The 55,793-nt window shown below is 72.8% G+C and carries 52 protein-coding genes and 1 pseudogene (2 of these 53 only partly in view); 18 read left to right on the top strand and 35 right to left on the bottom strand.

Going from position 1 to position 55,793, the window contains the following annotated elements; translation table 11 throughout:
• A protein-coding gene (locus DEJ48_RS08595; RefSeq protein WP_150215596.1) for a DUF3000 domain-containing protein crosses the window boundary here: on the bottom strand, window positions 1-145 show its 5' end (the start). It extends 551 nt beyond the left edge of the window; 145 of the gene's 696 nt are visible here — the first part of the coding sequence; the start codon lies at window positions 143-145; its stop codon lies beyond the left edge, outside the window.
• Between the two features lie 85 nt (window positions 146-230).
• Between DEJ48_RS08595 and hemE the strand changes: the two genes are divergently transcribed.
• Window positions 231-1,304 carry a uroporphyrinogen decarboxylase gene (hemE, locus tag DEJ48_RS08590; protein WP_150215595.1) on the top strand — a complete coding sequence of 358 codons (1,074 nt, stop codon included), beginning with the start codon at window positions 231-233 and terminating at the stop codon, window positions 1,302-1,304.
• Between the two features lie 83 nt (window positions 1,305-1,387).
• Here the strand turns inward: hemE and DEJ48_RS08585 are convergent, their stop codons facing one another.
• Both DEJ48_RS08585 and DEJ48_RS08580 read right to left on the bottom strand, forming a co-directional pair.
• Entirely contained in the window at window positions 1,388-2,797 is a 1,410-nt protein-coding gene (locus DEJ48_RS08585; RefSeq protein ID WP_150215594.1) for an FAD-dependent oxidoreductase, read from the bottom strand.
• Window positions 2,798-2,829: 32 nt separating this feature from the next.
• Window positions 2,830-3,792 (bottom strand): DUF4349 domain-containing protein, encoded by a 963-nt coding sequence (locus DEJ48_RS08580; RefSeq protein WP_150215593.1) that lies wholly within the window; start codon window positions 3,790-3,792, stop codon window positions 2,830-2,832.
• Window positions 3,793-3,924: 132 nt separating this feature from the next.
• Between DEJ48_RS08580 and hemG the strand changes: the two genes are divergently transcribed.
• The 3 genes from hemG (at window position 3,925) to DEJ48_RS08565 (ending at window position 6,630) form a co-directional block, all read left to right on the top strand.
• The gene (gene hemG / locus DEJ48_RS08575; protein ID WP_150215592.1) at window positions 3,925-5,388 is read left to right on the top strand and encodes a protoporphyrinogen oxidase; all 1,464 of its coding nucleotides are present in this window, start codon (window positions 3,925-3,927) and stop codon (window positions 5,386-5,388) included.
• 4 nt (window positions 5,389-5,392) lie between these two features.
• Complete coding sequence (gene hemQ, locus DEJ48_RS08570; protein ID WP_150215591.1) at window positions 5,393-6,112, top strand: hydrogen peroxide-dependent heme synthase; 720 nt, start codon at window positions 5,393-5,395, stop codon at window positions 6,110-6,112.
• 143 nt (window positions 6,113-6,255) lie between these two features.
• A complete protein-coding gene (locus DEJ48_RS08565) occupies window positions 6,256-6,630 on the top strand; it encodes an RNHCP domain-containing protein (protein ID WP_150215590.1) in 375 nt (124 codons plus the stop codon).
• A 4-nt stretch (window positions 6,631-6,634) separates the two neighbouring features.
• On the opposite strand, the gene DEJ48_RS08560 is transcribed toward DEJ48_RS08565, so the two are convergent.
• From DEJ48_RS08560 to DEJ48_RS08535, 6 genes are all read right to left on the bottom strand, one after another.
• Entirely contained in the window at window positions 6,635-8,236 is a 1,602-nt protein-coding gene (locus tag DEJ48_RS08560; RefSeq protein WP_150215589.1) for an alpha/beta hydrolase, read from the bottom strand.
• Window positions 8,237-8,322: 86 nt separating this feature from the next.
• The gene (locus DEJ48_RS08555) at window positions 8,323-9,075 is read right to left on the bottom strand and encodes a TIGR04222 domain-containing membrane protein (RefSeq protein ID WP_150215588.1); all 753 of its coding nucleotides are present in this window, start codon (window positions 9,073-9,075) and stop codon (window positions 8,323-8,325) included.
• A 114-nt stretch (window positions 9,076-9,189) separates the two neighbouring features.
• Window positions 9,190-9,945: a DUF4142 domain-containing protein gene (locus DEJ48_RS08550; protein ID WP_150215587.1), complete on the bottom strand. Its 756-nt coding sequence runs from the start codon at window positions 9,943-9,945 to the stop codon at window positions 9,190-9,192.
• Between the two features lie 153 nt (window positions 9,946-10,098).
• A complete protein-coding gene (locus tag DEJ48_RS08545; protein WP_150215586.1) occupies window positions 10,099-11,139 on the bottom strand; it encodes a TIGR04222 domain-containing membrane protein in 1,041 nt (346 codons plus the stop codon).
• A 4-nt stretch (window positions 11,140-11,143) separates the two neighbouring features.
• Complete coding sequence (locus tag DEJ48_RS08540; RefSeq protein ID WP_150215585.1) at window positions 11,144-12,448, bottom strand: DUF692 domain-containing protein; 1,305 nt, start codon at window positions 12,446-12,448, stop codon at window positions 11,144-11,146.
• 81 nt (window positions 12,449-12,529) lie between these two features.
• On the bottom strand, window positions 12,530-13,297 hold the full coding sequence (locus DEJ48_RS08535) for a DUF4142 domain-containing protein (protein ID WP_150215584.1): 768 nt from the start codon (window positions 13,295-13,297) through the stop codon (window positions 12,530-12,532).
• 240 nt (window positions 13,298-13,537) lie between these two features.
• Here DEJ48_RS08535 and DEJ48_RS08530 point away from each other — a divergent pair, with 240 nt between their 5' ends.
• The gene (locus tag DEJ48_RS08530) at window positions 13,538-15,322 is read left to right on the top strand and encodes an FHA domain-containing protein (protein WP_190537283.1); all 1,785 of its coding nucleotides are present in this window, start codon (window positions 13,538-13,540) and stop codon (window positions 15,320-15,322) included.
• Window positions 15,323-15,333: 11 nt separating this feature from the next.
• Complete coding sequence (locus DEJ48_RS08525) at window positions 15,334-15,678, top strand: DUF5955 family protein (protein ID WP_150215582.1); 345 nt, start codon at window positions 15,334-15,336, stop codon at window positions 15,676-15,678.
• A 53-nt stretch (window positions 15,679-15,731) separates the two neighbouring features.
• Here the strand turns inward: DEJ48_RS08525 and DEJ48_RS08520 are convergent, their stop codons facing one another.
• The 11 genes from DEJ48_RS08520 to DEJ48_RS08470 form a co-directional block, all read right to left on the bottom strand.
• On the bottom strand, window positions 15,732-16,583 hold the full coding sequence (locus DEJ48_RS08520) for an ABC transporter permease (protein ID WP_190537281.1): 852 nt from the start codon (window positions 16,581-16,583) through the stop codon (window positions 15,732-15,734).
• Between the two features lie 13 nt (window positions 16,584-16,596).
• Window positions 16,597-17,433 carry an ABC transporter permease gene (locus DEJ48_RS08515; RefSeq protein WP_150215580.1) on the bottom strand — a complete coding sequence of 279 codons (837 nt, stop codon included), beginning with the start codon at window positions 17,431-17,433 and terminating at the stop codon, window positions 16,597-16,599.
• Window positions 17,430-18,452, bottom strand: a complete 1,023-nt coding sequence (locus tag DEJ48_RS08510; protein ID WP_223831959.1) for an ATP-binding cassette domain-containing protein — start codon at window positions 18,450-18,452, stop codon at window positions 17,430-17,432. The genes DEJ48_RS08515 and DEJ48_RS08510 overlap by 4 nt, the downstream gene beginning before the upstream one ends.
• Complete coding sequence (locus tag DEJ48_RS08505) at window positions 18,449-19,552, bottom strand: hypothetical protein (RefSeq protein ID WP_150215579.1); 1,104 nt, start codon at window positions 19,550-19,552, stop codon at window positions 18,449-18,451. The genes DEJ48_RS08510 and DEJ48_RS08505 overlap by 4 nt, the downstream gene beginning before the upstream one ends.
• A gap of 74 nt (window positions 19,553-19,626) precedes the next feature.
• Window positions 19,627-21,204 carry a hypothetical protein gene (locus tag DEJ48_RS08500; protein ID WP_150215578.1) on the bottom strand — a complete coding sequence of 526 codons (1,578 nt, stop codon included), beginning with the start codon at window positions 21,202-21,204 and terminating at the stop codon, window positions 19,627-19,629.
• Window positions 21,201-23,627 (bottom strand): pyridoxal-dependent decarboxylase, encoded by a 2,427-nt coding sequence (locus DEJ48_RS08495; protein ID WP_150215577.1) that lies wholly within the window; start codon window positions 23,625-23,627, stop codon window positions 21,201-21,203. Before DEJ48_RS08495 ends, DEJ48_RS08500 begins: the two co-directional genes overlap by 4 nt.
• On the bottom strand, window positions 23,620-24,330 hold the full coding sequence (locus DEJ48_RS08490) for a class I SAM-dependent methyltransferase (RefSeq protein WP_150215576.1): 711 nt from the start codon (window positions 24,328-24,330) through the stop codon (window positions 23,620-23,622). Before DEJ48_RS08490 ends, DEJ48_RS08495 begins: the two co-directional genes overlap by 8 nt.
• Window positions 24,327-25,400 carry a hypothetical protein gene (locus DEJ48_RS08485; RefSeq protein ID WP_150215575.1) on the bottom strand — a complete coding sequence of 358 codons (1,074 nt, stop codon included), beginning with the start codon at window positions 25,398-25,400 and terminating at the stop codon, window positions 24,327-24,329. Before DEJ48_RS08485 ends, DEJ48_RS08490 begins: the two co-directional genes overlap by 4 nt.
• Before the next feature lie 9 nt (window positions 25,401-25,409).
• Window positions 25,410-26,447: a monodechloroaminopyrrolnitrin synthase PrnB family protein gene (locus DEJ48_RS08480; protein ID WP_190537279.1), complete on the bottom strand. Its 1,038-nt coding sequence runs from the start codon at window positions 26,445-26,447 to the stop codon at window positions 25,410-25,412.
• Between the two features lie 193 nt (window positions 26,448-26,640).
• The gene (locus DEJ48_RS08475) at window positions 26,641-27,309 is read right to left on the bottom strand and encodes an HAD family hydrolase (RefSeq protein WP_150215573.1); all 669 of its coding nucleotides are present in this window, start codon (window positions 27,307-27,309) and stop codon (window positions 26,641-26,643) included.
• 153 nt (window positions 27,310-27,462) lie between these two features.
• Window positions 27,463-28,188 (bottom strand): peptidyl-tRNA hydrolase, encoded by a 726-nt coding sequence (locus tag DEJ48_RS08470; protein WP_150221066.1) that lies wholly within the window; start codon window positions 28,186-28,188, stop codon window positions 27,463-27,465.
• Between the two features lie 81 nt (window positions 28,189-28,269).
• On the opposite strand from DEJ48_RS08470, the gene DEJ48_RS08465 reads away from it, so the two are divergent.
• Together DEJ48_RS08465 and DEJ48_RS08460 are read left to right on the top strand one after the other, a co-directional pair.
• Complete coding sequence (locus DEJ48_RS08465; RefSeq protein ID WP_150215572.1) at window positions 28,270-29,169, top strand: ATP-binding cassette domain-containing protein; 900 nt, start codon at window positions 28,270-28,272, stop codon at window positions 29,167-29,169.
• Window positions 29,169-29,837 (top strand): ABC transporter, encoded by a 669-nt coding sequence (locus DEJ48_RS08460; protein WP_150215571.1) that lies wholly within the window; start codon window positions 29,169-29,171, stop codon window positions 29,835-29,837. The genes DEJ48_RS08465 and DEJ48_RS08460 overlap by 1 nt, the downstream gene beginning before the upstream one ends.
• A 61-nt stretch (window positions 29,838-29,898) precedes the next feature.
• Here DEJ48_RS08460 and DEJ48_RS08455 read toward each other — a convergent pair whose 3' ends face one another.
• The 3 genes from DEJ48_RS08455 to DEJ48_RS08445 all read right to left on the bottom strand — a co-directional run bounded on the left by DEJ48_RS08455 (window position 29,899) and on the right by DEJ48_RS08445 (window position 31,850).
• Window positions 29,899-30,135 carry a hypothetical protein gene (locus DEJ48_RS08455; protein ID WP_150221065.1) on the bottom strand — a complete coding sequence of 79 codons (237 nt, stop codon included), beginning with the start codon at window positions 30,133-30,135 and terminating at the stop codon, window positions 29,899-29,901.
• Window positions 30,136-30,187: 52 nt separating this feature from the next.
• Window positions 30,188-31,057 (bottom strand): polysaccharide deacetylase family protein, encoded by an 870-nt coding sequence (locus DEJ48_RS08450; protein ID WP_150215570.1) that lies wholly within the window; start codon window positions 31,055-31,057, stop codon window positions 30,188-30,190.
• A 100-nt stretch (window positions 31,058-31,157) separates the two neighbouring features.
• On the bottom strand, window positions 31,158-31,850 hold the full coding sequence (locus DEJ48_RS08445) for an alpha/beta fold hydrolase (protein ID WP_150215569.1): 693 nt from the start codon (window positions 31,848-31,850) through the stop codon (window positions 31,158-31,160).
• A gap of 199 nt (window positions 31,851-32,049) precedes the next feature.
• On the opposite strand from DEJ48_RS08445, the pseudogene DEJ48_RS08440 reads away from it, so the two are divergent.
• The 5 genes and pseudogenes from DEJ48_RS08440 to sph all read left to right on the top strand — a co-directional run bounded on the left by DEJ48_RS08440 (window position 32,050) and on the right by sph (window position 36,208).
• Window positions 32,050-33,238: pseudogene (locus DEJ48_RS08440) on the top strand (methyltransferase).
• Between the two features lie 83 nt (window positions 33,239-33,321).
• Window positions 33,322-33,462, top strand: coding sequence for a tryptorubin family RiPP precursor (locus DEJ48_RS39635; protein WP_190538116.1), 141 nt, complete (start codon window positions 33,322-33,324; stop codon window positions 33,460-33,462).
• Between the two features lie 107 nt (window positions 33,463-33,569).
• Entirely contained in the window at window positions 33,570-34,625 is a 1,056-nt protein-coding gene (locus DEJ48_RS08435; protein ID WP_150215568.1) for a cytochrome P450, read from the top strand.
• Between the two features lie 297 nt (window positions 34,626-34,922).
• Window positions 34,923-35,102 carry a hypothetical protein gene (locus tag DEJ48_RS08430; protein WP_150215567.1) on the top strand — a complete coding sequence of 60 codons (180 nt, stop codon included), beginning with the start codon at window positions 34,923-34,925 and terminating at the stop codon, window positions 35,100-35,102.
• A 122-nt stretch (window positions 35,103-35,224) separates the two neighbouring features.
• On the top strand, window positions 35,225-36,208 hold the full coding sequence (gene sph / locus DEJ48_RS08425; RefSeq protein ID WP_150215566.1) for a sphingomyelin phosphodiesterase: 984 nt from the start codon (window positions 35,225-35,227) through the stop codon (window positions 36,206-36,208).
• 17 nt (window positions 36,209-36,225) lie between these two features.
• Here the strand turns inward: sph and DEJ48_RS08420 are convergent, their stop codons facing one another.
• The 3 genes from DEJ48_RS08420 to zapE all read right to left on the bottom strand — a co-directional run bounded on the left by DEJ48_RS08420 (window position 36,226) and on the right by zapE (window position 39,429).
• Window positions 36,226-36,792: a DinB family protein gene (locus DEJ48_RS08420; protein ID WP_150215565.1), complete on the bottom strand. Its 567-nt coding sequence runs from the start codon at window positions 36,790-36,792 to the stop codon at window positions 36,226-36,228.
• Between the two features lie 58 nt (window positions 36,793-36,850).
• Window positions 36,851-38,212 (bottom strand): PhoX family protein, encoded by a 1,362-nt coding sequence (locus tag DEJ48_RS08415; protein ID WP_150215564.1) that lies wholly within the window; start codon window positions 38,210-38,212, stop codon window positions 36,851-36,853.
• Window positions 38,213-38,340: 128 nt separating this feature from the next.
• The gene (gene zapE / locus DEJ48_RS08410) at window positions 38,341-39,429 is read right to left on the bottom strand and encodes a cell division protein ZapE (RefSeq protein ID WP_223831958.1); all 1,089 of its coding nucleotides are present in this window, start codon (window positions 39,427-39,429) and stop codon (window positions 38,341-38,343) included.
• A gap of 36 nt (window positions 39,430-39,465) precedes the next feature.
• On the opposite strand from zapE, the gene DEJ48_RS08405 reads away from it, so the two are divergent.
• The 4 genes from DEJ48_RS08405 (at window position 39,466) to msrB (ending at window position 42,859) form a co-directional block, all read left to right on the top strand.
• A complete protein-coding gene (locus tag DEJ48_RS08405) occupies window positions 39,466-40,299 on the top strand; it encodes a pyrimidine reductase family protein (protein ID WP_150215562.1) in 834 nt (277 codons plus the stop codon).
• Between the two features lie 132 nt (window positions 40,300-40,431).
• Window positions 40,432-40,914, top strand: a complete 483-nt coding sequence (locus DEJ48_RS08400) for an indole-3-glycerol phosphate synthase (protein WP_190537278.1) — start codon at window positions 40,432-40,434, stop codon at window positions 40,912-40,914.
• 102 nt (window positions 40,915-41,016) lie between these two features.
• Window positions 41,017-42,420 carry a UDP-N-acetylmuramate--L-alanine ligase gene (gene murC / locus DEJ48_RS08395; protein WP_150215561.1) on the top strand — a complete coding sequence of 468 codons (1,404 nt, stop codon included), beginning with the start codon at window positions 41,017-41,019 and terminating at the stop codon, window positions 42,418-42,420.
• Window positions 42,421-42,451: 31 nt separating this feature from the next.
• Window positions 42,452-42,859 carry a peptide-methionine (R)-S-oxide reductase MsrB gene (gene msrB / locus DEJ48_RS08390; protein ID WP_150215560.1) on the top strand — a complete coding sequence of 136 codons (408 nt, stop codon included), beginning with the start codon at window positions 42,452-42,454 and terminating at the stop codon, window positions 42,857-42,859.
• Window positions 42,860-42,912: 53 nt separating this feature from the next.
• Here the strand turns inward: msrB and DEJ48_RS08385 are convergent, their stop codons facing one another.
• From DEJ48_RS08385 to DEJ48_RS08345, 9 genes are all read right to left on the bottom strand, one after another.
• Window positions 42,913-44,223: a M28 family metallopeptidase gene (locus tag DEJ48_RS08385; protein WP_150215559.1), complete on the bottom strand. Its 1,311-nt coding sequence runs from the start codon at window positions 44,221-44,223 to the stop codon at window positions 42,913-42,915.
• Window positions 44,224-44,440: 217 nt separating this feature from the next.
• Entirely contained in the window at window positions 44,441-44,830 is a 390-nt protein-coding gene (rbsD, locus tag DEJ48_RS08380; protein WP_150215558.1) for a D-ribose pyranase, read from the bottom strand.
• Window positions 44,827-45,756: a ribokinase gene (locus tag DEJ48_RS08375; protein WP_150215557.1), complete on the bottom strand. Its 930-nt coding sequence runs from the start codon at window positions 45,754-45,756 to the stop codon at window positions 44,827-44,829. Before DEJ48_RS08375 ends, rbsD begins: the two co-directional genes overlap by 4 nt.
• Before the next feature lie 64 nt (window positions 45,757-45,820).
• A complete protein-coding gene (locus tag DEJ48_RS08370) occupies window positions 45,821-47,767 on the bottom strand; it encodes a substrate-binding domain-containing protein (RefSeq protein ID WP_150215556.1) in 1,947 nt (648 codons plus the stop codon).
• Entirely contained in the window at window positions 47,757-49,334 is a 1,578-nt protein-coding gene (locus DEJ48_RS08365) for a sugar ABC transporter ATP-binding protein (protein ID WP_223831957.1), read from the bottom strand. Before DEJ48_RS08365 ends, DEJ48_RS08370 begins: the two co-directional genes overlap by 11 nt.
• Entirely contained in the window at window positions 49,331-50,380 is a 1,050-nt protein-coding gene (locus tag DEJ48_RS08360; protein ID WP_150215555.1) for a LacI family DNA-binding transcriptional regulator, read from the bottom strand. The genes DEJ48_RS08365 and DEJ48_RS08360 overlap by 4 nt, the downstream gene beginning before the upstream one ends.
• A gap of 150 nt (window positions 50,381-50,530) precedes the next feature.
• Window positions 50,531-51,868, bottom strand: a complete 1,338-nt coding sequence (locus DEJ48_RS08355) for a DUF1266 domain-containing protein (RefSeq protein WP_150215554.1) — start codon at window positions 51,866-51,868, stop codon at window positions 50,531-50,533.
• Window positions 51,869-52,110: 242 nt separating this feature from the next.
• The gene (locus tag DEJ48_RS08350; protein ID WP_150221063.1) at window positions 52,111-53,460 is read right to left on the bottom strand and encodes a cytochrome P450; all 1,350 of its coding nucleotides are present in this window, start codon (window positions 53,458-53,460) and stop codon (window positions 52,111-52,113) included.
• A gap of 2 nt (window positions 53,461-53,462) precedes the next feature.
• Window positions 53,463-54,299, bottom strand: a complete 837-nt coding sequence (locus DEJ48_RS08345) for an alpha/beta fold hydrolase (protein ID WP_150215553.1) — start codon at window positions 54,297-54,299, stop codon at window positions 53,463-53,465.
• Between the two features lie 213 nt (window positions 54,300-54,512).
• Between DEJ48_RS08345 and DEJ48_RS08340 the strand changes: the two genes are divergently transcribed.
• Window positions 54,513-55,793, top strand: the 5' portion of a protein-coding gene (locus DEJ48_RS08340) for a GTPase-associated protein 1-related protein (RefSeq protein WP_150215552.1). The gene runs 2,028 nt beyond the window's last position; only the first 1,281 of its 3,309 coding nucleotides appear in the window; the start codon lies at window positions 54,513-54,515; the stop codon falls past the right edge of the window.

Below are 55,793 nucleotides of genomic sequence, written 5' to 3'. Positions count from 1 at the left end.
CGATCTCGATCTCCGGCCGCAGCCGTGCCCCCCGCAGCGCGTCGACCGCCGCGCGGAAGGGCAACGGAGCCGAATCCGCCACCTTCCCCTCCGAACCGTCCATCTCGCCAGCGCCGTCCGACCGTTGTCCCTGAGCCGCAGCCATGCGGGGAAGGTTAAGGGGAACTGCGCCTTCGCGCAGGGAGAGACACCCGTGAGGAGGTTCCCGGTCAACGTGCGAGACTTTCCGCGTGAGTGCCAATGACAGCCGTGGCCCCGAGGGCCGGCAGAACACAGCGACGTACGACTCCCCCTTCATGAAGGCGTGCAGGCGCGAGGCAGTGCCGCACACGCCGGTCTGGTTCATGCGGCAGGCGGGGCGCTCACTTCCCGAGTACCGCAAGGTCCGCGAGGGCACGGCCATGCTGGAGTCCTGCATGCGCCCCGACCTCGTCACCGAGATCACGCTGCAGCCCGTGCGCCGCCACAACGTCGACGCCGCGATCTACTTCAGCGACATCGTCGTCCCGCTCAAGGCCATCGGCATCGACCTCGACATCAAGCCGGGCGTCGGCCCCGTCGTCGAGAAGCCGATCCGTTCGCGCGCCGACCTCGCGCAGCTGCGGGACCTCACGCCCGACGACGTCCACTACGTGACCGAGGCGATGGGGATGCTGACGGCCGAGCTCGGCTCGACGCCGCTCATCGGCTTCGCCGGCGCGCCTTTCACCCTCGCGAGCTACCTCGTGGAGGGCGGTCCGAGCCGCAACCACGAGCACACCAAGGCGCTGATGTACGGCGACCCGCAGCTCTGGGCCGACCTGCTCGACCGTCTCGCGGAGATCACCGCCGCCTTCCTGAAGGTGCAGATCGAGGCGGGCGCGAGCGCCGTGCAGCTCTTCGACTCGTGGGTGGGCGCCCTGGCGCCCGCCGACTACCGCCGCTCGGTGATGCCCGCGTCGGCGAAGGTCTTCGACGCCGTCGCCTCGTACGGTGTGCCGCGCATCCACTTCGGCGTCGGCACCGGCGAGCTCCTCGGCCTCATGGGCGAGGCGGGTGCCGATGTCGTGGGCGCGGACTGGCGGGTGCCGCTGGACGAGGCCGCGCGACGCGTCGGGCCCGGCAAGGCGATCCAGGGCAACCTGGACCCGGCCGTCCTCTTCTCCACGCGTGAGGCCGTCGAGCGGAAGACGGACGAGGTCCTCGCCGCCGCGAGCGGCCTGGAGGGGCACATCTTCAACCTCGGGCACGGCGTCCTGCCCACCACGGACCCCGAGGCGCTGACCCGCCTCGTGGAGTACGTCCACACGCGGACGGCCGTCTGAACGGCGGACGTCCGAACAGCGAACGTCTGAAAGATGTCCGAAAAAGGTCCCTGCCCGATCGGGCAGGGACCTTTTCCGTGGCCCTAGCCTTCCGAGCGGACCGCCGCCACCGCCTTGCGCGCCGCCACCAGGACCGGGTCCCACACCGGTGAGAACGGCGGCGCGTACCCCAGGTCGAGTGCCGTCATCTGTTCCACCGTCATCTGCGCCGTCAGCGCGACGGCCGCCACGTCGACCCGCTTGCCCGCGCCCTCGCGGCCCACGATCTGGACGCCGAGGAGCCGCCCCGTGCGCCGCTCGGCGATCATCTTCACCTTCATCGGCGCGGCCCCCGGGTAGTAGCCGGCCCGGCTCGTCGACTCGATCGTCACCGTCACGAACCGGAAACCGGCGGCGAGCGCGTCCCGTTCGCGCAGGCCGGTGCGGGCGATCTCCAGGTCGCAGACCTTGCTGACGGCCGTGCCGACGACGCCGGGGAACGTGGCGTAGCCCCCGCCCGCGTTGGAGCCGATGACCTGCCCGTGCTTGTTGGCGTGCGTGCCGAGCGCGATGTGCCGCTCGCGCCCCGACACCAGGTCGAGGACCTCCACGCAGTCCCCGCCCGCCCAGATGTCGTCATGCCCGCGCACCCGCATCGCCAGGTCGGTGAGGAGTCCGCCGTACGCGCCGAGCGGCAGGCCAGCCTCGCGGGCGAGCGTCGTCTCGGGACGGACGCCGATGCCGAGCACCACCACGTCCGCCGGGTACTCGGCGTCCTCCGTCGCCACCGCCCTGGCCCGCCCGTCCTCGTCGGTCGGGATCGCGGTGACCTCGGCGCCGTTCACCATCTCGATGCCCATGCCCGTCATCGCGTCGTGCACGAGACAGCCCATGTCCGGGTCGAGCGTCGACATGGGCTCCGTGCCGCGGTTGACGACCGTCACCTCGTAACCCCGGTTGACGAGCGCCTCCGCCATCTCGACGCCGATGTAGCCCGCGCCGATGACCACGGCGCGCCGGCCCGGCGTCCCGGCCAGCGTGTCGATCAGGGCCTGGCCGTCGTCCAGGGTCTGCACGCCGTGCACGTTGGGTGCGTCGATGCCGGGGAGCGCCGGGCGCAGGGGGCGCGCGCCGGTCGCGATGACGAGCTTGTCGTACGCCGTCCAGTACTCCGCGCCCTCGCCCGCCTCCTCGCCCGCCGTCAGGTCCCTGGCCAGGACGCGGCGGCCCGGGACGTCGATCCGCACCACCTCCGTGCGCATCCGCAGATCGATCGCCCGCTCGCGGTGCTGCTCGGGCGTCCGCGCGATCAGGTCGTCCCGCTTGCCGACGTCGCCGCCCACCCAGTAGGGGATGCCGCAGGCGGAGTACGAAGTGAAGTGGCCGCGCTCGAACGCGACGATCTCCAGTTCGTCGGGGCCCTTGAGCCTGCGCGCCTGCGACGCGGCGGACATGCCCGCCGCGTCGCCCCCGATGATCACCAACCGCTCTCGTGTACCGCTCGTGCCGCTCATGGGCCCACGCTACGGCGCGGGGCGCCGCGGGCTCACTCCTCGCCCTCTCCGCCGCCCGCCGCACGGCGCGGCCACCGGGGACGTACGACGCGCAGCCACAGCAGCGCGAGCAGCGCGACGACCGCCGCGAACGGCAGCACCGCGGCGAGGACGATCGCGACCCAGCGCAGCGCGGCCACGAACGCGTCCCAGCCGCCGCCGAGCGCGTCCCCGAACGACGGATCGTCGTCCTCCGCGTCCGCCGTCGCCCCGTTCTCGGTGAGCGAGAGGGTGATCGTCGCCAGGCTCGTCCGGTCCTTCAGCGACTCCCGCTGGGCGAGCAGCGCCTCCAGGTCGGACTGGCGGGTGCTCAACTCCCCTTCCAGGGCGACCACATCGCTGAGTTTGGTCGCCTTGTCCATCAGCTCGCGCACGCGCGCGACACTCGCCCGCTGCGACTTGACGCGGCTCTCCACGTCGACGACCTGGTCGGTGACGTCCTGGGCCTTCGCGTCCTTGTCGATGAGCCTGCCGGTGCCTTCGAGGGCGGTGAGGACGTCCTCGTACTTGTCCTGCGGCACGCGCAGCACGACGCGGGAGCGCTCGCGTCCCTCGCTGTCGCGCGAGGTGTTCTCGTTCCCCACGATGCCCCCGGCGTCCTCGGCCGCCCGCCGGGCCTCGTCGAGCGCCCCGGGCACGTCCTCGACGCGGACGGTGAGCTTCGCGGTGCGGATGATGTGCGTGCCGTCGAGATCGGGCTGTTTGCGCTTTCCCGAGGCGCTGTCGGTGTCACCGGGCCCGTCGGCCCTGCTGCCCGAGGCGCCCTTCCCGTTGTCCTCGGCCTGGAGCCCCGCGGCCTTGTCGCTGCCGCCCGCGGCGGAGTCGTCACCGTCCCCGGGGCTCGTGCAGCCCGTGAGCGCGAGCATGACCGCCAGCAGGAGGCCGGCGAAGACCTGGAACGTGCGGTGGCGCGTGGGCGTGCTGCTGGACTTTCCTGACTTGCTGGACGCGCGCATCGGCGTACCCCCCGAGGAACGGTGACTGATGCTCCTACGACGCGGGAGAGGGGCGAAACGATGGTTGCCGCGCGGTTCCGGTGCGGTCACGGTCGGGACTCGCCCGTCCGGGCGGTCTGAGAGAGTGGGGACATGCGCGCAACGGACACAGGTACGGGTAACGGTCACGTCGTCGTCATCGGAGGCGGGATCGCCGGACTGGCCGCCGCGCACCGGCTGCTCACGGCCGACCCCGGCCGCCGGGTGACCGTTCTGGAGGCCTCCGAGCGGCTCGGCGGCAAGCTCCACGCCGGTGAGATCGCCGGGGCCCGCGTCGACCTCGGCGCCGAGTCGCTGCTCGCCCGCCGCCCCGAAGCCGTCGCCCTCGCCCGCGAGGTGGGCCTCGCCGACCGGCTCCAGCCGCCCGCCACCGCCACCGCGTCGATCTGGACCCGCGGCGCGCTGCGCCCCATGCCCAAGGGCCACGTCATGGGCGTGCCCGGCGACGCGTCCGCCCTCGCGGGAGTCCTCTCCGAAGAGGGCCTGCACCGCATCGCGCGGGACGGCGAACTGCCGCCCACCGAAGTCGGCGACGACGTCGCGGTCGGTGAGTACGTCGCCGCGCGCCTCGGCAGGGAAGTCGTCGACCGGCTCGTGGAGCCCCTGCTCGGCGGGGTCTACGCGGGCGACGCGTACCGCATCTCGATGCGCTCGGCCGTCCCGCAGCTCTTCGAGGCCGCCCGCACCCACACCTCCCTCACCGAGGGAGTCCGCGCCATCCAGGCGCGCGCGGCGAAGAATCAGCAGACCGGGCCCGTCTTCATGGGCATCGAGGGAGGCGTCGGACAACTGCCGCTCGCCGTCGCCGACGCGGTGCGCGCACGGGGCGGCGAGATCCGCACGGGGACGCCGGTCACCGAGCTGCGGCGCACCCCCACGGGCTGGCAGGTCGGCACCGAGGACCAGGTCGTCGACGCGGACGCCGTGGTCGTCGCCGTGCCCGCGCACTCCGCCGCCGCGCTCCTCGGCGTCGAGGCCCCCGCCGCCGCGGCCGAGCTCGCCACGGTCGAGTACGCCTCCATGGCGCTGATGACCCTCGTGTACCGCCGCGGCGAAACCGACCTCCCCGAAGGGAGCGGTTTCCTTGTGCCGCCGGTCGACGGGCACACCATCAAGGCGTCCACCTTCGCGTCCCGCAAGTGGGGCTGGATCGCGGACGAGGACCCCGACCTGATGGTGCTGCGGACGTCCGTGGGGCGGTACGGCGAGACGGAGATCCTGCGGCGCGACGACGCCGAGCTCATCGAGCTCTCCCGGCGCGACCTGCGCGCCGCCACCGGCCTGGACGCCGAGCCCGTCGCCACCCGTGTCACGCGCTGGCACGACGGCCTGCCGCAGTACCCCGTCGGGCACCACGCGCGCGTGGCCCGCATCCGCGAGCACGTGAGCAAGCTGCCGGGACTCGCCGTGTGCGGGGCGGCGTACGACGGCGTGGGCGTCCCCGCCTGCATCGCGAGCGCCCATGCCGCCGTGGACCAGCTCGACGGCGACACGGCCGGTGTGGAGGAGCTCACCCGCAACCCGGTGCAGAGTCTGCACGGCGGCGGAGGAGAATAGGGTCATGAGTGACGACGCCCCCGCCAAGACGCCCAACGCGGGCAAGAAGGCCAAGGACCTCAACGAGGTCATCCGCTACACCCTGTGGTCCGTCTTCAAGCTGCGCGACGTGCTGCCCGAGCAGCGCGCGGGCTACGCCGAAGAGGTCCAGGACCTGTTCGACCAGCTCGCCGCCAAGGACGTCACCGTCCGCGGCACCTACGACGTCTCCGGTCTGCGCGCCGACGCCGACGTCATGATCTGGTGGCACGCCGAGACCGCCGACGAGCTCCAGGAGGCCTACAACCTCTTCCGCCGCACCAAGCTCGGCCGCGCCCTGGAGCCGGTCTGGTCGAACATGGCGCTGCACCGCCCCGCCGAGTTCAACAAGTCGCACATCCCGGCGTTCCTCGCCGACGAGACGCCGCGCAACTACATCAGCGTCTACCCCTTCGTGCGCTCCTACGACTGGTACCTGCTGCCCGACGAGGACCGCCGCCGCATGCTCGCCGACCACGGCAAGATGGCCCGCGGCTACCCCGACGTGCGCGCCAACACGGTCGCCTCGTTCTCCCTCGGCGACTACGAGTGGCTCCTCGCCTTCGAGGCCGACGAGCTGTACCGCATCGTCGACCTCATGCGTCACCTGCGCGCCTCCGAGGCCCGCATGCACGTACGCGAAGAGGTGCCGTTCTACACCGGCCGCCGCAAGTCCGTGGCCGAGCTCGTGGCCGGTCTCGCCTAGTTAATTCGGTTGCCGCGCCTGTCCGGTGCGGGTTTCATCGAGAGGTCGAAGCCAAGGACAGAGAGACGGTGAGTGTATGCCCAGGGCCCTGCGGAACAGCTCGGAGTCATCCCCTTCCGCAACGCTCAGGAGTCATCCTCACCATGTCCCGCAACACCTCTCGGCGGGCCCGCACTGAAGCGCGCGCCCAGTCCTTCCGGTGCCTGCAGTGCGGTCTCGACGTATCGATGACCGCCCCGGGCACCGATCACCGCAATCACTGCCCCAATTGCCTGTGGAGCCGTCACCTCGACGACACCCCTGGCGACCGGGACGCCGACTGCGGAGCCCGGATGGAACCCCTCGCCATCTCCGTCCGCGGAGACGGCGAGTGGGTCCTCGTCCACCGCTGCACGCACTGCGGTGTCCTGCACGCCAACCGGACGGCCGGTGACGACAACGCGCTGCCGCTGACCCGGCTCGCGGTGCGTCCGCTGGCCCAGCCGCCGTTCCCGCTGGAGCGCCTCGGCGCGCTGTGAACGGCTAGCGCTCCCTGGGGAGCGCCGCCCGTACCTCGGTCGAGGGCCTGGGCTCCTTGCGCGGTGCGCACGACGCCGCGCGCCGCACGGGGAGCTCGCCCTTCAGGAGGTAGGCGTCCAGGTGGGCGTTCACGCACTTGTTGGGGCCGCCCCCGATGCCGTGCGTGCCCGCCTCCCGCTCGGTGACCAGGACGGACCCGGCCAGCCTCCGGTTCAGCTCCTGAGCGCCCTGGTAGGGCGTCGCCGCGTCGCGTTCGGCGGCGAGGATCAGCGTCGGGGGCAGCGCCCCCTCGTGCGTGCCCACGTCGACGGGCTGCTGCCGGGGCGCCTTCCAGTAGGCGCACGGCAGGTTCATCCACGCGTTGTCCCAGGTCTCGAAGGGCGCCACGCGCGCGAGCTCCGAGTTGTCGCGGTCCCAGGTGGCGAAGTCCGTGGGCCAGGGCGCGTCGTTGCACTCGACGGCCGTGTACACCGCGTTGCCGTTCTCGCTCTCGGCGGCCGCGCGCGGCTCGGGCGCGGCCTGCTCGATGAGCGGCTTCGGGTCGCCCTTCAGGTAGGCGGAGAGTGCCGCCGCACGCGTCGGCCAGTAGTCGTCGTAGTACCCGGCCTGGAGGAACGCGGACTGCAGCTGGCCGGGCCCGACCTTGCCGCCGGCGGGCTTGCGGGCCAGGGCGGCGTCCACCTTCTCGTAGCTGCGCAGGACGGCGTCGGGTGTCCTGCCCAGGTGGTACGTCTTGTCGTGCTTGGCCACCCAGGTGCGGAAGTCCGCCCACCGGCGCTCGAACGCCAGCGACTGGTCGAGGTTGTTGCGGTACCAGATCTGCTCGGGGTGGGGGTTGACCGCCGAGTCGAAGACCATGCGGCGCACGTGCGACGGGTACAGCGTCGCGTAGACCGCCCCGAAGTACGTGCCGTACGACGCCCCCATGAACGTCAGCTTCTTCTCGCCGAGCGCCGCGCGCAGCACGTCCAGGTCGCGCGCGTTGTTCAGCGACGTGAAGTGGCGTACGCCGGGGTTGCGTTTCACGCACCCGCGCGCGTACGCCTTGGCGCGCGCGATCCGTTCCTTCTTGTACGCGTGGTCGGGGTGCGTGGGCGCCTGGGACGGCGCGTGCGAGAAGTCCTTCGGGTCCTGGCAGGAGAGCGGCGCGGACCGGCCGACGCCGCGCGGGGCGTACCCGACCAGGTCGTACGCGGCCGCGATGCGCTTCCACTCGGGCATCACGCCCACCAGCGGGAAGTACGTGCCGGACGCGCCGGGGCCGCCCGGGTTGTAGACCAGCGAGCCCTGGCGTGCGACCGCCTTGCCCGCGCGCTTCTTCGTGGCCTTCGTGCGGCTGACGGTCAGTTTGATCCGCTTGCCGTCGGGGTGGGCGTAGTCGAGCGGCACGGTGACGGTGCCGCACCGGACGGACGGGGGGAGGCCCTCGGCCTTCGCGCAGGTGCCCCAGCGGATCCCGGCGGCCTCGGCGCGCTGGGCGGCGACGACGACGCCGTGTTCCTCGGGGGAGGGAGGGGTGCCGGTCGCGCTTCCCGCGGGGGCGGCGACGAGGGCGGTCAGGACCAGGGACCCGGCGGTTCCGTACCGGGCGGCGGCTGCTCTCATCGCGCTTGTCTATCTTGTGGTATTTGGCTATGTAAAGCACCGGTCGGCGGGTGTCGGTGCAATGCCCCCTGTTGGACTCGGGCCGCTCACCTGCGCGGCCGGTGGGAGAACGCCGCCCGCAGCTCCGGGTCCCCCGTGGCGCGGACCCCGAGCACGGCGACGGCCGTGAGCCCCTCGCCGCCCGTCGGCAACGCCCCGAGGAGCCGCTGGCCCGCCGGGGACGCCCACCGGGTGTACGGATGCACCTCGACGCGGGCGATGAGCAGGCACGCCGTGCAGAGCAGCAGCGGCAGCGAGAACCAGACCGCGATCGGCACCTGACCGGGCGCCGCAGGCCCCTGAGCCGGCATCAGCACCGCCACGGTGCCGAGGGCGAGCACCACGCCCGTCGCGGCCCGCACCTGCCGCACCGCGGCCGCGACCCCCGCGCCGAGACCGTCGGGGACCGCGAGCCCCGCCGCGACGAGCCGGTCCGCGAGCGCCCGCACCGGATCGGCGGCCGCGGCGCCCAGCCGTATCGGCGCTATGGGCGACTGTCCGGCGGGGCCGATCGCGCCGAGCACCGAACGCTCCATGTCGTCGCGGCCCACCGGGTCGACGACCGTCGCCCAGCCGGTGTGCGCGATCAGCAGCCGGCGCGCCCTGGCCATGGCGACGAGCGTCACGTCGGCGACGCGGGAGGGGCCTCCGGAGAGGAACGCCGTCTCGTACAGGGTGAGTTCGCGCCCGTGGCCCGCGGACCGCTCCTGGGCGGCGGCACGGCTCGTGGCGAGACAGAGCCGGCCACAGGACAGACCGGCCGCGGCGCAGGCGAGGAGGAGCAGAGGGACCCAGAACATGGCGATTTTCTATGCGAAGGCGCCGCGGTGCGCCACGCCATTTCCAGTATGTGGACACGGGGTGACGGGTGGGTAACGTTCCGTTTTCCCCGGTCGGTTGGTCCCGGGCCTGGGTCAGTTGGTGCCGGGCCTGGGCCGGGACGCCGCGGGCGGCAGCGGGAACGTCGGCGAGGGGGTGACCGGGGTGGCCGATCCCGGGGCGTCCGTGGGGCCCGGCGGGGCCGGTGAGCGGGTCGCGGGGGCGCCGGGTCCGGTGGTCGCCGCGTCCCGGGCGAGTCCTTCGAAGTCGACGAGGCCGGTGTCCTCCAGGACCGTGATGTGGTCGAGGACGGTCGTGTTCGCGTCGTCCGCCAGGTCGCGCACGAGCGAGTTGCGGGTGTTCGCGCGGACGTCGGCGACGACGGAGAACACCTTGCCGTGCGCGCGGCGCAGGATGTTCGCGAACTCCTCGTTGTACGTCTCGCCGCGGGCGCCGCTCAACTCGGCGAGCCAGCCGCGCTGTTGGGGGTTCGGCTGGCTGGGCAGTTCGAGGCCCAGCCGCGTGGCGACCTCGCGTACGCGCGCGTCGAGGAACGTGTGCCCCTCCACGAGGTGCTTGCCCGCGGTCCGCACGGCCTTGGTGGTGCCGCGCTCCTCGGCCTGCTGCCCGGCGGGCAGCTCCCACAGGCCCGCGAGGCGGACCTTGGTGATGAAGTCCCGGTCCAGGGCGGAGAGCGGCCCGAAGTCGGTGGACACGGTGTCGGCGTCGAGCAGGTCGAGCGGGGTGCCCGAGCGGTCCTCGTAGGACCAGAGGGGGAAGAGCAGGGCGGCCAGGGTCGCGACGAGTCCCGCGATGATGAGGCCGGTGCCGTTGATGGTTCGTAATCGCATGGTGCCTCCTGGTGCGGCACCGCACGTTAGTGCGCCGGGGCAGGTGCGCGGTCCGATACGGCCGGGAGTACGTCACCTGCCGTACCGGGCCCATGAGTTGATGAGCGCGGCGTGCGCCCCCGGAAGGGGGCAGGGAGCCGGGGACGGCCCGCCTCAGGACGACCCGCCCCCGCAGGACGAGCCTCCGCCGCCGCCCCCGCCGCAGGAGGACCCGCCGCCTCCGCCGCACGACGAGCCGCCGCCCGAGCACGAGGGCCCGCCACTGCCCGAGCAGGCGAAGCCGTCCTGGTCCCCCGCGTCCGTCCCGCACCAGACCGGAGTGCCACCGCCGCCGCCCCCCGAGTTCCACGCGGCCGCGTTGTGGTGCCCGGCCGGGCCGGGGTCGGCTGGATCCGTGGCCGGGACCCGCGTCCGGGCCGCCGCGATCAGCTGGGACCGGATGTCCGGGTGGGCCCGCGAGAGGCCGCGCGTCGCCACCTGGTGCGCGGCGCCCGGCAGATGGCGCGACGAGGCGACGTACTGCCGCAGCGCGTACCGTCCCGCGACCGTCAGCTGCTTCGAGGTGACCGCGAGGCAGACCGCGCCGCTCACGATGCCGAACACCGCGCCGGGCAGCAGGACGAGGATGTCCATGAGCGGCGACTGCGAACCGCCCGGCAGCGTGATGTCACCCGCGGACAGCAGCAGGGCCGCGATGGCGCACGCAACGAACCCGAAGAAGGTCAGGGCGATCTGCGTACCGGCCCGGACGCGCCACTTCCGCTGTCGGCCCGGCCGCACCAGGAGCCCCCGCCGCGCGAGCGCCTCGCCCGTCTCCTGCACCGGAAGGCTGCGCATCACGGCGATCCGCAGCCCGTGCAGCGCGCCGCTCGGCGCCGCGGTGTGGGCGTCGATGACCGCCTGCTCCGCGGCGTCCCTGGCGACCGGGCGGGTGATCCCGACGACGCCGGGGCCCGCGACGACCAGCCGGCCGTCCTCGTGCAGCCCCGCGATCAGCGTGTCCGCGACGCGGGCGGGACCGCCGGCCAGGAAGGCGGCCTCCAGCGTCCCGCGGACATGGACCCCGTGCCCGGCGTCGAGCGGCTGTCTGCCCCGGTACGGGGATCCCGTGCGGCGGGCCGCCGCCACGCCCCGGATCAGCTCGGCGGAGGCGAGCGAGACCACGACCGTGTACGCCATCGCCACGAGGGTCATGGCGTCACCGCCTCAGCAGGACCCGGCGGGTGGCGTGCAGCAGTCGCGCCGCGGGCCGCCGCGACAGCGGGGCGGGACCCGAACGCTCCAGCCACCAGTCGCGCAACCGCCGCCGGGCGTCCGCGTCCGCCGGGCGTCCCGCGATCATCAGGTGCTCGGCGAAGGTCAGCGCGTCGTGCCGGTAGCCGCCGGCCATGGGCCGCGTCCGCGCGTACGCGAGGAACTCGCCGCGGTACCCGGCACCGAGGATCTCCGGCAGCTCCGGCGCGACCTTCGCGACGACGTCGGCCCGCTTGGCGGCCAGGGCGTGACTCTGCACCTTCAGGCGCGCGTGGTCGAAGCCCTCGGGCGCCGGGGTGCCCGCGACGAGCGCGGAGAGGAGCGCGGCCTGTGCGACGGCCGTGCGCTGACGGGCGGCATCGGAGGCGACGGCAACGTCACGACGCTCGCGGCGGACGTCCGCCACCACATCACCCGACGTCTTCAGCGTCGCCCGAATGGCGTCCAACTCCCGTTCGAGATCGGCCGGTTCGGGAAAGTTCTCGTCGCGCTCCAGCAGGACCCCGGGCGGGGACACGCGCGACGCGAGGTCGGCGAGGATCGCCAGCACGGGCTCGGGCACGGGGTGCGCGTGGCTGTCGTGCCACACGCCGTCCCGCTCGAAGCCGCCCGCCACATGGACGTACGCGATGGCCTCGACCGGCAGTTCGTCCAGCGCCTCGGCCGGGTCCTCGCCGCGGTTGACGTGGTTGGTGTGGAGGTTGGCGACGTCGATGAGCAGCCGGACGCCCGTGCGCTCGACCAGCTCGTACAGGAACTGCCCCTCCGTCATCTCCTCGCCCGGCCACGCGACCAGCGCCGCGATGTTCTCCACGGCGAGCGGCACGGGCAGCGCGTCCTGCGCGATCCGCACGTTCTCGCAGAGGACGTCCAGCGCGTCACGGGTGCGGGGCACCGGCAGCAGATGCCCCGCTTCCAGTGGCTGCGTCGCGGTGAGGGCACCCCCCGCCCGTACGTACGCGATGTGCTCGGTGACCAGCGGCGCCCCGAGCGCCTCGGCCCGCTCGGCCAGCGCGGCGAGGCGCCCCTCGTCGGGACGGTCCGCGCCGCCGAGTCCCAGCGAGACGCCGTGCGGCACGACGGTCACCCCCCGCTCGCGCAGCCGCAGCAGCGAGTCGGGCAGATGCCCGGGACACACGTTCTCCGCCACGACCTCGACCCAGTCGATGCCGGGCATGTCCTCCACGGCGCCCGCGATCTCGGGCCGCCAGCCGATCCCCGTCCCCAGCCGACCGCTCAGCTGCTCCATGTCCGCTCCCCCTTCGTCCCCCGTTGCCAGGACCATGGCCCCGGCCGTGTGGATCGAACCCTCGGGGGGAGACGTTCAGAGCTACATTTGAGGTTCCGGCCGACCGGTGTTGATCTCCCCGGGCGGCCCCGGCGAGGGCCTCGACGTGGTGGAGACGTCACCGCTCGGCCCGGCGGGCGCGGGCTCGGGGGGAGCGGCTCCGGAGGGCTTGGGCGGGCCTGTGGGGCTGGCGGTCGCGGTCGACGCGGCGCCGTTCGCGATGTCGTCGAAGTCGACGAGCCCGGTGGCCTCCAGCATCGTGATGTGGTCGAGGACCGTCTGGTTGGAGTCCGTGGCGAGCTGCCGGATCAGGGTGTTGCGCGTGCTGTCGCGCACCTGCGCGATCACACTGAAGACCTTCCCGTGCGAGACGCGCAGCAGGTTCGCGAACTTCCGCTGGTACGTCTCGCCGCTCGCCGCCGACAGTTCGTCCAGCCACCCCTGCTGCTGCTCGGTCGGCTGGTTGGGCAGCTCGACGCCGAGCTGCGCGGCCACGCTGCGGGTGCGCCTGTCGAGGTCGGTGTGCCCGACGATGAGGTGGTCGCCCGCCTCCTTGATGGCCTCGGTCGGCGCCCGCTCGACGGCCTGCTGCCCCGCGGGTATCTCCCACAGCCCGGCGAGCCGCACCTTCACGAGCAGATCCCGGTCGGCCGCGGAGAGCGGCCCCCACTGGGTGGCCACGGACCCGGCGGCCAGATTGGCGGGCCCGGTGCTCGACCGGTCGGCGTAGGACCACACCGGGAACGCGATGGCCCCCAGCGTGGCGACGAGTGCCGCGATGATCAGAGCCGTGCCGTTGACGCGCCGCAAGGTGCCTCCCGTGGTGCTCCGTGTCGCCGGTGGTACCGGGGAGTACGGAAGATACGGGCGGGGCGTTCATCCGCGTGAGATCCCGGTCAGGACGGAGTACGTACGCCGCACCGGCGATTGCTGCCGACGCGTTCGAGGAGGATTCTGGTCCTGCCGCGTGGTGCGAGCGTGTGCGGTCCGCCGCACAGTGCCCCGCGCGGACGGGGGTGAACGCCGATGACCGGGACCGGCAGGAGGTACGTGCCCACACGGCGCGTGACGACCGGAGAAGCACCGAGACTCGTCGTCACGCTGCCGTCGTCCGAGATCGGCACGTGGGAGCTGGCCGCCGGGTCCCGGCTGGTCGTCGGCCGCACCGGCGACATCGTGCTGGACGTGCACGATGTCAGCCGACGCCACGCGGGGCTCCATTGCGGTCCTGACGGCGTGTGGATCGTCGATCTCGGCTCCCGCAATGGCACGACGGTGAACGGCAGGAGCGTGCCCGCCGCGCAGACGCCGGTGCTCCTCGCGCACGGCGACACGCTCGGGTTCGGCTCCGTACGGGCGACATATCAGGAGACGGCGGTGCTCCCCGCCCCCCTGCCGCCGCGCGTGGCCCCCGTCCGCACCGAGACGACCCGGTACCTGAGCGCCACCACCCAACTGGACCCCGAATTCTGCGACCTGGCCATGGACCGCATCGTGGACGAGCCCTACCGCGCGCTGAGCCCCACCTACGGAGTCGACCTCGCCGTCGTCGCCAAGTGGGCCCTGGCGATCCGCCGCCGACGCCTGCTCCGTGACACGGCGCTCACGGGTCTTCTGCTCCTGACCGTCGCCCTCGAAGCCACCCTCCAGCCGTGGCGCCACCCGGCGGAGGTCGTGAGCAGGGTGTGGTGGGTCGCCGTCGTAGGGCTCCTCGCCGCGTGGCTGGTGATCGCCGCGGAGCGATGGATCACCGACTACCAGGTCGTGGAACGGAGCATGACGGCCGGCCGGTTCCGGCTGGCGGACGCGCCGGACCCCGTGAGCGCTTATGCCCGGAAGCGCCTGAGGGCCGTGGCGGAGCGCGCGAGCGGAAATCTCGTGGTCTTCTCCGAGTACTCGCCGTTCGTGGGCAGCGGAGAGCGCATCGACACCTGGTCGTTCGCCATCGACGTCGGCCAGGGCGCGCCGGACGACAGCGGCGGGCGCAGGACGCCGCGCCCCTTCACCTCCGGGGACCTGCACGAAGCGCTGACGCAGTCGTTGAGACAGCTGGACCTGCCGGGGCTGCGCGTGGACGAGCGTTTGTTCGTCAGCGGCTACGACGTCCAACGGGAGCGGCGGCTGCTGCCCGACCGGCTGGCACCTCCCTTGACCGCGGTTCCTGCGGAGGTGGTGCGCGACAAGGCGGGCGGGCCGGACACGATCATCCGGTCGTACGTGTGCGTGGAGGCCCAGGCGTGGAGCGGCCAGCTGGTGGTGACCATGTTCATCCGGGCCGTCCGGGTGCGCGGCTCGCTCTTCCTGGAGGGGGAGACGTTCGCCCTGTTGCCTCTTCGGGGGTCCTACTGCACGGTCGACGCGGTGCCGCGCCACTCGCGGCTCGGTGCGGTCTCCAGCGCACTGGCCGCAACGGCGTTGCCCGCCCCGGCGGACCTGCTCCTCTCACCGTTCCGCACGGCGGCGCAGCTGCACCGGCGCAGCGCCGCCCGCGCCAAACGCGACGGCCAGTCCGACGGCATCCGCCGGGGCGCCTGGTTCGACTACGGCGCCCTGCCGAGCCTCCGGGAAGCGGCGGCCGGTGACGAGTGGCGGCACTACTTCCTGCAACAGGACGCGACGATGTTCGTCCAGGTCACGCACGAGCGGCTGCTCAAGTCCATCGGCGCCTTCCTCCAGGAACACGACATCGACTTGAGCGAGTTCGCCAGACACCAGACCACGATCAACAACACGGTCAACAACGACAACAGCATGAGGGTCGGGAACGTCAGCGGCACGGGTGTGGCCGTCGGCCACGGCGCCGGTGCCCAGGGCGGTCAACAGAGGTCCACGTAGGGAGAAAAGCCATGAACGCGGGGAACTTCGAGGTCGGAGATGTCAAGGGCAACGGCATAGCCGTAGGACACGGTGCCCACGCGGCGGTGAACGTCGGGCAGCCGGTGCGCGCGCAGGAAGCGCTCGACCGGTTCGACGATCTGGTGCGGGTCCTGGAACGGCACGCCGACGAGCTGCCGGAGCCGGGCGAGCTGCGACGGCCCCTGGCTCTGGTCAGGGCAGAGTTGGCGGGCGGGAGTCCCGACCGGTTCACGCTCGGTTCGCTGCTGGCCGCCATCGGGGCGAGCGTCGGTGGAGTGGCCGTGATCGCCGAAGCGGTCGACCGGCTGCAGCAGGCCGTTGTTGCTCTGTTCTGAGACGAAGGTCTCGACTTGATGGGTCGAAGGCCTCGACGTGGGCGTGCCGCGGGTCAGTTGTTGCGCGCGTAGAAAGCGACGCCCCTGCGCCACCACGCGAGGCCCGACCACAGCAGGAGGGCCGCCACGGCGGGGAAGGCGAAGACCAGGGCCGGGGAGAAGGGGGCCGTGTCGGCGTGGCCCGTCAGCCATGCCGCCGGGTAGAAGCCCGCGAAGGCGATGGGGACCGCGAAGGTGAAAGCGCCTTGCAGGAGCCAGGGAAACAGGCCCAGCGGGTAGTTGCCGAAGGTGCCCGAGACGCTGTCCAGCCAGAAGAACAGGGACTCGCTGCCGCGGAAGCGCAGGACCAGGGCCGCGATGTGCAGGTTCAGGCCCAGCTCGATCACCAGGGCCCCGGCGACGGCCGTGAGCAGGAACGCCACCATGGCCGCGGTCCACTCGACGTCCAGGAGGGACAGGCACACGCCGAGCGAGGCGCAGGCGACGACCAGGTCGCCGACGGCGTTCACCGGAGCCTCGTAGGTGAAGACCTGGAGGAGTACGGGGGCGGGGCGGGTGCGGAAGGCGTCGAAGCGGCCGTCCCGCAGGAGATGGGGGATCAGGCCGAGGTTGCCGAAGAAGAGCATGTACAGGCCGTGGCCCAGCATGCGGATGCTGCTGATGAGCAGGACCTCGCCGACGCCCCAGCCCGCGAGGGAGGGGAAGCGGCCGAAGATGACCGTGGCGAACAGGAGCACCGTCACCTGGTAGGTGACTCCGTTGGCGATGGCCATGGCGAAGTCCGCGCGGTTGGCCAGCTGGCTGCGGAGACCGGCGCGCAGGATGACCGCGGCGAGCCGAAGGCGGCCCACCGGGCGTACGGAAGAGTCCGGTCCGTCGGTGCGGGGGACGGAGGGAGAGGGCATCGCAGGCATCGGATCAACCACCCAGGACGAGGAGGCGGCGCGCCGCGCGGCGCCACAGGAGGCGGCCGACGGCGGCCAACAGGAGGCACCAGGCGGCCTGTTCGAGCAGGTGGGGCCAGGCGTCGGCGGCCGGGATGCGGCCTGTGTAGAGGGAGACGGGCACGTGCACGGTCGCGGAGAACGGCAGGTGGGCGGAGACGGCGGTGAACCACGAGGGGAAGAACCACAGGGGGATCAGCGCGCCGGACAGGAGCGTCTGCGCGAACGCCGCGAGACGGTTGACGCCGAAGCTGGTGATGGTCCAGAAACTCGTCAGGTCCACCAGGAGCGCCAAGTGGTAGAAGACGCCCTGGCCCAGCGCGTACGAGAGTGTGGCGACCACCGCCGCCGCCGTCGAGGGCGGCGGGGCGACCAGGTCGGCCGCCAGGCCGACGGCCAGACCCGTGAGCAGCCACGCCGTGGCGTAGAGGCTCTCGCCGAGGCCACGCCAGGCGCAGTAGCGGCGGGCGGAGACGGGGCGGGTGAACCAGAACACCACCGAGCCGTCCCGGATCTTGCTCTGCGCGGTCTCCTGGGACGCGCCCTCCATGATGACGCGGCCGGTGCCCATCAGGGTGGCGAGGACCGAGTACGTCACGGCCTGGGTGACGTCCATGCCCGCGACCGTGTCGCCGCCCTCTCCGTACAGGGCGCGCCACAGCAGCACGTAGAGGAAGACCTGGGTGACGATGATGAACGCGGTCGCCGCGATGCGCGGGCGGTACGCCCACTCCGTGCGCGGCACCAGGGCCGCGAGACGGTGGGCGCGCGGCTTCCCCCGGGACGCGGGACCGGATGCGTGAACCGTCATGCCGGGCCTCCGGCGGGGGCCGCCGCGGCGGCGGTCTCCGGGCCCGCGTACAGGGTGCGCAGGACGTCCTCGACCTTCGCGCCGTCGAAGACCACCGAGCGCACGGCGTGCGCGGACAGCAGCTCGTCGGTCACCTCGCGCTGCTCGGTGCCGGGGTGCGGGCGCAGCTGGGCGGTCGCGCCGTCGACGGCCACGACCTCGGCCGTGCGCAGGCGCAACCCGTCGGGCGGCGTCTCGAACTCGACCACGACGGTGCGCCGGTGGTGCGCGGCCGCCGCGAGTTCGCCGCGTTCGCCGTCGAAGACGACGCGGCCCCCGTCGATGACGACGAGGCGCCGGCAGAGCGCCTCGACCTCCGTCATGTCGTGGGTGGTGAGCACGACCGTGTGATCGCCGGTACGCGCCAAGTCGCCGAGCAGCGTGCGCACTTGGTCCTTGACGAGGACGTCGAGGCCGATGGTCGGCTCGTCGAGGAAGAGCAGCGGCGGCCGGTGCAGGAGCGCCGCCGCCAGGTCGCAGCGCACCCGCTGGCCGAGCGAGAGGAAGCGCACGGGCGTGTCCCAGAAGGGCGACAGGGCCAGTACGTCGTCCAGTTCGGTCAGCGTGGTGCGGAAGTCCGCCTCGGACAGCCCGTAGATGTTGCGCAGGATCGTGAAGGAGTCGTACGCGGGCAGGTCCCACCACAGCTGGGTGCGCTGGCCGAAGGTGACGCCCATGGCGTGGGCGTTGCGCTCGCGGTCGGCGTAGGGGTCGAGGCCGTACAGGCGTGCCGTGCCCGACTCCGGCAGCAGCAGACCGGTCATGACCTTGATGAGCGTGGACTTGCCTGCACCGTTCTGGCCGAGCAGCCCGACGAATTCACCCGTCTCGACCGTCATGCCGACCTCGCTGAGCGCCGCCGTGCGCCGTGCCGTCCGCCGCTTGAAGGGCCGCTTCCACGAGCGGCCCTCTCCGCTGTCCCAGCTGCGGAAGGTCTTGGTGACCCGGTCGACACGGATGGCCGGGGGCCGCGGACTCACGAGCCCGTGCCCGCTTCCGCACCGCGCGCCACGCCGTCGGCCACCAGCGGCGCCAGCAGCTCGCCCACGCCCGCGAGCCAGCCCGCGGGAACGACGCGGCGCAGCGCGCCGGGCGCGAGCGTGGCGAGTGCGGTACGGGCCAGGGGAGCGGTGAGGTCGGGCGCGGCGCCGCTCTCGCGGGTCACCACGCCGAGGGCGTAGGCGGTCGTCCAGATCTCCGTGAGCAGCACGTCGCTGACGCGGTCGTGCACGAAGGCGCGGTGCGGCAGGCCGTCCAGCGCCTCGCGCAGCGCACCGACGACGTGCTCGCGGGTGATGCCGCGCTCCAGGAGGGCGTCCTCGGCCGGGACGCGCCGCCAGCCGTCGGGGGAGGTGGCGTCGCGTACGTAGGCGACGGCGAGCTGCTCCCACCAGCAGAAGTACGGGACGGTGTCCAGCCGGACGAGTTCCCGCGGGCCGGGCCGTACGGCGGGGGCCGAGGCGGGGAAGCAGGCGGCGCTGCGCGGCCCCATCACGTCGTTGCCGACGAGGCTGGCGGGGTTGGCGTGGTCGACGAGGTTCGCGACCGGCACGACGGTCTCCGTGCCGGTGGCGGCGAGGTGGTTGAGGAGCGCGACGTCGTCGGTGTCGCCCTGCGCGGTCTTGGCGGCCGCGAACTCCTCGAAGCCGAGGGCGACGGGGGCGGGGAGCACCAGGGCGACCGAGGGCAGGTAGTCGTCGACGACGGGGGCCAGGTCGTGGCCGCGCAGGGCGGCGACGCGCACGGCGTTGGCGGTGCGCGAGCCCCACTCGGTGAACAGGCTCAGCGAGGCGTCGGGCCGGGCGGCGATCAGGTCCCGCAGCCGGGCGGCGAAGTCGGGGGCGAGGATCGCGTCGTCCTGGAGGACCAGGTGGTGGGTGGCGCCGGGGGCGACCGACTGCCAGGCCAGGCGGGCCGTGCGCAGGGCGGAGGGCGGGCCCTCCGGGTCCGGATCGGTGATCAGACGGGCGTCGAGCTCGGGGTGGCGCGCGCACAGCTCGCGGGCGGCGGCCGCGCGCCGAGGGTGGGCCATCACCACGGTCGACAGGTGGATCTCGGGGGTGTCGGCTGGGGTGTTCATGGTGGGGAGGTCCTTTGCGTCGTACGGGATGGGCGGGGTGGACGGGACGGGGGAGGCGGTGGGCAAGGGCGGGGTCAGCGTTCCGTCTTGCCCATGGCGAGCGGGCGCCGGGCGAGCGGACCGAGGGCGCGGGCGACGGCGAGGCGCAGGGGGCCGAGCCAGTGCAGCACCGGTTGGAGGAGGATGAGGGGCAGCAGCAGGGCCGGTGCCCCGCCGCCGCGCAGCGGCTCGGCCCGTTCGTGGGCGCCTTCGTGGCCGGCGAGGAAGCGGGTGGCGTGGCCCATGCTGATCAGGGCGTGCAGGACCAGGTACGCGCCGGCCGCGACGCCCCACACCAGGAGCGTCGAGAGGTCGCCCCGCACGCCGAGCACCAAGACGGCGGCGATCACGCACGGCGGCCCGAGGAACCACCACACGGTGTCCAGGCCCTCTTTGACGAGCGTCACCGTGTTGCGCCGCCCGAAGGCGCGCAGCGCCGGATCGCGCAGCAGCCGCAGGCAGCCCACCACGCTCCCCAGGGCGACCAGGCTGTACGCCTTGGCGAGCGAGCCGACCCGGGCGTAGCGGTCCACGAGGTTGTGGACCGGCAGCACCACGGCGCTCTCCCCGGCGGCCGACAGCTTGTAGCCGATGAGGAGGTCGTCGACCGGCTCCTCGTACATGCCGATGGCCACGAGCCTGTCGTGGCGGACGAACAGGCCCGCGCCGATGCCGTACACGACCGGGTCGAGGACCGTGCGCAGCCCGTCGGGCAGCCGCAGCGCGCGCAGCCGGACCCTGGTGCGCAGCCGGTGCGCCTCGATGCCCATGCGCCGCCGCAGGTCGGCCACGGCGTGGGCGCGCAGCGTCAGGTCGGTGAGGCCGCCGCGGGCCGCGTGCGGGCGGCGCAGCTGGAGCGGCAGCTGCTGGACGAGGGTGGGCAGGGGCTGTCCCGCGCGGCGGGCCCGGTCCGTGGCATGGGCGAGATGGCGCAGGGTGGTGCGGTCCGGCTGGGAGTCCGCGTCGTAGACGCCGACGTAGGTGCGGGACGGGTCGGCGTCCGCGGGCAGCAGCCGGCCCAGTTGCTCGACCGCGTACACCAGTTGGCTGCTCTTCGCGCCCGCGGGCTCGTCGTAGTGCAGGTGGTACAGGGCCGTCTTGGGGTGCAGGGCGGCGACGTCGGGGAGCAGCGCGGCGGCCACGTCCCGGGTGGTGGGGGCGTCGGCGACCTCGTCGTGCAGGGCTTGCGCGGGGTCCGCGGCGGCCCGTACGCGGGCCGCCGCGTCGCGGGCGCGGGAGGACGGCACGATGCCGGACAGCTGCGCCCCGGCGGTCGCGTCGTCCGGCGCCGCGAGCAGGCGGCGTGCCAGGTCCGGGAGTTCGGCGACCCGCTCCTGTCGCTCGCGCTCCTCGCGTTCGGTGGTGATCACGACGATGTGCAGCAGCTCGGGCGGGTAGTCCAGGCGGGCCGTCGCGCCCACGACCTCGGCCAGGAGGTCCTGTTCCCGCAGGGCGGGGATGAGCAGCGCGACGTGCGGCGCCTCCTTCCCCGGCTCGGGGACGGGGGCGCGGCGCGCGGCCCGGAGCGCGCGTTCGGTGACGACGGCCCGGCCGGTGAGGAGGACGCCCCAGCCGAGGACCGCCCACAGCAGCGCTGTCGCGGCGACGGTCATGCGGTGCCGCCCGTCGCCCCGGCCGGCCAGTGCGGGCGCCGGATGCCGTCGCGGTCGGCGCCCGCGAGCTGGAGGCGCCGGGCGACGGGGTAGAGCCGCTCGGCCCAGGCCACCACGTCCCGCGGCTCCAGGCCCTCCGGTGCGCCGACGTCGATGCCCGGCAGCTCCCGGCGCAGCCGCGCGCCGAGGCCGAGGCCGACGGACATCTCGTACCGGCCGCCGGGCCCACCGGCGGCCCCGACCGCTTCGAGGCCGGTGCACAGCCGCCCCTCCGCGAAGCGCGGCAGCACGCGCGCGAGGTCCAGCTCGGCGGAGCGGGCCAGCAGCGAGCTGCCCTGGAGCGCGTCGGCGAGGAGCGTGTCCGTGCCGACCGTGCCGGTGAAGTCGCGCCCGACGGTGAGCGACACGATGACGTCGAAGAAGCGGTTCGGGAAACGGCGGTACTGGCCGCGCAGCAGGTGGCGGCGGCGCGGCAGCGCGGAGTCGGCGTGCCGTGCCACCCGCTCCAGGCGCGGCGGGGCGTCGCCGTCCACCAGTGCGACCCTGAGCTCCAGCGAGGTGTCGATGGAGAACGAGTAGTCGTCGCCGGTACGGCGGATGCTGCGGGCGTCCTTGCCGACCTTGACGACCAACGAGTCCTCGAACACCTGGAGTTCGTCGGCGTGCCAGCGGTCCCCGTACTTGTACTCCGCGGAGCGGAAGCCGCCGTCGGCGTGGAAGTTGACGAGCAGGACGGGCGTGTGCGGGCGCTCCTCGGCGTCCTCGAAGACGGAGAGGTGGGCGGCGCCGACCAGCGACAGTTTCTGCTGGTTGCGGTCCAGGACCTCCAGTGAGAACTTCCGCGGCGACAGCACGCCGAACAGCTCGTTGTCGAAGGGCGCGTCGAAGTCCGGTGCGTACACCAGCAGGTCGCCGCCCTCGGTGTCCGACGGCGCCCAGCTCTCGACCCGCAGCTGCTCACCGAGTTCGGCGCGGTTGCGGAAGGTGTGGAAGGAGTAGGCGTGCGGGTAGTCGTCCGGGTCGCGTCGGTGCGGCGGGTGGACGACGAGGTGGCGCAGGCACGCGCTGCTGCCGCGCAGGTGTTTCAGCTCGGCGGGCACGGGCGGCGCCACGGGTGCGCGCCCGGCTTCGGTGACGGGCTCGGCGAGCGCGGCGGCCAGGTCGGCGGCGAACGCGTCGATGTGACCGCGTGTCATGTGTGGCATGACGTAGAAGTGGTGGAAGAGCCGGTCCGTGGTCCGCCCCTCGCCGTCCGTCCAGGGCAGGGTGTTGCCGACGAGGCGGTAGTGCTCCTTCAGCTTGCCGGGGAGAGCGCCGCCCTCCGTGGCGAAGCCGACGACGAGGACGGTGTTCCCGGGCGAGGGCAGCAGGACCGCGTCCGGGTCCGCCGCCCGGATCGCGGCGGCCAGGTGGCCCCTGAGGTCGAGGCAGCCGCGGAACGTCTCGCGGTAGCCCTCGGCCGCGAGCCCGAAGACCAGGGCCCAGAGCGCGGCGGCGGTGGCGCCCGAGCGGGACCCGGTGACCGTCTCGTCCACGAAGCCGGACATCGGCGCCGGGATCGCCCCGTGTCCGAGCAGACCCTTGCGGCACAGGAAGACCCCGCAGCTGTACGGCATCAGGCCGGACTTGTGCGGGTCGAGGACCATGGAGTGGACGAAGCGGTTGCGGAAGTCGAAGGGGATGTCCGGCGCGGTGAACGGCAGGATCATGCCGCCGTGCGCGGCGTCGACGTGGTGGAAGAACCGCAGCGGCGACGCCCCGTCGACGCGGCGGCCCAGGAGGGAGCTGATGCGGTCGATCGGGTCGGTGAGGCCCGTGTTGTAGTACCCCGCGGTGGAGACGACGATGACGCCGGTGCTCTCCCCGTCGGCCTCCAGCGCGTCGAACGCCGCCTCCAGCGCGTCCGGTTCGAGGAGCCAGCCGGGCCCGGCTGGCAGCACCCGGAGGTCCACGTCGAGGATCTCGGCGGCCTTGGCCACGGAGTGGTGGGTGAGGGCGGAGGCGAGGACGACCACCCGGCGGCACCCCGCGGCCCGCAGGGCGTTGCGGCCCACGCGCAGGCCGGCGAGGGTGCCTTCGTTGGCGCCGCTGGTCAGGTAGCCGTCGGCGGAGTCGGCGTGCATCAGGCCGCCCAGGGCGAGGACGGCCTCCCGCTCGAGGCGGCGGGTGCCGCGCACGCCGTCGCCGAAGCGGGTGTGCACGCCGACGTTGTTGGGGTTGCGGGCGGCGAACATCCCGGCGGCGTGCAGCGCGAGGGGGTGCGGCTCGCTCATCGCGAAGCCGAGGCGTACCGGGTCCGTCGCGGAGTGCCAGTCGGGGACTTCGGCGAGCCGGTCGGCGAGGGCGGCGGACAGCTCGTCGGTGGGCAGCGCGGTCTCGGGGAACGGGTCGCACTCGGTCGACCCGTCGGACAGGTCAGGCATTCCGGCTCCCGTCCTCACCGTTGCCGCCGGTGCCTCCGTCGTGGCGCAGCTCGCAGCGGAGCACCGCGCGCGGGCCGACGTCGAGGTCGCGTACGTAGGTGTGCACCTCGCCCTCGGGGCGCAGGCCCACGGAGGCCAGCGCGGCGAGGATCTCCTCGGTGGGCAGCAGCGTCATGGGGACGTCGTCCGGCAGGACGTACTGGCCCGGGGTCTCCCCGGGGCGCAGCCGCGGGTCGAGGGAGTCGGCGGTGAAGGTGTTGAGCGCGAGCACGGCGCCGGGCCGCAGCACCCGCGCCAACTCCGCGACCGAGGACCTGAACCGCGCCGGCGTGGGGGCGTTGTGCAGGACGCCGTAGCACACGGCGAGGGCGAAGGTGTCGTCGTCGGCGGGGACGGCGTCGGCCGCGCCCTGCCGGACGGTGATCCGGTCGGCGGGGAAGTGCGCGGTGGCCTCGCGGGTCGCCTCGACCATGGCCTGGTGCAGGTCCACGGCGACGACCGTGCGGCCGTGTTCGAGGAGGGCGACGGTGTTGCGTCCGCCGCCGCAGCCGAGGTCGAGGGCGGGCCCGGCGGGGTCGTCGGCGTACCGGGAGAGGATCTCGACGAGGTAGGGCTGGGCGGTGAGCGCCGCGAAGTCGCGTACCGTCTCCGGGGCGTTCCAGTAGGTGGCGGCGCGCTCGGCCGCGGTGGCGGGGAGAGTCATCGGGTGGGCTCGATCTCTTCGTAGGTGCCGTTGTGGGGGAGCGCCCGGATGACCCGCATGCCGTGCTCCGCGAAGAAGGACTCGCACGTGTCGGGGTCGGCGGTGAGCGCGAAGAACGCGGGGCCGACGGAGGACAGCGCGAGGACGGTCGCCGTCCCGTCGGCCTTCAACGGTTCGAGACTGGTGGCGAGTTCGCTCAGACCGGGGTGGGAGAAGGAGCAGTTCTCGATGCTCCCCATGCGGAAGCGGTAGTCGAAGACGAGGTCCCCGAGCGGGCGGAGGTCGCCGCGGAGCGCGGCGGGCATGGCCTCGTGGAGCATCCGGAAGGCGATGGTCGGCGCCCAGCGTTCGCCGGTCTCGCGGAAGCGGCCGAACATGTCGATCTCGGCGGCCATCAGCTCGTCCGTCGACCGCTCTTGCAGCGCCGTGGGCACGCCGATGACCAGCGTGAGCTCCTCCGGTACGGCAGCGGTGAGGACGACCGTGCTGCGGCCCGCGACGACCTGCACACCGCCGGGGTAGAGCCCGGAGGCGGCGGAGCCGCCGATGCACTGGACGGGCATGAGCTTGTCGCTGCCCTCGGTGTGTTCCTCGCCGTGGTTGCTGGTGAGGAAGGGCAGCAGGTCCGCGCGGTCCACGGGGTTGCCGTAGAGGTGGTTGACGGCGGTCGCGACCGCGGCGATCAGGCTGCTGCTGGAGCCGAAGCCCGCGTGTACGGGCAGCGGGTCGCTGTCCACGCCCACGTGCAGGTCGCAGTCGACGCCGAGGGCGGTGCACATGATGCGGGCGGCGTGCTCGACGAGCGCGGGGCGCGCGACGGCCGGGTCCAGGACGAGGCCTTCGCCGGGGGCGAGCCTGCGCAGGCGCACGCGGTGGAACCGGGCGACGGAGAAGACCAGTTCGCCCGCGTCGTAGATGAGGTTGTTGTCGCCCGCGATGGCGCCCGGCTGGAGTGCCATGGCGTTCAGGCGCGTGGGGTAGCGGATCGCCGTCTCGTCGGCCGGGTCGAGCGGGCCGAGCGGTGCGGTCAGCGGATGGTGGATGGTTCCGGGGGTGAAGGACGTGAACATCTCTCCGCCTTAGGCCGTGGCGTGATCGAGGGGCGGCGCGGCCGCGAAGGCGTCGGCCAGCCGTTGGTGGCGTTCCGTGGTCAGCTCGACCAGGTGGTCCAGGGAGTCGGTGGTGTAGCCGCCGCTGCCGAGGGAGCCGTCCGGGCGTATCCGCATGTTGGCGCGGGCGAGCTGGAGGTGCGGAAGCCGGAAGTGCAGGATCTCCCGCATCAGCAGCCGCAGTTGGGCCCAGACGGCCACCGTGGTGCCGTCCGGGGTCTCGTCCAGGAGCCGGGGCAGCAGGGGGCGGCTCGCCATGATGGTGTCGCCCGCCGCACGGTAGGCCGCGGGGAGGTAGAGCAGGTTCTCGTCGAGGTACTGCTCGTACCACGCGTGCCTGGGGTCGTCGGCCTCCGGTCTGAGCACCGCCATGTCGACGAGCAGCGGCGTCATCTGGGCGCCGCCCGGCGCGTACAGCACCGTGCCGCCCACCGTCATCGGCGGGAAGTACGGCCGCATCCCGGTGGAGAAGACCTCCGGGGTGATGTTCCGCTTCACGGTCAGCAGGGCGTGCGCGAACACCTTGAACGCCTCGGTGGCGGCGGTCAGATGCTCCACGAGAAGCGGGTCGCGCACGGGCAGCGGCAGCGCGGCCATGAGGTGGTCGACGGCGGGCCGCAGGGCGATGCCCGCCCTGCGGACCTCCTCGATGAAGAGGACCTCCTCGGGGAGGGCGGTGAAGGTTCTCAGCCGGTCCTCGGGGTTGCGCAGGGAGTACGAGTAGACGCTGTCGCGCGGCACTTCGTCGACGAGGGCGCCGAGCTTGAGCAGCGCCTCCTCCGCGCCGGGCAGGGACCGGTGGTCGGTGCCGTGCCGCTCCAGGGAGGCGAGCACGAAGCCCAGGTCGCGCAGGGCCGCGCCGGCCGTGGCCTCGTCGGTGACGGCGTCGGGGACGCGGTCGAGGAGCCGGAGCGCCAGTCGCTCCAGGCCGCCCGTGTCGGCGGACCCGTTGAGCTCCGGCAATTCATGGATGTGCTCTGCGAACCGCAGCGGATCGAGTTCGCTCACGCGTTGGTCCAGAGTTCGCATTTCGGTGGCGAGATTCAAGGAAATGACCTCTAAATGTGCCGGAGTGGTGGACTCGGGAACGTCAAGACGTCAGGAAGCGTCAGAGACGGGAACGTAAAAGAGCGGCGGAATGCGCGAGAAAGGGACAGAGAGTGTCAGAGCGCGTGGATATGGTCAGAGCGCGTGGCGAAGGTCAGAGAATGGAATTCAGCTCGTCGAGCGCCTGAATGCGGTGCGCCAATGGCACGGGAGGCCGCGCGGCCGCGGGCCGGGCGGTGAACCAGGCGACGGGAATTCCCGCGGTGTGCGCGGATCGCAGACCGGCGAAGGAGTCGTCCACGGCCAGCGCCCGGTGGGAGGTGTGGCCGGCGTGCCGCAGGGCGGCGAGGTAGACGTCGGGGGCCGGTTTCGGGGCGAGGCCGCGACCGGCGCAGGACACCGACGCGAAGTGCGACCTGATCCCGAGCCGGTCCAGGTGGCCCGCCACCCAGGAGTGCGCGTTGCCGGAGGCGACGGCGAGCCGGTGGCCTCCGGCGCGGCAGTGGTCCAGGAAGGACCGGGTGGCCGGGGCCAGCGGCTCCCGGTCCGCGCGCCGCTGGTTCTCGTGCTCGAACACGTCCCAGGACGTGCGCGCCCTCTCCTGCCCGAGCAGGGAGGTGAGCGCCCCGTTCAGGGCGTCGCGCGCGAGAGTCCCGTCGGGGTGCGTGGGTATTCCGTCGGGCAGATCGATGCCTGCTTCGTCCAGTACGACGGTCCACGTCTCAAGGGCGATGCGTTCGGTGTCGAGCAGAACGCCGTCGAAGTCGAGGACGATGAGTCGTTGCGATGCCGGGTGTTTCTCTTTGAGGCCGTACGCAGACATGCAACAACGCTCCCCCCATTCCGGAACTGCGCCCAAAACAGGGCAACATTCCCGGACCCCCTTGGTCTAGACCTGAAAAACGTAACCCGGAACGTGGTGCTCTTCAAGCCCTTGATTGTGATTCCGGAGTGGTGGTACAGGCCTCGACCGCTGCTAGCGGGGGAGCGGGCAGAGATGGCGGCCGCCCTCGACCGCGACCGTTTTTCCGGGGGCGATCTCGGTGAAGCCCGCATCGCGGACCACGGGAAGGCCGCTCGTGGTGAGGTCACGCCAGCGGGCCGCGTCGGCGGTGCGGACCGAGAGGGGGAAACCCGCGTCGCGCCATGCGGCGCGGTCCTCGGCCGACAGCTCCCACCAGGCCAGCTGCGCGCCGTGCCCCGCCTGTGCCATCGACTTGCCCGCCGTCATGTCGACCTCGGGGCTCATCCACAGGACGGGGTACGCCGGGTCGGCCCCGGCCGGGGGCTCCGGGTCGTCGAGCTCCGTGCCCGAGACCTGGAGGCGCGCCAGCTCCTTGGGCCAGCCGTCGAGGGGGACCGGCGGATAGACCCGCACCTCCGCCGACTTGCCGGTGACCGTGATGCCGGGCAGCGCCTCGGCCCTGCGCCACTCGGCGCCGCGCGCCCTGCGCACCACCTTGCGGATGCGGGCGTCCTGCCAGTCGTTCATCGCCTGCGCCCACGGCCCCTCGCCGAGGGACCGCTCGTCGCTCAGGATCATCAGGACCGCGCGGGCCGCGGTCTCCAGGGCGTCGGTGCGGGCCGGGGGAGCGGTGCGCTCGATGCGGGCGACGAGCGGCAGCACGAACTGCGGTGCCTCGTCGCGCCAAGTGTTCTCATGGCGGAACGGGCTGTCCTGGGCGGCCTGCGCGTCCGGCATGCCGGGAGTGGTCGTTTCGTCGCTTCTCACGTCCGCCAGTCTGCCAGCCGGGTGCCGCGGCCCGTGCGCGAGGATGACCTCATGGAACGTGATCTCGCGGTGCGGCTCGACGGGGTCGGCCGCCGCTACGGCATGGGTGGCACCTGGGTGCTGCGCGGTGTCGACCTCGGTATACGCACGGGCTCGCTGGTGCGCGTCGAAGGGGCCAACGGCACGGGAAAGTCGACCCTGTTGAGACTGCTCGCCGGTATCGACGCACCGTCCGAGGGGCGGGTGAGCGGGCGCCGGCGCACGGCGTTCGTCCCCGAGAGGTTCCCGGCCGCCCTGCCGTTCACGGCCCTCGGCTACCTCACGCACATGGGCCGCGTGCACGGCCTCGCGGCCGGTGCCGCGCGGCGGGGTGCGGCCGAGTGGCTGGAGCGGTTCGGCGCCGCCGCGTATGCGCGCACGCCCCTGTCGGAGCTCTCCAAGGGGAGCAGCCAGAAGGTGGCCGTGGCGCAGGCGCTGCTGGCGGAGCCCGATCTGCTCGTCCTCGACGAGGCGTGGACGGGCCTGGACGCGCCCGCCCGCGCCGCACTCGACCGCGCGGTGTCCGACCGCACGGCGGAGGGCGGCGCCGTGGTCTTCGTCGACCACGACCCGCGCCGCCTTCCGGGGGTGGCCGATGAAACGTACGCGGTGATCGGCACGGCGCTGAACCGACTTACGGAGACGGACACTTCGGATCCCGCACGCGCGGCGGAACGGCAAGGGCCGACCGTCCTCATCGAGGTCCAGGGGCCCCAGGGCGCGGAACTTCCGGCGCCGGTGACGGCGGCGTCCGTGGCGACGGCCGCCGGGACGCCCGACGGCACCACACGCCTCACCGTTCCCCGGCCGCACTCGGACCGGATCCTGCGGGAGCTCCTGACGGCGCGGCCCCCGTGGCACGTGGTGACGGTGAGCGCCCCGGCCGGAGAGAGGCGGGGTGAGGAACGGTGATGTCCGCCCTGCTGCGCTACCAGACCGCCCTGCTCGTGCGTTCCCAGCGCTGGCTGCCGCCCGTGATCCTCTACGCCGTCTTCCTCGGCATCGGCGTGCAGGGCGGTCAGCCGATCCTGGACTCGCTCGCGTACGCCGCCGGGGCCCTGCTGCCCGTGGCCGCCTGGCTGGTGCGGATCTGTGTGTCCAACGAGCCGCCCGCCGCCCGCAGTTGCTCCGCCGCGGCGGCGGGACCCGGGCGGGCGCATCTCGCCTCGCTGCTCGCCGCGTTCCTCGCGGCGTCCGCACTGGGAGGCGCGGCGGTCCTCGTCGTGACGGCCATCAGCGACGCGGCGAGCATCAACTCCCGGGTGCCGGTGCCGCGGCTCTCCGCGGGCGCGGCCGGGCTCCTCGCGATGCTGGTCAGCGCGTTGCTCGGCACGGCGCTCGGGGCGCTCGCCAACTGGCCGCTGCTGCGCTCCGCGGGGCGGGCCGTCCCCGCGATGCTGCTCGGCGCGCTGCTGCTGGTCGTCACCACGGGCTCCCCGGCCAAGTCGGTCCTCACCGACCTGACCACGGGCTCGCGGGAGGGCGTGGTGCCGCTGTCGCTGGGCGCGCTCGCGGGGTCGCTCGCCGTCGCGGCGGCGGCGATGTGGGGGGCGTGCGCGCTCAGTTCGCGGCGGGGGTGAGACGAGGGACGGGGCGGGGCGTGACGGGGCGTGGAGAGGTGGCTCGGGGGGGCGAACGGTGTCACCCCGAGCACGCCGCCCGCTCCGCCTCCCGCCACTCGCACACCGGGCAGAGCGTGATGCCCTTGTGGGACTCCGGGTACTCGGTGGGGGCGCGACACAGCGCGCACTCGGCGAGGACTTCCGAGGCGCCGGTTTCCGAGGCGCCGGTCTCCGAGGCGCCGGCTTCCGAAGGTCCGGCCTCCGAAGGTCCGGCCTCCGTGGTATCGGCCGCCGTTGCCCGGCCCTCACCCGTCACTCCAACCTCGTCCGCATCCGTACGACCACCCACATCCGCCATACCGGCCACCCTAGCCCCGTGCCCCCGCGGCCCTGATCTGCTCCGACACCCGGACGAATCGGAAGCCGCGCTCCCGGAGCTTCGGGATGATCGTGCGCAGGGCGCGTTCCGTCGCGGGGGCCGCGCTGCGTGTGCAGTGCATGACGACGACCGAGCCGGGCCGCACCCCGTCGAGAACCTGCCGGGCCACCGCCGCGGAGTCCGTCGCGAAGGCGTCGCCGCTGACGACGTCCCACTGCACGGCGGTGACGCCGCCGGGTGCGAGGGCGCGCAGGGCCCGCTGGTCGTAGCAGCCGCCGGGGAAGCGGAAGTACGGCACGGGGCGCTCGACCCCGGCCGCGCGGAACGCGGCGAACGCGCGCTCCATGTCGGCGCGCATCCGGGGCGCCGGAACCGTCGGCAGTCCGTAGCAGCGGCCGGTGAACGCGTGGTGGCTGTACGAGTGGTTGGCGACCTCGAAGAGCGGGTCGCGCCCGATGGCCCTGGCCTGCGCCGGGTACTCCTCGGCCCACCGCCCCGTCATGAAGAACGTCGCCGGGACCTTCAGGCGCCGCAGCGTGGCGACCAGCGCCGGGTTGTCGAACCGTTCACCGGCCGCCGCGCGCGGACCCTGGTCCGCGGTCATGTCGGCGTCGAAGGTGAGGGCGACGGTACGGCCGCGGGCCCGGGGCCCGTTCTCGAAGACGGGGGTCAGGCCGGACGGGCCGGGGGCCAGCGTGGGCGGGGCGGACGCCGAGGGAGCGGCGGCGCTCGCCGGGGGCCGGGCGTGACGGCCCGTGTGACCGGACGACGTGGCGGTGTCGCCGGCACAACCGGCGAGGGCTGCGGTCAGGGTGCCGAGGGCGCAGAGCGCGGCGCATCTCCGTACGAGAGTGATCACTAGCTGAACATATATGTATGAATGTAGTAAATCGGACTAAGGCTCGGCCCGTCCGGTGCACCGCCACTCGTCCGGGCCCGCGAGCGGCGGCACGGCGCGCTCACACCCAGCCGTCGAGTGACCCCATGAACGCGTCGAAGTCGTCCCGATGGATCGTGTGCCCCGCGCCCCGGACCGTGCGCACCTCGAAGCCGCGCCGCGCCAGCTCCTCCTTGAGCGCGTCGGACACGACGGTGCTCGGGTCCGCGACCTGCACGAGCGACGGCACGACGGGTGCGGCGGGGGTGCGGTCGACGGCGTCCGCGCCGGAGATCGAGAGCGCGGTGTCCGGGTCCCAGACCGCCAGCGTGGCCATCTCGACGTCGAGGTCGGCCGCCTCCCAGCGCGGGTTGAACTTCGCCAGGACGTCGCGCGGGATCCGCCGGAACTCCACGAACAGCGCGGGATCGACCGCCCCCTCGCCGCCGAGCGCCCACGCCGGGTCGGAGTAGACGGCCCGCGCGGGCGCGAGGCGCTCCACCGCGAGGGACAGGGCGACACCGCCGAGCGAGTGCCCGACCGCCAGCTCCGCGCCCGTCGGCAGCGTGTCGACGAGGTCGTCCGCGAATATCTCCGCACCGTACTCGCCACGTCCGCTCGCGCCGTGACCGCGCAGATCGACGCCGATCACGCGGTACCCCTTGTCGGCGAGGGCGGGACCCACGCGCCGCCAGGTGCGGTGGTCCGACATGATCCCGTGGACCAGGAGGGCGACGCGGTCGCCGGCTCCCCACTCGTGCGTGTGCAGCTTCATGGTGGTGGCGCCTCTCTTGTGCGCGGCCTCTCTCTGGTCGAGGCGGCCCGCGATGTGGCAGATTCTCCCTCGTGACTCTCGGCATGGTCGTCGGCTGACTCCCGCTCGCGCGCGGCGACGCGGGGGCTTCGCATGCCCTCTTTCTCCGCGTCGTCGCGCTCTTCGTGCCCTTGCGCCCCGCGATCACGAGGAGTCCTTGATGCCCCGCATCGAGTGGACCGAGAACGACCACACCAACAGCCCTGTCCAGTACGCCGGTTGGCACTCCGAGAGCGGCGCCGCGCCGCCCCGCCGCATCGTCGTCGCCGATGACCGGACCCGGGCGGCCGCCGCCCACCGCCTCGCCTGCGAAGGCACCGCGCTGCTCTGGCGCGGCGACTTCCACGGCGCCCGGCAGCTCCTCGGCGCGCTCGGCCGCCGCGTCGACAGGAAGACCCCCGCGCCGGGTGCCACCCCCCGCCGACGCCTTCCACCTGCACCGCCGCGCCCGGGGCCACCGGGCCCGCGTGCTCGGCATGCTGCTCGTGCACCTCGACGGCGAGTACCGGCTGGGCCTGCGCCGAGCGCCCGACGTCCGCACGGCCTGCCGGGAGGCCTACGGTCCGCCCGACGGGCCGACGGTGGTCTCCCTGCGCGAACTCCTCGGCGTGATCGGCGCCCACGAGTGGCGGACGAAGGGCGTGCGCGTGCCCGCACTCGGCGCCCGCATCCACCCGCACTACGGCGTGTTCTCCCCGGTCAGGGGCGAGTACGTCGACCTGGTCGCGCGGGCGCCGCTCCCGGGTTCCGGCGCGGCTCCACGGCCGCGTACCGCGTTCGACGTCGGAACCGGCACCGGCGTGCTCGCGGCCCTCCTCGCGCGCCGCGGCGTGGCACGGGTGGTCGCCACCGACATCAACCCGCGCGCCGTCGCCTGCGCGCGCGACAACGTCGAACGCCTCGGTCTCGCCGGGCGCGTGGAGGTCCTCGGCACCGGCCTCTTCCCGCCGGGCCGCGCCGCGCTCGTGGTGTGCAACCCGCCGTGGCTGCCCGCCCGGCCGACCTCCGCCGTCGAGCAGGGTGTGTACGACCCGGGCGGCGCGATGCTGCACGGCTTCCTGGCGGGGCTCGCCGCGCATCTGGAACCCGCGGGGGAGGGCTGGCTCGTCCTCTCCGACCTGGCCGAGCGTCTGCGACTCCGTTCGCGGGAGGCGCTGTTGGCGGACTTCGACGCGGCAGGTCTGCGCGTCGTGGACCGCCTGGACATCGCGCCGCGCCATCCGCGCGCCGCCGACCCCACCGACCCGCTGCACGCGGCGCGTGCGGCCGAGGTGACCTCGCTCTGGAGGCTGGCGCCCGGGCTCGGTTCCGCGGACGCCACGGTGGACGGCACGCTCGCCGACCTGTGACGGCGCGCGCGTGCATGCGGGCCGCTGACGCTCCGCTCACGCGGGTCGCGTTGCCGTTTATCGGACGTTGATCGGACGGGGCCATGCTCGCCGCAGGTCCATGTCCCGCATGGACGCCGACGGAATCGACCGGAGGTATGCACATGAAGGTTGTCCGCTCCCTCAAGAAGAAGATCACCGGCGAGAAGAGCCTCAAGGCGTACGCCTGGTACCACTGGTACTAGGCCTGCCCTGCTCTCGACCGTAGGGACGTAATGCGCCGTTGAGGCCCGGGCCCGGCGTGCCGCGAACCGGCCGCCGGGCTCGGCCCTCCCGCCCAGGGAGACCTCCGATGTCCATTTCCGGCACCGACCGGCTCGCGCGGACCACCGTCTTCACGCCGCGACTCCACGCCCTGCTGCGCGACCACCGCGGCGAGGACGTGTTCCGCCTGGACGACGACACCGTCGGCGTCGCCGGGCCCGCGCTCACCGACCAGATCCTCGCCGCCCGGCCCGCCACCGAGCGCGAACGCCCCACCTTCAAGCCGCTGCACGGGCGCTCCATCCCGCGCACCGAGGCCGCCACCGTCATGCAGGCCATCGGCCGTGACGTACGGGCGGCGCTGAAGAAGCCCGTGCCCGGCCGGCCCGACCTCTCCGGGGAGTGGCCGCACGTCGGCCACGTGTACCTGCGCGACCTGATCCTCGGCGCCGACCCGTACCGGCTGCGCATCCTCATGGACCGCACACTGGAGCTGACGCCCAAGCTGACCTGGACGGTCATCGCGACCGGCGCCGCCCTGCCCGGCAGGCTCCGCCCCGGCGCGCCCGTCACCAGCATCGCGGGCCTCACGGCGAACGCCACGACGTACAGCGACCGGCGCTACGCCATGGGCCTGTACCGGCGCGCCGCCGCCCCCGTCTGCTTCACCGTCTCCACGCTCGTCGCCAACGCGTACTGGCTCGGGGCGCCCTTCGACGACGAGACGCCGGGCGAGCACATCCTGTACGAGTCCATGCGGCTGCTCCCGCCGTCCTGGAACATCCTGCGCAACGCGTCCCCCGAGTACACCGCCCTCGACGCCCGCATCGGCACCGGCGACGACGTCCTGCTCCTGCCGCTGCTCAGCCACCGCGACCCGGAACTCTGGGACGACCCCGACGAGTTCCGCCCCGAGCGCTGGGCCACGCTCGACCCCGACGACCACCCCGGCTACCTCCCCTTCGGCCACGTCTCCGAACGCTGCTGGGGCCGCCACATGGTGATGCCCCTGGCCGGCATGCTCCTCGACATCCTGCGTGCCGAGGGCACGACGGTCGACCCCCGCCAGACCGCGGCGAAGGTGCCGCTCGCGGGCCTGCTCGGCGTCGACAAGGTCCGCCTCGTGAGGTCCGCCCAGGCGTGACGGTGTGAGCAACACCCCACCTGTGGGCGCCAGTTACCCTCTGGCGCCCGCCTGGAGGAACAGGGCATGGTGGGAGTCCGAACGCAGGGAGTGATGAGCATGGCTGCGAACTACCGGCGCATGAGCGCCCGTTCCCACGGGAAGTGACCCCGGTCGCCGGGGCCGACCACCCCGGACGCAGCCCTGCCGCCGGCCCACGCCGGACGCGTCTCCGTCGGTCACTCGGCACCCCGGATCCCCGGATTTCTGAGGGGATTTCGCCTTCACCCGCTCCGGCCTGCCGACGGAGGAACCGCCATGACCACCATCCTCATCGAACTCGCCGCAGGGGCTCCCGAGTTCCTGCTCGCCGCTGTCGTCGTGATCGCCGTGACGTTCCTGGCCGCCCTCGCCATCGCGGTCCGGGGCACGGCCCCGGAAGAGCGCGCGGCCGTACTGCGCGCCTTCGCCCAGATCTTGCCGGTACGACGAAGATAGGGCCGGGTGAACATCCGGGCCGGGAAGTGCGGACCGCGTTCACGCGACGTATCCCCAGGCGTAATCGCAGCTGCTTGGATGTGCGGGCCCGCAGCAATCCCCCCGCCTCCCTAGGAGCTTCCGTGTCGTACGCAGTGCTGCGCAGGACCCGTGTCGTCGCTCTCGCCTCCGTGGTCGCCGGTGCCACACTCGTCGCCGGCGGCCCGGCGGTGGCCGCCGACGCGGCCGCCGCGCCGCCACCGCTCAAGGTGCTCACGTACAACACCTTCCTGTTCAGCAAGACGCTCTACCCGAACTGGGGCCAGGACCACCGGGCGAAGGCGATACCGGTCGCCGACTTCTTCCGGGGGCAGGACGTCGTCGTGCTTCAGGAGGCGTTCGACAACTCCTCGTCCGACGCGCTGAAGGCGAACGCGGCCGGGCGCTACCCGCACCAGACTCCCGTGATGGGGCGCGGCAAGAGCGGGTGGGATGCCACCGGCGGCGCGTACTCCTCCGTGACGCCGGAGGACGGTGGCGTGACCGTGCTCAGCAAGTGGCCGATCGTGCGCAAGGAGCAGTACGTCTACAAGGACGCCTGCGGGTCCGACTCGTACTCCAACAAGGGTTTCGTGTACGCCGTGTTGGACGTGAACGGGACCAAGGCGCACGTCGTCGGTACGCACGCCCAGTCCACCGATCCCGGCTGCGGCAGCGGCGAGGCCGCGGCGACCCGCGCGAAGCAGTTCAAGGAGATGGACGCCTTCCTGGACGCCAAGAACATCCCCGCCGGTGAACAGGTCGTCGTGGCGGGTGACTTCAACGTCGACTCGCGCAGCGCCGAGTACGCCTCGATGCTCGCCGACGCGGGCCTCGCCCCCGCCGACGCCCGCACCGGCCACCCGTACTCCTTCGACACCCGGGACAACTCCATCGCCGCCGAGCGTTACCCGGACGACCCCCGCGAGGACTTGGACTACGTCCTGCACCGCACGGGCCACGCCCGCCCCGCCGCCTGGCGCAACGACGTGGTCAAGGAGCGGAGCGCGCCCTGGACGGTCTCCAGCTGGGGCAAGGAGTACACGTACACGAACCTGTCGGACCACTACCCCGTGACCGCCGGATAGGGGCAGGACGGCACCCGCTACTGGCCGACCCTGCCGTCGACGCACTCGCGCAGCAGGTCGGCGTGGCCGCAGTGCCGCGCGTACTCCTCGACGCGGTGCACCATCAGTTCGCGGACCGACGTGCGGTCCTTGCCCAGGCGTTCGCCCAGGTCCGGGTGGGCGGCGAGGGCGGCATCGGTCGCCGCCTGCTCGCGTTCCAGCGCGGCGAACGCCTCGTCGACCACCGCCTGGTCCGCGACGGCCCCGTGGAAGTCCGCGTCCTTGGGACCCCACAGCCGCGGAGCCGGGTCCTCGCTGATCCAGTTGCGCCAGTCCCGCTCCACCTCGGCGAGATGGCGGACCAGGCCGAGGAGCGACATCGTCGACGGCGGCACCGAGCGGCGGGCCAGCTGTTCCGCGTCCAGGCCCTCGCACTTCATGCGCAGGGTCATGCGGTACCCCGACAGGAAGTCGAGCAGCGTCGGCAGCTCGCCGTCCGGACTGTTCCCCTCGCTGTCGCGGGGGTCGTCGTCCGGATCGGCCCACATGTCGGGGTAGGTGGTGGCCCGGCTCCATCGCTCGGGACGGTCGTTCTGATCGCTCATGCTTCCATGGTCGGCCGAGCGGAGCCGGGGCCGCCAGTGCTTTGTTCCGCGGCGTCCGCTACCGGTGCCAGGGGCCCGTCACGGCGAACGTCGTGCCGGGCGTGTAGCAGTTCACGTACATCGTGTCGTGGTCGGGGGAGAACGTGACGCCCGCGAACTCGCCCCACTCGGGCTCCTCCGGGGTGCCGATGTTCTGCCTGCCGCGGGCCATCGCGTAGACCTCGCCGCGCCGAGTGAGTCCGTACACGTGCTGGGCGCCGCTGCCGTCCTCGCACACCATCAGGCCGCCGCTCGGCGCGAGGCAGATGTTGTCGGGGGACTCGCCCGGCATCTGGATGTCGGTGCTCGGACCGAACACGATCACGAGGGTGAGGCGGCGCCTCGACGGGTCGTACCGCCAGACCTGCCCGAAGTGGTCGCCCGCCGAGCCCTCGGCGCTGTGGGCGAACGACGAGACGAAGTAGACGGACGAGCCGCCCCAGTAGCAGCCCTCCAGCTTCTGCGCGTGGGTGATGCCCTTCTTGCCGAAGTCCTGGAGGCGGATGGGGGTTTCGGCCGCCAGCGGGTCCGGGACGTCGACCCACTCGATCCCGTCGAAGCAGGCGCCCGTCTCCTGGACGGCGGACAGGTCGGGCACACCCGGCACCCGCATGGCCTGGAGCTTTCCGCCCGCGCGCAGCGAACCGCGGCCGCCCTCGGGCTTCTTGGGCAGGAAGCGGTAGAACAGGCCGAAGGGTTTCTGGAAGGCGTCCTCGGTCTCGTAGACGACGCCGCGCTTCGGGTCGACGGCGATGGCCTCGTGCTGGAAGCGGCCCATCGCGGTCAGCGGCACCGCGCCGGTGCGGTGCGGGTCCACCGGGTCGACCTCGAAGATGAAACCGTGGTCCTTGGTGTAGCCGTTCGTGCCGGCCTTGTCCTCGGTCTCCTCACAGGTGAGCCAGGTGCCCCAAGGGGTCGGCCCGCCCGCGCAGTTGACGGCGGTCCCGGCGATCGCGACGCGCTCGCCGAGGACGTCGTTCCGCCGGTCGAGGGAGAGCGCCGTACAGCCGCCCTTGGCCATCGGGTCGTAGGTCAGGCCCCGGACGGTCGGCACGCCGATCTTGCCGGTGACGCGGTTCTCGTGGTTGCGCACGAGATGGACGCCGCCGTGGCGGCCGCGGAAGGCGGCCATGCCGTCGTGGTTGCTGGGCACCTTGCCCTCGCCCGACCGCAGTTCGTCGCCCTCGCGGGAGAGGACCTTGTAGCGGAAACCCCTGGGCAAGTCGAGCAGGCCCTCGGGGTCGGGGACGAGAGGGCCGTAACCGGCCTTGCCGTGTGCGGCCGCGGTGCCCGCGAAGAGTTCGGAGAGCGCGCCGGTGAAGGCGATTCCGGCGCCCACGGCACCGGAGCGGGCGAGCATCTGACGTCGAGTGGCAGACATGATGGACAACCTCCTGCTGGCGGACAGGAATGTGACCGGATGTGTGTACCACGCGCTCTGGTGCGCGGGAACCACGCGCGTAGCTTCCGTTTCGTGTGCCGTCCCGTGTCACCGCCGCCGAAGCACGGCTAGGCGTCCACGAGCCCCTTGGCGTCCCGCGCGAGCGCCGTGAGCCGCGAGATGGCACGGAAGTACTTCTTCCGGTACCCGCCGTTGAGCATGTCCTCGCTGAAGAGCCGGTCGAAGGGCACGCCGGAGGCGAGCACCGGCACCTCTCGGTCGTACAGCCGGTCGGCGAGCACCACAAGGCGCAGAGCGGTCGACTGGTCCGGCACCGGCGTCACGTCGGTGAGGCAGACGGCGCCGAGGTCGTCGGTCAGCGCGCCGTACCGGCTCGGGTGAACCTTGGACAGGTGTTCAAGGAGGTGCGGGAAGTCGTCGAGGGAGGCGCGGTCGGTCGCGTACGCCGCCTTGGTGACCTGCTCCTCCGAGTACGGAGCGGGGGCCTCCGGAAGGCCCCGGTGGCGGTAGTCCTCGCCGTCGATCCGCAACGCCTTGAAGTGGGACGACAGACCCTGGATCTCGCGCATGAAGTCCGTGGCCGCGAACCGGCCCTCGCCGAGCTTGCCGGGCAGCGTGTTCGAGGTCGCGGCGAGCGCCACACCCTCCCCGACGAGCTTGGAGAGCAGCGAGGAGACCAGGACCGTGTCACCCGGGTCGTCGAGCTCGAATTCGTCGATGCAGAGCAGCCGGTGCCCGCCGAGGGTGCGGACGGTCTGCTGGAAGCCGAGCGCGCCGACCAGGTTGGTCAGCTCGACGAAGGTGCCGAACGCCTTCTGCTCGGGGGCGGCGGGCGTCGCGTGCCAGAGGGAGGCGAGCAGGTGGGTCTTGCCGACGCCGTACCCACCGTCGAGGTAGATGCCGCGGGGGCCCGCCGGGGCGGCCGCCTTCTTCTGGAACCAGCGCCGCTTGCCCGCGCCGCTCGCGTGCGCCCCGCCGAGTCCCGCCGCGAAACCGCTCAGGACGCGCACCGCCTCGGTCTGGCTCGGCTGGTTCGGGTCCGGGATGTACGTGTCGAAGCGGGCGGCTTCGAAGCGCGGCGGCGGCACCATCTCGGCGACCAGACGGTCGGCCGGGACGTGCGGCTCGCGGGCGCACAGGGACAGCGGAGCCACTTCGGCTATGGGGTGGTGCCCGGAGGCGGCGGAGGACGACACGGTTCCCCAGTTTAGGGGGCGTGCAAGACTGCGGACATGCGACGCCTGTTCCCTGTGACCGACCAGACAGCCGACGTGAGCGACCGGACACACGACCGGACAGCCGACCGGACACACGACCGGACGCCCCATCGCACGGGTGACACGGCCGACCGGGAGTGGAGCCTCGACGAGCTGGCCGAGGCCTACGCCTACCCGCCGGGGGAGACGGCCTGGCTGCGCGCCAACATGGTGTCCACCCTCGACGGCGCGGCCCACCACGACGGCCGCTCCCACCCGATCTCCGGCGCCACCGACATGCGGATCTTCGGCACCCTGCGCGGCCTCGCGGACGCCGTGATCGTCGGCGCCGAGACCGTCCGGAAGGAGGGCTACCGTCCGGCGAAGTCACGTGAGGCCTTCGCCCGGCACCGCGCCGACGCCGGCCAGACGGAGGCGCCCGCCATCGCGGTGGTCAGCGCCGGGCTCGACCTGGACTTCTCGCTTCCGCTCTTCACCTCGCCCGTGACGCCCACGCTCCTCGTGACCGGGGCCTCCGCACCGGCCGACCGGGTCGCCGCGGCGGAGCGTGCGGGCGCCGTCGTGGTGATCGCGGGCGAGGGCGCGACCGTGGAACCGGAGCGGGTGGCGCCCGCCCTGGCCGAGCGCGGGCTCACCCGGCTGCTCACGGAGGGCGGGCCCCGGCTGCTCGGCCAGTTCGTGGCGGCCCAGGCGCTGGACGAGCTCTGTCTGACGGTGTCGCCGATGCTCGCCGCGGGGGACGCGCAGCGGATCGCGGGCGGATCCGCTCTGCGGGACCCCGACCGATTCGTACTGACGTCCGTATTGGAGGAGGCCGGGTTCCTCTACACCCGATACCGTCGAAGCTGACAATCGGCGGAATCAGCCGTTCCGTTTGGCTTCGGATGGGCACACTAGATCTCGCAGACCCCGTGCGGGCACGGGGCAGGATGGTTTCCGCAAGGGCCTCAGGAGGGCCCACGGATGAGAAGGGCGCCTGGCGTGTTCACAAGCGTATTGATGATCGAGAAGGCCCTGACGTCCGCCGACGTGGAGTTCGTCACCACCTTGCACGGGGACGAGCCCATCACCTTCCACGTGCTGCTCCAGCCGCGGGGCGACCAGGCGGACCGGCTGCTGCGCGCCATCGACGACGTCGCCCTGGGCGAGCTCGACGAGGCGGCGCGCGAGGGCGAGACCCCGGAGGGTCAGGAGGCGGCGGGCTTCGGCGAGCGGGCGCTGCAGGTCTCCCTGACGGCGCTGCGGGCGGCGGGCTGCGCGGCACAGGGGCGGCTCATCGAGAACCATCCGCTGGACGCACTCAAGACGCTGGTCGCCGAGGCCGGGGCCGACGAGGTGATCGTCCTGACCGACCCGCACTACGTCGAGGAGTTCTTCCATCGCGACTGGGCCTCGAGGGCCCGCCACAAGGTGGGCGTCCCGGTCCTGAAGCTCTTCTCGCACAGCCTGGCGGACGAGAACTAGGCGGCGGCCAGGGCGGGGCCCGGGTGCCTCGGGCGTCGTGTGCCGCGGGAGGCAATAGGCTGGGGCCTTCTCAGTCGTCGTACCACCAGGGGAGACACACGCATGGCACCCGGCCTGCCCCAGTCCATGGCCGACATGGACCGACCGCACTTCATCGGCATCGGCGGCGCCGGGATGTCGGGCATCGCGAAGATCCTCGCCCAGCGCGGCTCCCGGGTCGCGGGCAGCGACGCCCGGGAGTCCGCCACCGCCGAGGCGCTGCGCGCGCTGGGCGCCACGGTCCACATCGGCCACGACGCGGCCCACCTCGCGCCCGACGCCACCTGCGTCGTCGTCTCCTCCGCCATCCGCGAGGACAACCCTGAGCTGGCCCGCGCCGCCGAGCTCGGCATCCCCGTCGTGCACCGCTCGGACGCCCTGGCCGGCCTCATGGAGGGCCTGCGCCCGATCGCCGTCGCGGGCACCCACGGCAAGACCACGACGACGTCGATGCTCGCCGTCACCCTCGCCACCCTCGGCCTCGACCCGTCGTACGCGATCGGCGGCGACCTCGACGTGCCGGGCTCCAACGCGCTGCACGGCAAGGGCGACATCTTCGTCGCCGAGGCGGACGAAAGCGACCGCAGCTTCCACAAATACGCGCCCGAGGTCGCCATCGTCCTCAACGTGGAGCTCGACCACCACGCCAACTACGCGTCGATGGACGAGATCTACGAATCCTTCGAGGTCTTCGCGGGCCGGATCGTCCCCGGCGGCACCCTGGTCGTCTCGGCGGACCAGCCGGGCGCCGTCGAGCTGACCCGGCGCGTCCGCGACCTCGGAGAGCTCAAGGTCGTCACGTACGGCGAGTCCGAGGACGCCGACCTGCGCATCCACAAGATCACGGCCCGCGGCCTGACCAGCGAGGTCACCGTCCTCCTGGACGGCAAGCTGCTGACCTTCACGGTCTCGGTCCCCGGCCGCCACTACGCGAACAACGCCGTCGCGGCCCTCGCCGCGGGCATCGCCCTCGGTATCCCCTCCCGGAACCTGGCCGGCGCCCTGAAGTCGTACACGGGCGTCAAGCGCCGCCTCCAGCTCAAGGGCGAGGCCGCGGGCGTCCAGGTCATCGACTCCTACGCCCACCACCCCACCGAGATGACGGCCGACCTGGAGGCGATGCGCTCCGCCGCGGACGGCTCCCGCATCCTCGTCCTCTTCCAGCCCCACCTGTTCTCGCGCACCCAGGAGCTGGGCACCGAGATGGGCCAGGCCCTCGCCCTCGCCGACTCCTCCGTGGTCCTCGACATCTACCCGGCCCGCGAGGACCCGATCCCCGGCATCACCAGCGCCCTGATCGTCGACGCCGCGCGCGCGGCGGGCGCCGAGGTCGAGGCCGTCCACGACAAGGCGGAGGCCGTCCGCACGATCGCGGGAATGGCGAAGCCCGGCGATCTCGTTCTCACCATGGGAGCGGGCGACGTCACGGACCTCGGCCCGCAGATCCTGGCCGAGCTGTCGAAGTAAGTCGAGCTGTCGAAGTAAGGGGAAGGCACCCATGTCGTACGACGTCGAGAAGCCGGACGAGCAGTGGCGGGCGGAGCTGACCCCCTCGGAGTACGCGGTGCTGCGCCAGGCCGGCACCGAGCCCGCCTTCGTCGGTGAGTACACGGACACCAAGACCGAGGGCGTCTACTCCTGCCGTGCCTGCGGCGCGGAGCTGTTCACCTCGACGGAGAAGTTCGAGTCGCACTGCGGCTGGCCGAGCTTCTTCGACCCCAAGGACACGGACGCGGTCGAGCTGCTCCAGGACACCTCGCACGGCATGGTCCGCACCGAGGTCCGCTGCGCCCGCTGCGGCTCGCACCTGGGCCACGTCTTCGAGGGCGAGGGCTACCCCACCCCGACGGACCAGCGGTACTGCATCAACAGCATCTCGCTGCGGCTGACGCCGAGCGGGGGCTGAGGCGGAAGTGGCAGGGGGTCGGCGCGCTCCGGGCGCGCCGACCCCCCGACGTCCTAGAACGTCAGCTTCCAGCTGTTGATGTAGCCCGTGTCCTGGGACGCGACGTCCTGGGCGCGGAGCTTCCAGGCGCCGTTGGCCGTCTCGCTCGACGCGTCGACCGTGTACGTGGCGATGATGTTGTCCGCCGAGTCGTTGCTGCTCGAGTTCTTCAGGCGGTACGCCGTGCCGTCGGGGGCGACCAGGTCGAGGACGACGTCACCGCGCCAGGTGTGCCGGACGTCGACGTCCACCTTGAGGGTGGCGGGGGCGTTGCCGGTGCGGCCTGTGACGTTGACCGTGGAGGTCACCGCGGCGCCGTTGTCCGGGATGGCGACGTCCGTGGTGTTCTCGTACACGTCGCCGGGCGGCACCGTGGTGCCCGCGCCGAGGGTCCAGATCGCGTGGGCGATGGCGTCGCTGTTGCGGTCGAGCGCCGTGTCGTTGATGTTCGACGTCGAGTCGCAGGACGAGTGGTAGCAGCGGTCGAAGGCCTGGCCCGCCGTGCCGCCCCACTTCTGGGCCTGCGCGCTGGACTTGGAGCGCTCGGCGCCGGTGAACAGACCGCCGACCGGGATGCCGACGTTGGCGAACGGCGCGTGGTCGGAGCGGCCGTCACCCTCGGTCTCGATCTCGGTCGGGACGCCGAGCCCCGCGTAGTAGTCCTTGAACGTCTTCTCGATCGTCGGGTCGTCGTCGTAGACGAAGTAGCCCGGGTTCGGCGAGCCGATCATGTCGAAGTTCAGATAGCCGCTGACCTTTGAACGGTCCGCCGCGGGCAGGTTGTTGACGTAGTACCGCGAGCCGACCATGCCCAGCTCCTCGGCGCCCCACCAGGCGAACCGCAGGTGCTTCGTCGGCTGGAGCTGCGCACGCGACACGGCGAGCGCGGTCTCCAGGATGCCGGCCGAGCCCGAGCCGTTGTCGTTGATGCCGGCCCCCGCCGAGACGCTGTCGAGGTGCGCGCCGGCCATCAGGACCTGGTTGGCGTCCCCGCCCGGCCAGTCGGCGATCAGGTTGTACCCGGTGGCGCCGCTGGACGTGAACTGCTGGATGCGGGTGGTGAATCCGGCCGCGTCCAGCTTGCCCTTCACGTAGTCGAGCGATGCCTTGTAGCCGGCGCGCCCGTGGGCCCGGTTGCCGCCGTTGGCCGAGGCTATGGACTGGAGCTGGGAGAGGTGCGCCTTGACGTTGGCGAGCGGGATGTCGGGCGCCGCGAGGGTGGGCGAGGGGGCGGCGGGCGTGGCGATGGCGGGAGCGGCGGTGGCGAGCAGGCCGCCGATGGCCAGGGTGGCGGCACCGACGGCCGCACGTCTGAACAGGTTCATGTGTGGGGCTCCGTATTCCGAACAGCGTGAGGGACGGAACGTGCGAGGCGCCCTGCGACGCGGGTGCCGCGGGGCGCCTTTGGAGCTGTGCGTGCTGTGCGTTGCCTGATGTTGAGGGCGGGACGACCCGCGGTCAAGAGCGGAAACCGGTCACATGACGGTCAGCCACGTCCGTATACCGGACGCCTGGCTGGGGGTGCGGCTCCGTCGGCGGCCGTCAGAAGAAGACGCCGCACCTCAGCAGCACGTTCGCGTACGGACGCGCCTCACCGGTCCTGACCACCAGACGGGCACTCGCCGAGAGCCCCTTGAGCTCCTCGTGCGGGACGAGGGCGAGCGACGGGAGGCTGTCGTGCAGCAACCGGTCCGCTGCCGGATTCGCCTCGCGTACCTCCACCGCCGCCGTCCCGCCCTCCACCACCAGCTCGTCCAGGAGCCCGTCGAGGACCTCCGCGAACGACGGGACCCCGGCGCGGAACGCCAGGTCCACCACGCGCGGGCCCGCCGGGATCGGCATGCCCGCGTCGCAGACGAGCACGGTGTCGCCATGGCCCAACTCGGCCAGCGCGCCCGCGAGATGGCGGTTCAGGATGCCCGACCTCTTCACCGGGACGGGACCTCCGGAACGGCCTCGGCGAGCTCCGCCGCGGTCGGGTAGGAGTCCTGCGCGCCCTTGCGGGTGACCGCCGCCGAGCCCACCCGCACCGCGTACGCGGCCGCCGTCGGCAGGTCCTCGCCGAGGCCGAGGCGCCAGCCGAGCGCCGCCGTGAAGGCGTCGCCCGCGCCGGTCGTGTCCACCGCGTCGACCTTCGGGCTCGGGACCCGTACCGCGCTGTCGCCCGAGCCCTCCGCGGTCAGCGCACCCTCGGCGCCCAGCGTGATCACCACCGAGCGCGGGCCCAGCGCGAGCAGCCCGCGCGCCCACTCCTCGGGGGAGTCACCCGCGTCGTCGCCGAGGATGACGCGGGCCTCGTGCTCGTTCACCACCAGCGGGTCGCACGCAGCGAGGACCTCGTCGGGCAGCGGGGCGGGCGGCGACGGGTTGAGGACGAAGCGGGCGCCGGGGCGCACGGCGCGGGCCACCTCGGCGACCGTGTCCAGAGGGATCTCCAGCTGCGTGGAGACGACCCGCGCCGCCGACAGCAGGCTGCCCGCCGCACGGACGTCCTCGGGGGTGAGGCGCCCGTTGGCACCCGGGGAGACCACGATGCTGTTGTCGCCCGACGGATCGACCGTGATCAGCGCGACGCCGGTCGGCGCGCCGCCCACCAGGACGCCGACGGTGTCCACACCGGCCGCACGCTGCGCGTCCAGGAGGAGCGCGCCGTGGGCGTCGTCGCCGACCCGGGCGAGCAGCGCGGTGCGGGCACCGAGACGGGCCGCGGCGACCGCCTGGTTGCCGCCCTTGCCGCCGGGGTGGACGGCCAGGTCGGAGCCGAGGACCGTCTCGCCGGGCGCGGGGCGGCGCTCCACGCCGATCACCAGGTCGGCGTTGGCGGAGCCCACGACCAGCAGCTCGTAGTCGTCGTTCATGGGTGCTTGTTCCTGCTTTCGTACGATGAGGTGCCGATGTGACGGTACTCGGTGTGGTCGTCGGTCAGGAGAAGTCCTTCACGTTCTTCGACGTGACGACCTTCACCGGCACCTTCACCATCTCCTCGACCTTCTTGCCCTGCGAGGCCCGCACCGCGTTGCGCACGGCGATCTTCCCGAGCTCCCTCGGCTGCTGCGCCACGGACGCGTACAGCGCGCCCGCCTCGACCGCCTTCAGCCCGTCAGGGGTGCCGTCGAAGCCGACCACCGGGACGGACTTGCCCGCCTTGTCGCCGAGCGCCTTGACCGCGCCGAGCGCCATCTCGTCGTTCTCGGCGAAGACACCGGTCACGCCCTTGTTGGACTGCATGAGGTTCGTCATGACGTCCAGGCCCTTGGTGCGGTCGAAGTCCGCGGGCTGCTTGGCGACGACGTCGATGCCGGGGTACGCCTTGATGCCCTCGGCGAAGCCCTGGCCGCGCTCGCGGCTCGCGGAGGTGCCGGGCGTGCCCTGGAGGACGACGACCTTGCCCTTGCCGCCCAGCTTCTCGGCGAGCGTCTTCGCCGCCAGCCTGCCGCCCGCCACGTTGTCGGAGGCGACGAGCGTCGCGGTCTCCGCCTTGTTCACGCCACGGTCGGCCGCGACCACCGGGATGTCCTGCTTGTTGGCGCCCCGCACGGCGGGGCCCGCCGCGTCGGAGTCCACCGGGTTCACGATGATCGACTTCACGCCCTCGCCGGTGAAGTTCTGCAGCTGGTTGGACTGCTGGGACGCGTCGTTCTGCGCGTCGGTCACCGTCAGGTCGATGCCCGCCTTCTCGGCCTCGGCCTGCGCGCCCTCCTTCATCTGCACGAAGAAGGGGTTGTTGAGGGTCGAGAGCGACATGCCGACCTTCGTGCTCGTGCCGGACGAGCCCGAGTTGAAGAAGGAGACGGCGCCGACGACGGTCGCCACGACCACGGCGGCGACCGCGTACTTCGCCGCCTGCGGACCCTTGCCGCGTATCCCTCCGGACGCTCCCGAGGAGGCGCCCGGCGTCGCGCCCGCCCGGCGCCGCAGCGTGTCGAGCAGGACCGCGAGCGCGATCACGACACCGATCACGACCTGCTGCCAGAACGCGGAGACCGAGAGGAGGTTGAGGCCGTTGCGCAGCACCGCGAGGATCAGCGCGCCGATGAGCGTGCCGGACGCCTTGCCGACCCCGCCCGCGAGGCTCGCGCCGCCGATGACGACCGCGGCGATCGCGTCGAGTTCGTAGCCCTGCGCGGCCTGCGGCTGCGCGGAGACGAGGCGGGAGGCGAGGACGACGCCCGCGACGGCCGCGAAGAGGCCGGAGAGCGCGTAGATGACCAGCTTCTGCCGCTTGACGCGCAGCCCGGACAGCCGGGCCGCCTCTTCGTTGCCGCCGATGGCGTACATGGAGCGGCCGATGAATGTACGCCCGAGGACCAGCGCCGTGACGAGACCCATCGCGACCATCACGATCACCGGGACCGGCAGCCATCCGCCGATCGTGTCACCCAGGTGCGAGACGGAGTCGGGGAACGCGATCGGGCTGCCCTGCGAGATCACCAGGGAGAGGCCGCGGGCCACCGACAGCATCGCGAGCGTCGCGATGAACGACGGGAGTTTCCCGTACGACACGAGCAGGCCGTTGACGAACCCGCAGGCCACGCCGGTCGCGACGGCGAGGACGACCGCCAGCCACACAGGCAGCCCCTGCGAAGTCGCCGTCCAGGCGAGAACGGTGGCGGACAGCGCGGCCACCGAGCCGACCGACAGGTCGATGCCCGCCGACACGATCACGAAGGTGACGCCGAACGCGAGGATCGCGGTGACGGCGGCCTGCACGCCGACGTTGAGCAGGTTCTGCGTGGTGAGGAAGTCGCCGGAGAGCAGCGACATCGCCACGACGAGGACGATCAGGGCGCTCAGCGCGCCGTTGTCGAGCAGGACGCGGCGGAGCGAGGCCGTGCCACCCGCGTCGCGCTTCAGGGTTTCAGTGGCCACGGGAGCCCTCCGCCTCTTCCTTGTTCCCTACCGCGTTCCGTACCGCTTCTTCGTCCGGCACTGCCGCTCGGTGGTGTGCCGTGGTGCTGACAGCGAGTGCCATCACGGCGTCCTGGGTGGCCTCTTCGGCCGTGAGCTCGCCGGCGATCCGGCCCTGCGCCATGACCAGGACCCGGTCGCTCATGCCGAGCACCTCGGGCAGATCGCTGGAGATCATCAGGACCGCGTGCCCGGAGGCCGTCAGCTCGTTGATGAGCTGGTAGATCTCGACCTTCGCCCCCACGTCGATGCCGCGCGTCGGCTCGTCGAGGATGAGGACCTGGACGTCGGCGAGCAGCCACTTGCCGATGACGACCTTCTGCTGGTTGCCGCCGGACAGCGTGCGGACGTGCTGGCCGAGCCCGGCCATGCGCACCCCCAGCTGCTCGGCGATCCGCGCGGCCGCCCGCTCCTGCCCCTTGAGGTCCACGAGCCCGGCGCGCGTCGCCGAACGCAGCGTCACCAGGCCGAGGTTCTCCCGCACGGAGGCGTCGAGGACGAGGCCCTGCCCCTTGCGGTCCTCGGGGACCAGGCCGATGCCCGCGCCCATCGCCGCGTTCACGTCGTGCCGGGGCAGCCGCTCGCCGCGTACGTCGACGGAGCCGCCGTCGTACGGATCGGCGCCGAAGACCGCGCGCGCCACCTCGGTGCGGCCCGCGCCGACCAGACCCGCGAGACCGACGACCTCGCCGGCCCGCACCTCGAAGCTGACGTCGTGGAAGACACCGTCGCGGGTCAGGCCGTCGACGCGGAGCAACGGCGGCCCGGTGTCGGGGCGTTCGCGCGGATACTGCTGCTCGATGCTGCGGCCCACCATGAGGCGTACGAGCTCGTCCTCGTCGGTCGAGGCGGGCACCTGGTCGACGCTGCGGCCGTCGCGCAGGACGGTGACGCGGTCGCCGAGCGCGGCGATCTCCTCCAGATGGTGGGTGATGAAGACGATGCCGACGCCGTCCTCGCGCAGGGTGCGCACGATCGCGAAGAGCTTGTCGACCTCCTCGGAGGTGAGGACGGCGGTCGGCTCGTCCATGATGAGCACCCGCGCGTCCAGGCTCAGCGCCTTGGCGATCTCGACCATCTGGAGCCGGGCGATGCCCAGTTCGCGCACCTTGGCGCGCGGCGAGACCCGGACGCCGACCCGCTGGAGCAGCTCCTCCGCGTCGGCCTCCATCTTCTTCCGGTCGACCAGGCCGAACCGGCGCGGCTGCCGCCCCAGGAAGATGTTCTCGGCGACGGTCAGGTCGGGGACGAGGTTGAACTCCTGGTAGATCGTGGCGATGCCGAGCCGCTCGGCGTCCTGTGCGCCGTTGATGCGGACCTCGCGCCCCTCGGCGAAGATCCGTCCGCTGTCGGGGCGGTAGGCGCCGGAGAGCATCTTGATGAGGGTGCTCTTGCCCGCGCCGTTCTCGCCGAGCAGGACGTGCACCTCGCCGCGGCGCAGGTCGAAGTCGACGGAGTCGAGCGCGACGACGCCGGGGAACGTCTTGCGTATCGACTCGATGCGCAGCAACTCGTCCTGGTTGCTCACGGGTTGCTCCTTCGTACGGGGGTATTGCCGGCGCGGCCTGCGACTTTCTCGCCGCAGGAGCGGCGGACGACGAGGCGGGCGGGCAGGATCACGGACTGCGGGCTCCTGCCCTCGATCCGGTCGATCAGCGCGTGCACGGCGGCCCGTCCGAGGTCGGCGGTCGGCTGGGCGATCGCGGTGACCGGCGGGTCGGTGTGCACGAACCAGGGGATGTCGTCGAACGCGGCGAGCCCGATGTCGTCGGGGACGCGCAGGCCGTGGGCGCGCAGGGCGTCGAGGGCGCCGAGCGCCATCAGGTTGTCGGCGGCGAAGACGACCTCGGGCGGCTTGGGCAGGGCGAGGAAGCGCTCGGTGGCGCGGCGCCCGCTGTCGGCCTGGAAGTCGCCCTGGCCGATGTAGGCGTCGGGCAGGGCGATGCCGTGCTCCCGCAGGGCTTCGCGGAAGGCCTCGACGCGCTCGCTGCCGGTGGTGGTGGCGGCCGGGCCCGCGATGATGGCGAGCCTGCGGTGGCCGAGTCCGTGCAGGTGGGCGACGAGGTCACGGACGGCCTGCCGCCCGTCGGAGCGGACGACGGGGACGTCCACGCCGGGGATCCAACGGTCCACGAAGACCATCGGGGTGCCGGCGCGCACGGCGTCGAGCATCAGCGGCGATCCGCCGTCGGTGGGGGAGACGAGCAGTCCGTCGATCCGCCGGTCGAGCAGGGTCCGCACGTGGTGGTCCTGCAGCTCGGGGCGTTCGTCGGCGTTGCCGATGATCACGCTGTAGCCGAGCGCGCGGGCGGCCTCCTCGACGGACCGGGCCAGCTCCGTGAAGTACGGGTTCAGGACGTCGCTGATGACCAGTCCGAGCGTGCGGGTCTGGTCGGTGCGCAGGGAGCGGGCGACGGCGTTGGGCCGGTAACCGAGCGCCTCGACGGCGGCGAGGACCCGGGTGCGGGACGCGGGGCTGACGGAGGGGTGCCCGTTCAGTACGCGCGACACGGTGGCGACGGACACGCCGGCCTCGGCCGCGACGTCCTTGATGCCCACCGAGCTCGGGGTCATCGTCGGTCCACCTCCTTGTGGAATCGATTACACGGAGGATTGGAAACGATTACACGGGGGTGTGGCAAGGGGGCGGCGGGGCGGGAGGTGCGAGTGAGACCTGATCGTGATGATCGGGCCTCCGGGGCCGACCGTGTCAGTCGTGCCGGGTCAGCCCTGGCGGGTCAGTCGTGCCGGGTCACCCTGGCGGAACGGCACCGTCAGCCACGGGCTGTCCGGGTCCGTGGTCAGGGCGCGGTGCGCGCGCAGCACGTCCGTGTACCAGGACCCGTACGACTCCTCGTCGAAGTGCAGACAGCGCCCCAGGGCATAGCCCGCGGAGAACGCCTCCCAGGAGGTGTACGCGGAGCGGGCGGCCTCGGAGGCGCGCTCCAGGGCCTTGATCATCTCCGCGTGACCGGCGTACCGCGCGCCCCTGCCCCAGCGGGCCATCTTCGACGCGCGCCCGATGTCCCACGCCGCGACCGTGCCGACGTGCCCGTCGGGCGGCAGGAGTTCGTCGGCGCGGAACCGCGCCTCGTAGCGGAGCACCTTGCCGACCAGGCCCCGCAGGTGCGCCACGAACTGGTCGAGTTCGGGGTCCTCGCCGGGGCGGTGCGGCTCGCCGGGGCCGCCGGTCTCCACCACGCGGCGCCGGAGCGCCGCCTCGACCTGGTCGCGCCACAGCTCCGGGTCGACCCGGGGGCCGTGCCGCCGGGCCAGCGCGGTGCGGGCGTCGAGGACGAAGTCCCAGTACCAGGGGCTGACGTCACAGGTGAGCAGCCGCTCCTGGAGGGACAGCCAGTCGTCGCGGTCGTGCACGCCCCACCACTCCTTAAGGCGCCCGATCTCGTTGTGGTGGCCCGCGCCGTGCCAGTCGACGGTGTTCCAGGCGTCGCCGTTGGCGAAGCACAGGTGCGCGCCGCACGCCAGGCCGTGCAGGAGCGGGCCGCCGGTCTCGGGGGCGCCCGTGCGGCGGGTGTCGATGCGGTTCCCGAGGCCGTCGGTGCGGTGGTACTTGTCGTGCAGGTCCGACCAGACCGCACGCTCGTCGTCAGTGGTCAGGTAGAACTGCTGGCACGGTGTCGCCGCGTTCACCACGAGCAGGTCGACGTCGTCGGGGCAGCCCTGGGCCAGCGAGTCCAGCGTGACGTACTCGTAGACGACGGCGGGGTGCGGGCGGGGCAGCACGCCCGCCGTGTAGACCTGCGCGACCTTCCTGCCGTCCGGCAGGTCGACGGTGAGCAGCTCGCTCGCGGCGTCCGTGCGTTCCGTGCGGCCCGTCTCCGTGACCGACACCGGGCGGTAGAGACCCTCGACGGCTATCGCCCGCAGGTAGCCGTACGCGTCGTCCTCCTGGCACAGCTCGTACAGGTGCTGCTCCAGGTCGGCGGGCGCCTGCCAGGGACCGCCGTCCTCGGGGGCCGGGAAGTCGGGGAAGACGTCGTCGTGGAGCTCGGCGTCGATGTCGTACGTGTCGCCGGGGGCGGCGGCGTGGTCGTCGTGCATGGGTGGGTCTCTCCGCTCGGGCGCTGCGTGGGTTCTCGCGGTTCCGCGTGGGGGCCTCGCGGTCCTGCGCGTAGGTTCTCGCGATCCCGGGCGCCGTTCTCCGGCGGTTCGGCGGCGAGACCCGCGTTCTCGCGACGCTGTGCCCAGTCCCGCGATCCCGCGCCGGCCCCCCCTTTTTTTCCGTCGTCGGTCGTCGTCGGTCGTCATCGGTTGTCATCGGTTGTCGTTGTCGATCTTGCACCCTACGTGGGCGCCTCGATCCGCACCGACTTGAGGCCGTTGATGAAGTGCGAGACCAGGTGGCGCGGCGGGGCCGCGAGGCGCAGGACGGGCAGGGCGCGCGTCACCTCCTCGTGGAAGAGGCGCAGTTGCAGCCGGGCGAAGTGCGCACCGAGGCAGACGTGCGGGCCGTCGCCGAACGCCACGTGGGGGTTGGGCGAGCGGGACAGGTCGAGGCGGTGCGGGTCGGTGAAGACGCGCTCGTCGTGGTGGGCGGACGCGTGGAACACGACGACCTTGTCCCCGGCCGCGATGCGCGTCCCCGCCAGCTCGGTGTCGCGGGCCGCGGTGCGCCGGAAACTGAGCACCGGCGGGTGGCGGCGCAGGAGTTCGTCCACGGCGGTGCCGAGCCCGACCGCCCCGGCTCGCAACCGCTCGTACTCGCCGGGGCTCTCCGCGAGGGCGAGCAGCCCGCCGGGTGCGGCACCGCGCACGGTGTCGTTGCCCGCTACGGTGAGGAGGAAGAAGAACATCTCCAGTTCGGGCGTGGTGAGTTCGGGGTCGTGGGCGAGCGTCGTGAGGACGTCGTCGCCGGGGTGGTCGCGTTTGTGCGCGGCCAGCGTGCGCGCGTACGCGAACATGTCGCGCAGCATCGCGGGGGAGCGCGGGTTGACCGGCTCGCCGTCGGGGCCGAGCACGGGCGGGGGCGCCTCGTCCGGGTCCTGGTAGCCGATGACGCGTTGCGTCCAGTGCAGGAGGAGACCGCGGTCGGCGGCGGGGATGCCCAGCAGGTCGGCGAGGTTGAGCAGGGCGTACTCGTCGGTGACGGCGGTGACGACGTCGAAGGTGCCGTCCTGGGCGCGGGCCTGTTCCAGGGCGGAGGCGATGAGCGTACGGGCCCGCTCGCGCACCCTGGCCTCGAAGCGCTCGATCAGCCGCGGGGTGAAGGCACGGCTGACCAGCCTGCGCAGCCGGCCGTGGTCGCAGGGTCCGCGGTCGTCCGCCCGGGTGCCGGGAGCGTTGGTGGCGGCCGCGGGGTCCTGGTTGAGCATCATGCGCCGGATGAACGGCAGGTCGTCGGGGGCGGGGTCGCGGATCTGGGTGGCGCCCAGGTACGAGGAGTACGTCGCCGCGTCCTTGAGGACCCGCACGACATCCGCGTGCCGGGTGACGGCCCAGAAACCGGGGCCCGCGGGCCACCCGAGCACGGCGGGCTCGTCCTGCCACGCGACGGGGTGGTGATCGCGCAGGACCCGGTAGCGGTCGTGGGGGACGCCGGTGGCGTAGAGGCGGGGGTCGAAGACGTCGGGGGCGGGGGGTGAGGTGGTCCGGTGGTGGCGGCTGGGCGGGGTTGCGTCCTGCGGGCCGCGCAGGCTCACGCGACGCCGTCCCCGTCCGTGCAGTCGTCCTCGCCGGTGAACCCCTCGCCGCCCTCGACCGCGTCGCCCTCGGCCCGCAGGAAGTCCTCGACCGTGCGGATCAGTTCGAGGGGCACCTCGTCCATCGCGTAGTGCCCGGCCCGCGGCAGCTCCGCCAGCTCGCCCTGCGGGTACGAGCGCAGCCACGTGCGGCGCATCAGGTCCGCGGAGAGCGCGGGGTCGAGCGCCCCGGTGACCGCGAGCGCCGCCACGGGCGACCCCTCGACCTCGGTGTGGAAGTCGTCGCCCGCCCAGGAGTCCAGCCAGGCACGGAACGCCTTCGCGTCGCTGACGGCGAGCGAGCGCCGCACCATGCGGTCGAGCCAGGCCCGGGGGCGTACGCCACCCGTGGTGATGTCGATGATGGTGCGGCGGCTCTCCGGCGTGTGCGCGGCCGAGGCGAACAACTCCCACTGCTCGGGCGGCAGTTGCAGCCCGGACGCGGGTACGGGCGACACGCCGGCCAGTCGCCGCACCCGGTGCGGCGCCACGGCCAGGACGCGCTGGGCGACGCTGCCGCCCATGGAGTGCCCGATCAGCGAGAACCGCTCCCAGCCGAGGTGGTCGGCCAGGTCGAGCACGTCGTCGGCGCCCTCGCCGGTGGTGTACGCGCCGGCCGTGTCCTTGGCCTCGCCGTACCCGCGCAGGTCCACCACCGCGTACGTGAACGCGGTGGTGTCGAGGTCCGCGAGCACCGGCCCGTACGCCGAACGGTCCGCGAACCATCCGTGGATCGCGACCACTTTGTGCGGGCCTTCGCCGAGCAGGGTGTGCGGGAGCAGGAACGGGTTCACAACGACTCCGATCGCCGACGGGGTCCGGGGCGGCACCGGCAGTGCGGGACGTGACCACGGTGTCCCGGGCCGCGGTGTCGCGCAAGGGTGCGCGCGTCGTCCGTTCCCGTGTTCGACCAGGTGTGGGCGGTGCGGGTGAGCGGTGCGTGCCGAGGTGGGGGTGAACTTGGCGGACGGCCTGCGGTGCGGTGCCGCGGGTGGTCAGAATGTGGCATGGCCATCCGTCGCCTCAGCTACCGGCTCGACCAGGAGCCGGACACCGGAGCCGTCAGTCTCGTCCCGCCGGACCCGGATTCACCGCAACTGTGCGAGCACGAAGGACGGTTGTGGAGTGCCGTCGCACGCGTCATGGGCGTTCCGCCCGCCGGGGAGGCGGGGTCCGAGCTGAGCTACAGCCTGCTCCCGGACGGCGGCCGCCTCCTGTGCGCGGCCCTCCCGGGGCAGCGGGTGGAGGCGCTGCACCTGAGCGCGGACACGCCCGGGCCGGGGCCCGTCTGGCCCATCGACACGTGGCGCTCCGAGTCCTGGCAGGGGGAGCGGGACGAGTCCCTGGGTTCGGGCTTCGTCGAGTCCGAACTGCCCGTGCCGGAGGCGCACTTCGACCGCGAGCTCCTCGTCGCGTTCGCCCGGGAGCGGGCCGACCGTGTCGCGCCCTTCCTCGCCGACGTGCGCCGCCTCTTCGAGGACCCCGCCGGGCGGCAGATCGTCCTCGTCGAGGACGACTCCGAGACCGTGGCCCGCTGGATCGCCCTCGCCTGCGCGTCGCTTCCCGAGACATACGTCTCCGCGCTGACGTTCACCACGTGGACCGACGACCCGCGGCGTGCCCCGCAGCGGATCATCGGCATCGGGCCGGAAGCGGAGTTCGACCGGTCCGACGACGCGGTGGTGGAGTACCTGTACCGCGTCCACGACGGCACGGGCGGCGGCCCCGAGAGCCCGGCCACCGAACCGGACGCGTGGGCCCGCCTGACAGCCGAACGCTGGCTCACCGGCAACCCACCGCGCCCCCCGCGCGGCACGGCGACGGACCCCGAGGGCCCCTTCGCCCTCATCCCCCTGGTCGCGGGGGCACTGCTGAGGTCTGCGACGGGGCGGGGGGCGGGGGGTGGCGAGGGTGCCGGACGCACTCCGGATTCCGGCGCCTCCGGGCACGCTCAGCGCCTGGACGGCGCGGAGCGCGCCCCGGGGCCCGACGGTGTCGGAGGCGCTCCGGGGCTCGACGGTGTGAGGCGTGCCCCGGGTTCCGACGGTGCGGGAAGCGCCCAAGGCCTCGACGGCACGGGATGGGCTCAGGGTCCCGACGATGCCGGAGGCGCCGCAGGTCCAGATGGTGCCGGACAGGCTCAGGGCTTCGCCGGTACGGGGCGAGCCCAGAGCCCCGAGGGTGCCGGACGAGCTGAGGGCTCCGAGGGCGCCGGACGGGCCCAGGATCTCGACGGGGCGGCGGGCGCCCAAGCCGCGGATGCCGCAGGACGCACTCCGGATCCTGGC

This window comes from Streptomyces venezuelae (genome assembly GCF_008642315.1).
Lineage (GTDB): Bacteria > Actinomycetota > Actinomycetes > Streptomycetales > Streptomycetaceae > Streptomyces > Streptomyces venezuelae_D.
The sequence above is the reverse complement of the archived record's forward strand: the minus strand, read 5'-3'. Positions and strand labels throughout refer to the sequence as shown.

Excerpts from the sequence above, each read along its gene's own strand:
- DEJ48_RS08420 (WP_150215565.1), bottom strand. The coding sequence starts at position 36,792 with ATGAGCGATCAGAACGACCGTCCCGAGCGATGGAGCCGGGCCACCACC.
- DEJ48_RS08430 (WP_150215567.1), top strand. The coding sequence starts at position 34,923 with ATGACCACCATCCTCATCGAACTCGCCGCAGGGGCTCCCGAGTTCCTG.
- DEJ48_RS08585 (WP_150215594.1), bottom strand. The coding sequence starts at position 2,797 with ATGAGCGGCACGAGCGGTACACGAGAGCGGTTGGTGATCATCGGGGGC.
- DEJ48_RS08475 (WP_150215573.1), bottom strand. The coding sequence starts at position 27,309 with ATGTCTGCGTACGGCCTCAAAGAGAAACACCCGGCATCGCAACGACTC.
- DEJ48_RS08540 (WP_150215585.1), bottom strand. The coding sequence starts at position 12,448 with ATGGAGCAGCTGAGCGGTCGGCTGGGGACGGGGATCGGCTGGCGGCCC.
- DEJ48_RS08550 (WP_150215587.1), bottom strand. The coding sequence starts at position 9,945 with ATGCGATTACGAACCATCAACGGCACCGGCCTCATCATCGCGGGACTC.
- DEJ48_RS39635 (WP_190538116.1), top strand. The coding sequence starts at position 33,322 with ATGCTCGCCGCAGGTCCATGTCCCGCATGGACGCCGACGGAATCGACC.
- DEJ48_RS08470 (WP_150221066.1), bottom strand. The coding sequence starts at position 28,188 with ATGCCGGACGCGCAGGCCGCCCAGGACAGCCCGTTCCGCCATGAGAAC.
- murC (WP_150215561.1), top strand. The coding sequence starts at position 41,017 with ATGGCACCCGGCCTGCCCCAGTCCATGGCCGACATGGACCGACCGCAC.
- DEJ48_RS08435 (WP_150215568.1), top strand. The coding sequence starts at position 33,570 with ATGTCCATTTCCGGCACCGACCGGCTCGCGCGGACCACCGTCTTCACG.
- DEJ48_RS08490 (WP_150215576.1), bottom strand. The coding sequence starts at position 24,330 with ATGACTCTCCCCGCCACCGCGGCCGAGCGCGCCGCCACCTACTGGAAC.
- DEJ48_RS08460 (WP_150215571.1), top strand. The coding sequence starts at position 29,169 with ATGTCCGCCCTGCTGCGCTACCAGACCGCCCTGCTCGTGCGTTCCCAG.
- DEJ48_RS08385 (WP_150215559.1), bottom strand. The coding sequence starts at position 44,223 with ATGAACCTGTTCAGACGTGCGGCCGTCGGTGCCGCCACCCTGGCCATC.
- DEJ48_RS08520 (WP_190537281.1), bottom strand. The coding sequence starts at position 16,583 with ATGCCCTCTCCCTCCGTCCCCCGCACCGACGGACCGGACTCTTCCGTA.
- DEJ48_RS08355 (WP_150215554.1), bottom strand. The coding sequence starts at position 51,868 with ATGCACGACGACCACGCCGCCGCCCCCGGCGACACGTACGACATCGAC.
- DEJ48_RS08545 (WP_150215586.1), bottom strand. The coding sequence starts at position 11,139 with ATGACCCTCGTGGCGATGGCGTACACGGTCGTGGTCTCGCTCGCCTCC.
- DEJ48_RS08445 (WP_150215569.1), bottom strand. The coding sequence starts at position 31,850 with ATGAAGCTGCACACGCACGAGTGGGGAGCCGGCGACCGCGTCGCCCTC.
- DEJ48_RS08465 (WP_150215572.1), top strand. The coding sequence starts at position 28,270 with ATGGAACGTGATCTCGCGGTGCGGCTCGACGGGGTCGGCCGCCGCTAC.
- DEJ48_RS08500 (WP_150215578.1), bottom strand. The coding sequence starts at position 21,204 with ATGACCGTCGCCGCGACAGCGCTGCTGTGGGCGGTCCTCGGCTGGGGC.
- hemG (WP_150215592.1), top strand. The coding sequence starts at position 3,925 with ATGCGCGCAACGGACACAGGTACGGGTAACGGTCACGTCGTCGTCATC.
- DEJ48_RS08485 (WP_150215575.1), bottom strand. The coding sequence starts at position 25,400 with ATGTTCACGTCCTTCACCCCCGGAACCATCCACCATCCGCTGACCGCA.
- DEJ48_RS08515 (WP_150215580.1), bottom strand. The coding sequence starts at position 17,433 with ATGACGGTTCACGCATCCGGTCCCGCGTCCCGGGGGAAGCCGCGCGCC.
- hemQ (WP_150215591.1), top strand. The coding sequence starts at position 5,393 with ATGAGTGACGACGCCCCCGCCAAGACGCCCAACGCGGGCAAGAAGGCC.
- DEJ48_RS08580 (WP_150215593.1), bottom strand. The coding sequence starts at position 3,792 with ATGCGCGCGTCCAGCAAGTCAGGAAAGTCCAGCAGCACGCCCACGCGC.
- DEJ48_RS08405 (WP_150215562.1), top strand. The coding sequence starts at position 39,466 with ATGCGACGCCTGTTCCCTGTGACCGACCAGACAGCCGACGTGAGCGAC.
- msrB (WP_150215560.1), top strand. The coding sequence starts at position 42,452 with ATGTCGTACGACGTCGAGAAGCCGGACGAGCAGTGGCGGGCGGAGCTG.
- DEJ48_RS08495 (WP_150215577.1), bottom strand. The coding sequence starts at position 23,627 with ATGCCTGACCTGTCCGACGGGTCGACCGAGTGCGACCCGTTCCCCGAG.
- DEJ48_RS08525 (WP_150215582.1), top strand. The coding sequence starts at position 15,334 with ATGAACGCGGGGAACTTCGAGGTCGGAGATGTCAAGGGCAACGGCATA.
- DEJ48_RS08375 (WP_150215557.1), bottom strand. The coding sequence starts at position 45,756 with ATGAACGACGACTACGAGCTGCTGGTCGTGGGCTCCGCCAACGCCGAC.
- DEJ48_RS08560 (WP_150215589.1), bottom strand. The coding sequence starts at position 8,236 with ATGAGAGCAGCCGCCGCCCGGTACGGAACCGCCGGGTCCCTGGTCCTG.
- DEJ48_RS08360 (WP_150215555.1), bottom strand. The coding sequence starts at position 50,380 with ATGACCCCGAGCTCGGTGGGCATCAAGGACGTCGCGGCCGAGGCCGGC.
- DEJ48_RS08555 (WP_150215588.1), bottom strand. The coding sequence starts at position 9,075 with ATGTTCTGGGTCCCTCTGCTCCTCCTCGCCTGCGCCGCGGCCGGTCTG.
- DEJ48_RS08565 (WP_150215590.1), top strand. The coding sequence starts at position 6,256 with ATGTCCCGCAACACCTCTCGGCGGGCCCGCACTGAAGCGCGCGCCCAG.
- DEJ48_RS08505 (WP_150215579.1), bottom strand. The coding sequence starts at position 19,552 with ATGAACACCCCAGCCGACACCCCCGAGATCCACCTGTCGACCGTGGTG.
- DEJ48_RS08415 (WP_150215564.1), bottom strand. The coding sequence starts at position 38,212 with ATGTCTGCCACTCGACGTCAGATGCTCGCCCGCTCCGGTGCCGTGGGC.